The sequence below is a fragment of the Rhodococcus sp. IEGM 1381 genome (assembly GCF_030056795.1).
Lineage (GTDB): Bacteria > Actinomycetota > Actinomycetes > Mycobacteriales > Mycobacteriaceae > Rhodococcoides.
The window spans coordinates 1-56,888 of sequence record NZ_JASHKQ010000016.1 but is presented as its reverse complement, the minus strand read 5'-3'; the positions used below and the strand labels follow the sequence as shown (position 1 = coordinate 56,888).

56 protein-coding genes and 1 riboswitch are annotated in these 56,888 nt (G+C 64.9%); of the genes, 18 read left to right on the top strand and 38 right to left on the bottom strand.

Annotated elements, in window-relative coordinates:
* Positions 1 to 3: 3 nt before the first annotated feature.
* On the bottom strand, positions 4 to 354 hold the full coding sequence (locus QM797_RS22605; protein WP_283277904.1) for a GNAT family N-acetyltransferase: 351 nt from the start codon (positions 352 to 354) through the stop codon (positions 4 to 6).
* A 119-nt stretch (positions 355 to 473) separates the two neighbouring features.
* Positions 474 to 800, bottom strand: a complete 327-nt coding sequence (locus QM797_RS22600) for a GNAT family N-acetyltransferase (protein ID WP_283277903.1) — start codon at positions 798 to 800, stop codon at positions 474 to 476.
* A gap of 290 nt (positions 801 to 1,090) precedes the next feature.
* On the opposite strand from QM797_RS22600, the gene thiD reads away from it, so the two are divergent.
* Positions 1,091 to 1,945 (top strand): bifunctional hydroxymethylpyrimidine kinase/phosphomethylpyrimidine kinase, encoded by an 855-nt coding sequence (gene thiD, locus QM797_RS22595; protein ID WP_283277902.1) that lies wholly within the window; start codon positions 1,091 to 1,093, stop codon positions 1,943 to 1,945.
* Here thiD and QM797_RS22590 read toward each other — a convergent pair.
* From QM797_RS22590 to thiO, 7 genes are all read right to left on the bottom strand, one after another.
* A complete protein-coding gene (locus QM797_RS22590) occupies positions 1,907 to 2,728 on the bottom strand; it encodes an adenylate/guanylate cyclase domain-containing protein (RefSeq protein WP_283277901.1) in 822 nt (273 codons plus the stop codon). The two genes, thiD and QM797_RS22590, sit on opposite strands and share 39 nt — an antisense overlap.
* 37 nt (positions 2,729 to 2,765) lie before the next feature.
* A complete protein-coding gene (locus QM797_RS22585; protein WP_283277900.1) occupies positions 2,766 to 4,232 on the bottom strand; it encodes a M28 family peptidase in 1,467 nt (488 codons plus the stop codon).
* 33 nt (positions 4,233 to 4,265) lie between these two features.
* Positions 4,266 to 5,051 carry an ABC transporter permease gene (locus QM797_RS22580; protein ID WP_283277899.1) on the bottom strand — a complete coding sequence of 262 codons (786 nt, stop codon included), beginning with the start codon at positions 5,049 to 5,051 and terminating at the stop codon, positions 4,266 to 4,268.
* A complete protein-coding gene (locus tag QM797_RS22575) occupies positions 5,051 to 6,004 on the bottom strand; it encodes an ABC transporter ATP-binding protein (protein ID WP_283277898.1) in 954 nt (317 codons plus the stop codon). Before QM797_RS22575 ends, QM797_RS22580 begins: the two co-directional genes overlap by 1 nt.
* A gap of 171 nt (positions 6,005 to 6,175) precedes the next feature.
* Positions 6,176 to 6,940, bottom strand: a complete 765-nt coding sequence (locus QM797_RS22570; RefSeq protein WP_283277897.1) for a thiazole synthase — start codon at positions 6,938 to 6,940, stop codon at positions 6,176 to 6,178.
* Between the two features lie 4 nt (positions 6,941 to 6,944).
* Positions 6,945 to 7,160 (bottom strand): sulfur carrier protein ThiS, encoded by a 216-nt coding sequence (gene thiS / locus QM797_RS22565; RefSeq protein WP_032401759.1) that lies wholly within the window; start codon positions 7,158 to 7,160, stop codon positions 6,945 to 6,947.
* Positions 7,157 to 8,224, bottom strand: a complete 1,068-nt coding sequence (gene thiO, locus QM797_RS22560; RefSeq protein ID WP_283277932.1) for a glycine oxidase ThiO — start codon at positions 8,222 to 8,224, stop codon at positions 7,157 to 7,159. Before thiO ends, thiS begins: the two co-directional genes overlap by 4 nt.
* Before the next feature lie 158 nt (positions 8,225 to 8,382).
* Between thiO and thiE the strand changes: the two genes are divergently transcribed.
* The gene (gene thiE / locus QM797_RS22555) at positions 8,383 to 9,075 is read left to right on the top strand and encodes a thiamine phosphate synthase (protein WP_283277896.1); all 693 of its coding nucleotides are present in this window, start codon (positions 8,383 to 8,385) and stop codon (positions 9,073 to 9,075) included.
* A gap of 19 nt (positions 9,076 to 9,094) precedes the next feature.
* Positions 9,095 to 9,904, top strand: a complete 810-nt coding sequence (locus QM797_RS22550) for a lipase family alpha/beta hydrolase (RefSeq protein WP_283277895.1) — start codon at positions 9,095 to 9,097, stop codon at positions 9,902 to 9,904.
* Positions 9,905 to 9,921: 17 nt separating this feature from the next.
* Here the strand turns inward: QM797_RS22550 and QM797_RS22545 are convergent, their stop codons facing one another.
* The 4 genes from QM797_RS22545 to QM797_RS22530 all read right to left on the bottom strand — a co-directional run bounded on the left by QM797_RS22545 (position 9,922) and on the right by QM797_RS22530 (position 13,685).
* A complete protein-coding gene (locus QM797_RS22545; RefSeq protein ID WP_283277894.1) occupies positions 9,922 to 10,734 on the bottom strand; it encodes an ABC transporter permease in 813 nt (270 codons plus the stop codon).
* On the bottom strand, positions 10,731 to 11,672 hold the full coding sequence (locus QM797_RS22540) for an ABC transporter ATP-binding protein (RefSeq protein WP_283277893.1): 942 nt from the start codon (positions 11,670 to 11,672) through the stop codon (positions 10,731 to 10,733). The genes QM797_RS22545 and QM797_RS22540 overlap by 4 nt, the downstream gene beginning before the upstream one ends.
* The gene (locus QM797_RS22535; protein ID WP_283277892.1) at positions 11,669 to 12,760 is read right to left on the bottom strand and encodes a LolA family protein; all 1,092 of its coding nucleotides are present in this window, start codon (positions 12,758 to 12,760) and stop codon (positions 11,669 to 11,671) included. The genes QM797_RS22540 and QM797_RS22535 overlap by 4 nt, the downstream gene beginning before the upstream one ends.
* Before the next feature lie 73 nt (positions 12,761 to 12,833).
* Complete coding sequence (locus QM797_RS22530; protein ID WP_283277891.1) at positions 12,834 to 13,685, bottom strand: NUDIX hydrolase; 852 nt, start codon at positions 13,683 to 13,685, stop codon at positions 12,834 to 12,836.
* Between the two features lie 32 nt (positions 13,686 to 13,717).
* Here QM797_RS22530 and QM797_RS22525 point away from each other — a divergent pair, with 32 nt between their 5' ends.
* Genes QM797_RS22525 through QM797_RS22515 form a run of 3 tightly spaced genes read left to right on the top strand, consistent with a single transcriptional unit; the run spans position 13,718 to position 18,508 of the window.
* Entirely contained in the window at positions 13,718 to 15,076 is a 1,359-nt protein-coding gene (locus QM797_RS22525) for a GlnX family signal transduction membrane protein (protein ID WP_283277890.1), read from the top strand.
* Entirely contained in the window at positions 15,073 to 16,044 is a 972-nt protein-coding gene (locus tag QM797_RS22520) for a glutamate ABC transporter substrate-binding protein (RefSeq protein WP_502942380.1), read from the top strand. The genes QM797_RS22525 and QM797_RS22520 overlap by 4 nt, the downstream gene beginning before the upstream one ends.
* A 7-nt stretch (positions 16,045 to 16,051) precedes the next feature.
* A complete protein-coding gene (locus QM797_RS22515; RefSeq protein WP_283277889.1) occupies positions 16,052 to 18,508 on the top strand; it encodes a serine/threonine-protein kinase in 2,457 nt (818 codons plus the stop codon).
* On the opposite strand, the gene QM797_RS22510 is transcribed toward QM797_RS22515, so the two are convergent.
* Entirely contained in the window at positions 18,505 to 19,689 is a 1,185-nt protein-coding gene (locus tag QM797_RS22510; protein WP_283277888.1) for an acetate kinase, read from the bottom strand. The genes QM797_RS22515 and QM797_RS22510 overlap by 4 nt on opposite strands.
* The gene (gene pta, locus QM797_RS22505) at positions 19,686 to 21,812 is read right to left on the bottom strand and encodes a phosphate acetyltransferase (protein ID WP_283277887.1); all 2,127 of its coding nucleotides are present in this window, start codon (positions 21,810 to 21,812) and stop codon (positions 19,686 to 19,688) included. Before pta ends, QM797_RS22510 begins: the two co-directional genes overlap by 4 nt.
* 64 nt (positions 21,813 to 21,876) lie before the next feature.
* On the opposite strand from pta, the gene QM797_RS22500 reads away from it, so the two are divergent.
* On the top strand, positions 21,877 to 22,401 hold the full coding sequence (locus tag QM797_RS22500) for a nitroreductase/quinone reductase family protein (protein ID WP_283277886.1): 525 nt from the start codon (positions 21,877 to 21,879) through the stop codon (positions 22,399 to 22,401).
* On the opposite strand, the gene fgd is transcribed toward QM797_RS22500, so the two are convergent.
* From fgd to QM797_RS22485, 3 genes are all read right to left on the bottom strand, one after another.
* Positions 22,402 to 23,415 carry a glucose-6-phosphate dehydrogenase (coenzyme-F420) gene (gene fgd / locus QM797_RS22495; RefSeq protein WP_094617648.1) on the bottom strand — a complete coding sequence of 338 codons (1,014 nt, stop codon included), beginning with the start codon at positions 23,413 to 23,415 and terminating at the stop codon, positions 22,402 to 22,404. It abuts the gene before it with no gap.
* A 129-nt stretch (positions 23,416 to 23,544) separates the two neighbouring features.
* Positions 23,545 to 23,877 (bottom strand): YidH family protein, encoded by a 333-nt coding sequence (locus tag QM797_RS22490; protein WP_283277885.1) that lies wholly within the window; start codon positions 23,875 to 23,877, stop codon positions 23,545 to 23,547.
* The gene (locus tag QM797_RS22485; RefSeq protein ID WP_283277884.1) at positions 23,874 to 24,206 is read right to left on the bottom strand and encodes a hypothetical protein; all 333 of its coding nucleotides are present in this window, start codon (positions 24,204 to 24,206) and stop codon (positions 23,874 to 23,876) included. Before QM797_RS22485 ends, QM797_RS22490 begins: the two co-directional genes overlap by 4 nt.
* A gap of 133 nt (positions 24,207 to 24,339) precedes the next feature.
* Here QM797_RS22485 and QM797_RS22480 point away from each other — a divergent pair, with 133 nt between their 5' ends.
* A complete protein-coding gene (locus QM797_RS22480) occupies positions 24,340 to 26,670 on the top strand; it encodes an HNH endonuclease (protein ID WP_283277883.1) in 2,331 nt (776 codons plus the stop codon).
* A gap of 11 nt (positions 26,671 to 26,681) precedes the next feature.
* Here QM797_RS22480 and QM797_RS22475 read toward each other — a convergent pair whose 3' ends face one another.
* The gene (locus QM797_RS22475) at positions 26,682 to 27,383 is read right to left on the bottom strand and encodes a GNAT family N-acetyltransferase (RefSeq protein WP_283277882.1); all 702 of its coding nucleotides are present in this window, start codon (positions 27,381 to 27,383) and stop codon (positions 26,682 to 26,684) included.
* Between the two features lie 102 nt (positions 27,384 to 27,485).
* Here QM797_RS22475 and map point away from each other — a divergent pair, with 102 nt between their 5' ends.
* Positions 27,486 to 28,253 carry a type I methionyl aminopeptidase gene (map, locus tag QM797_RS22470; protein WP_283277881.1) on the top strand — a complete coding sequence of 256 codons (768 nt, stop codon included), beginning with the start codon at positions 27,486 to 27,488 and terminating at the stop codon, positions 28,251 to 28,253.
* Here map and QM797_RS22465 read toward each other — a convergent pair whose 3' ends face one another.
* Positions 28,254 to 28,667, bottom strand: coding sequence for a GNAT family N-acetyltransferase (locus QM797_RS22465; protein WP_283277930.1), 414 nt, complete (start codon positions 28,665 to 28,667; stop codon positions 28,254 to 28,256).
* Positions 28,668 to 28,929: 262 nt separating this feature from the next.
* Here QM797_RS22465 and QM797_RS22460 point away from each other — a divergent pair, with 262 nt between their 5' ends.
* Positions 28,930 to 29,409, top strand: a complete 480-nt coding sequence (locus QM797_RS22460; protein WP_283277880.1) for a winged helix-turn-helix domain-containing protein — start codon at positions 28,930 to 28,932, stop codon at positions 29,407 to 29,409.
* 3 nt (positions 29,410 to 29,412) lie between these two features.
* Here QM797_RS22460 and QM797_RS22455 read toward each other — a convergent pair whose 3' ends face one another.
* Positions 29,413 to 29,937 (bottom strand): permease, encoded by a 525-nt coding sequence (locus tag QM797_RS22455; protein WP_283277879.1) that lies wholly within the window; start codon positions 29,935 to 29,937, stop codon positions 29,413 to 29,415.
* A 166-nt stretch (positions 29,938 to 30,103) separates the two neighbouring features.
* On the opposite strand from QM797_RS22455, the gene QM797_RS22450 reads away from it, so the two are divergent.
* Positions 30,104 to 30,580, top strand: a complete 477-nt coding sequence (locus QM797_RS22450; protein ID WP_283277878.1) for an OsmC family protein — start codon at positions 30,104 to 30,106, stop codon at positions 30,578 to 30,580.
* Between the two features lie 1,046 nt (positions 30,581 to 31,626).
* On the opposite strand, the gene QM797_RS22445 is transcribed toward QM797_RS22450, so the two are convergent.
* The 11 genes from QM797_RS22445 to QM797_RS22395 all read right to left on the bottom strand — a co-directional run bounded on the left by QM797_RS22445 (position 31,627) and on the right by QM797_RS22395 (position 44,238).
* Positions 31,627 to 33,042 carry an MATE family efflux transporter gene (locus QM797_RS22445; protein WP_283277877.1) on the bottom strand — a complete coding sequence of 472 codons (1,416 nt, stop codon included), beginning with the start codon at positions 33,040 to 33,042 and terminating at the stop codon, positions 31,627 to 31,629.
* Positions 33,039 to 33,572: a CGNR zinc finger domain-containing protein gene (locus QM797_RS22440; protein ID WP_283277876.1), complete on the bottom strand. Its 534-nt coding sequence runs from the start codon at positions 33,570 to 33,572 to the stop codon at positions 33,039 to 33,041. Before QM797_RS22440 ends, QM797_RS22445 begins: the two co-directional genes overlap by 4 nt.
* 331 nt (positions 33,573 to 33,903) lie before the next feature.
* Positions 33,904 to 34,839, bottom strand: coding sequence for an NADP-dependent oxidoreductase (locus QM797_RS22435; RefSeq protein ID WP_283277875.1), 936 nt, complete (start codon positions 34,837 to 34,839; stop codon positions 33,904 to 33,906).
* A 37-nt stretch (positions 34,840 to 34,876) separates the two neighbouring features.
* Positions 34,877 to 36,001 (bottom strand): LLM class flavin-dependent oxidoreductase, encoded by a 1,125-nt coding sequence (locus QM797_RS22430; RefSeq protein ID WP_283277874.1) that lies wholly within the window; start codon positions 35,999 to 36,001, stop codon positions 34,877 to 34,879.
* Positions 35,998 to 36,738, bottom strand: a complete 741-nt coding sequence (locus QM797_RS22425) for a DUF1684 domain-containing protein (protein WP_283277873.1) — start codon at positions 36,736 to 36,738, stop codon at positions 35,998 to 36,000. The genes QM797_RS22430 and QM797_RS22425 overlap by 4 nt, the downstream gene beginning before the upstream one ends.
* Complete coding sequence (locus QM797_RS22420; RefSeq protein ID WP_283277872.1) at positions 36,735 to 38,090, bottom strand: NtaA/DmoA family FMN-dependent monooxygenase; 1,356 nt, start codon at positions 38,088 to 38,090, stop codon at positions 36,735 to 36,737. The genes QM797_RS22425 and QM797_RS22420 overlap by 4 nt, the downstream gene beginning before the upstream one ends.
* On the bottom strand, positions 38,087 to 39,163 hold the full coding sequence (locus QM797_RS22415) for an LLM class flavin-dependent oxidoreductase (RefSeq protein ID WP_283277871.1): 1,077 nt from the start codon (positions 39,161 to 39,163) through the stop codon (positions 38,087 to 38,089). The genes QM797_RS22420 and QM797_RS22415 overlap by 4 nt, the downstream gene beginning before the upstream one ends.
* A complete protein-coding gene (locus QM797_RS22410; protein WP_283277870.1) occupies positions 39,156 to 40,754 on the bottom strand; it encodes a dipeptide ABC transporter ATP-binding protein in 1,599 nt (532 codons plus the stop codon). Before QM797_RS22410 ends, QM797_RS22415 begins: the two co-directional genes overlap by 8 nt.
* Complete coding sequence (locus QM797_RS22405; protein WP_283277869.1) at positions 40,751 to 41,644, bottom strand: ABC transporter permease; 894 nt, start codon at positions 41,642 to 41,644, stop codon at positions 40,751 to 40,753. Before QM797_RS22405 ends, QM797_RS22410 begins: the two co-directional genes overlap by 4 nt.
* Positions 41,637 to 42,617, bottom strand: a complete 981-nt coding sequence (locus QM797_RS22400; protein WP_283277868.1) for an ABC transporter permease — start codon at positions 42,615 to 42,617, stop codon at positions 41,637 to 41,639. Before QM797_RS22400 ends, QM797_RS22405 begins: the two co-directional genes overlap by 8 nt.
* 4 nt (positions 42,618 to 42,621) lie before the next feature.
* Positions 42,622 to 44,238 carry an ABC transporter substrate-binding protein gene (locus QM797_RS22395; protein WP_502942379.1) on the bottom strand — a complete coding sequence of 539 codons (1,617 nt, stop codon included), beginning with the start codon at positions 44,236 to 44,238 and terminating at the stop codon, positions 42,622 to 42,624.
* A 220-nt stretch (positions 44,239 to 44,458) separates the two neighbouring features.
* Positions 44,459 to 44,552, bottom strand: a riboswitch (SAM riboswitch).
* Between the two features lie 103 nt (positions 44,553 to 44,655).
* Here QM797_RS22395 and QM797_RS22390 point away from each other — a divergent pair.
* Entirely contained in the window at positions 44,656 to 45,444 is a 789-nt protein-coding gene (locus QM797_RS22390; RefSeq protein ID WP_283277866.1) for a phosphotransferase, read from the top strand.
* Between the two features lie 253 nt (positions 45,445 to 45,697).
* On the opposite strand, the gene QM797_RS22385 is transcribed toward QM797_RS22390, so the two are convergent.
* A complete protein-coding gene (locus QM797_RS22385; RefSeq protein WP_283277865.1) occupies positions 45,698 to 46,252 on the bottom strand; it encodes a hypothetical protein in 555 nt (184 codons plus the stop codon).
* A 317-nt stretch (positions 46,253 to 46,569) separates the two neighbouring features.
* On the opposite strand from QM797_RS22385, the gene QM797_RS22380 reads away from it, so the two are divergent.
* Both QM797_RS22380 and QM797_RS22375 read left to right on the top strand, forming a co-directional pair.
* The gene (locus QM797_RS22380) at positions 46,570 to 48,429 is read left to right on the top strand and encodes an HNH endonuclease signature motif containing protein (RefSeq protein ID WP_283277864.1); all 1,860 of its coding nucleotides are present in this window, start codon (positions 46,570 to 46,572) and stop codon (positions 48,427 to 48,429) included.
* Positions 48,430 to 48,651: 222 nt separating this feature from the next.
* The gene (locus QM797_RS22375; RefSeq protein ID WP_283277863.1) at positions 48,652 to 48,912 is read left to right on the top strand and encodes a TfoX/Sxy family protein; all 261 of its coding nucleotides are present in this window, start codon (positions 48,652 to 48,654) and stop codon (positions 48,910 to 48,912) included.
* Positions 48,913 to 49,078: 166 nt separating this feature from the next.
* On the opposite strand, the gene QM797_RS22370 is transcribed toward QM797_RS22375, so the two are convergent.
* Positions 49,079 to 50,434: an LLM class flavin-dependent oxidoreductase gene (locus QM797_RS22370; protein ID WP_283277862.1), complete on the bottom strand. Its 1,356-nt coding sequence runs from the start codon at positions 50,432 to 50,434 to the stop codon at positions 49,079 to 49,081.
* A gap of 204 nt (positions 50,435 to 50,638) precedes the next feature.
* Between QM797_RS22370 and QM797_RS22365 the strand changes: the two genes are divergently transcribed.
* The 3 genes from QM797_RS22365 to QM797_RS22355 all read left to right on the top strand — a co-directional run bounded on the left by QM797_RS22365 (position 50,639) and on the right by QM797_RS22355 (position 52,896).
* Positions 50,639 to 50,977, top strand: coding sequence for a WhiB family transcriptional regulator (locus tag QM797_RS22365; protein WP_283277861.1), 339 nt, complete (start codon positions 50,639 to 50,641; stop codon positions 50,975 to 50,977).
* A gap of 87 nt (positions 50,978 to 51,064) precedes the next feature.
* Positions 51,065 to 51,823, top strand: a complete 759-nt coding sequence (locus QM797_RS22360) for an HAD-IIA family hydrolase (RefSeq protein ID WP_068053998.1) — start codon at positions 51,065 to 51,067, stop codon at positions 51,821 to 51,823.
* Positions 51,823 to 52,896: an isochorismate synthase gene (locus tag QM797_RS22355; protein ID WP_283277860.1), complete on the top strand. Its 1,074-nt coding sequence runs from the start codon at positions 51,823 to 51,825 to the stop codon at positions 52,894 to 52,896. Before QM797_RS22360 ends, QM797_RS22355 begins: the two co-directional genes overlap by 1 nt.
* A 36-nt stretch (positions 52,897 to 52,932) precedes the next feature.
* Here QM797_RS22355 and QM797_RS22350 read toward each other — a convergent pair whose 3' ends face one another.
* Genes QM797_RS22350 through QM797_RS22335 form a run of 4 tightly spaced genes read right to left on the bottom strand, consistent with a single transcriptional unit; the run spans position 52,933 to position 56,034 of the window.
* A complete protein-coding gene (locus tag QM797_RS22350) occupies positions 52,933 to 54,168 on the bottom strand; it encodes an O-succinylhomoserine sulfhydrylase (protein WP_502942382.1) in 1,236 nt (411 codons plus the stop codon).
* Positions 54,153 to 54,566, bottom strand: coding sequence for a rhodanese-like domain-containing protein (locus QM797_RS22345; RefSeq protein WP_283277858.1), 414 nt, complete (start codon positions 54,564 to 54,566; stop codon positions 54,153 to 54,155). The genes QM797_RS22350 and QM797_RS22345 overlap by 16 nt, the downstream gene beginning before the upstream one ends.
* A gap of 45 nt (positions 54,567 to 54,611) precedes the next feature.
* A complete protein-coding gene (locus QM797_RS22340; protein WP_283277857.1) occupies positions 54,612 to 55,139 on the bottom strand; it encodes an Rv0361 family membrane protein in 528 nt (175 codons plus the stop codon).
* 34 nt (positions 55,140 to 55,173) lie between these two features.
* A complete protein-coding gene (locus QM797_RS22335; protein ID WP_283277856.1) occupies positions 55,174 to 56,034 on the bottom strand; it encodes a TauD/TfdA dioxygenase family protein in 861 nt (286 codons plus the stop codon).
* A 295-nt stretch (positions 56,035 to 56,329) separates the two neighbouring features.
* Between QM797_RS22335 and QM797_RS22330 the strand changes: the two genes are divergently transcribed.
* Positions 56,330 to 56,888 (top strand): FAD-dependent oxidoreductase (locus tag QM797_RS22330; protein ID WP_283277855.1); only part of this gene is annotated, 559 nt, incomplete at its 3' end.

Sequence of the window (56,888 nt, the reverse complement as noted above, 5' to 3'; positions counted from 1 at the left end):
TCTCTATTCGGCGATCAGGTCCAGGAATTCCTCGTGCTGCGCCAGATAGCGCCGGACGTACGTGCAGATCGGGACGATGCGCCACTGTCGATCGCGCGCGGTGTTGAGCGAGGCTCGCACCAGCACGCCGGCCCACCCGCGATCGCCGTACTCCTCCTTGACGACGGTATGCATGAGTGCGACGACGCGGCCGTCACCCACGTCCCCGTCGCCGAAGCGGTAGCCGAGAATGCCGACGAGCTCGTCGTCGACGAAGAGATCGAATCTGCTGTGATCGACGTCGTCCTCGATGCGGACGACGGGTCGCTCGACAGGTGTCGACGGGACGGAGCGACGAGAGATGATGTGACTCATGTCACTTATGAGACCAGTGTTACCCGTGTGACGCGAGGCGAGTGCCTCGATCGTCGCCGAGTCGAGTCCTGAATGTGACCAGCCCTACCGTGACCGAGCGATACCGAACCGAGTAGCGGTCAGAGAGCGACGAGCATGTCGTTGTACTCCGGATTCGCGGCGGCGAATCGCTGCACGTAGCTGCAGACCGGCCTGACCTTCCAACCGTAGGAACGGGCGCTGTCCAGCGCGCGACGTACCAAGATTCCGGCCAAACCCTGATGACCGAAGTCCTCGGTGACGACGGTGTGCATGAAGGACACGACGTGCGTACGGGTGGCGCGCGTACCGTTTCCCTCCACCTCGAAGAATCCGACGATCCCGACGAGATCGCCGTTCAATCGAAGCTCGAAACGGTTCTGGTCATTGTTGATCGAGACATCAGCGCTAGGAGAACTCGCAAGCATGGGACGCCTCCTTCGCTGTGTGTTGAGTGGTGAACGAATGAATCCGATGTGACGTGCACCACTATTAAACATGCGTCCGGTGGCCCTGTCACCTTTTCTACCAACAAACCTTCGGATGCGTAGGTTTGTTCGTCGGTCACGAGTCGAATGCTGGTATCGGTCATAAGCTGCCCTGTTCGACGTTGTGATACAACAACATTCGAAGCGGGGCCACGTTTTCACCGTTATTTACAGGTTCGGATTCGGCCGCCGAGACGGTCGTCTCCGGCCCGCCGGTACTGTCGTCTCTCGTGAAGTTCCTACCGCTCACGCCCAACGGCGAAACTCCCGTCCGCGCGCTGACGATCGCCGGAACCGACTCCGGCGGCGGGGCCGGAATCCAGGCGGACAGCCGCACGATGGCCATGTTGGGCGTCCACGCATGCGTTGCCGTCGCAGCGGTGACGGTCCAGAACACCGTCGGCGTGACGGGCTTCCACGAGATCCCGCCCGAGATCGTCGCGGCCCAGGTTCGCTCGGTGGTCTCGGACATCGGCGTCGGCGCAGCGAAGACCGGGATGCTGGCGTCCACTGCCATCATCGAGGCGGTCACGGCCGTGTGCACCGAGGTGGGCATCGGCCGCGATCAGCCGGTGCCGCTGGTCGTCGACCCGGTATGCGCATCGATGCACGGCGATCCGCTACTGCACGCAGAAGCGCTCGACGCCATCCGCCACACCCTGTTTCCCATCGCGTCGCTGGTGACCCCCAACCTCGACGAGGTCCGGTTGATCACCGGCATCGACGTGGTCGACGACGCGTCCGCACACCGCGCCGCGGAGGCCCTGCACGGCTTGGGCGCGCAGTGGGCGCTGGTCAAGGGCGGACATCTGCGCACATCCACCCACAGCACCGACCTGCTGTTCGACGGCGACACGTTCCTCGAATTCACCAGCGACCGCATCGACACCGGCAACGATCACGGCGGCGGCGACACCCTCGCCGCGTCCATCGCGTCGGCGCTCGCACACGGATACTCGATGCCCGACGCGGTGGCGTTCGGCAAGGAGTGGGTCACCCGTTGCCTGGCCGCGTCCTACGACCTGGGTGCGGGCCACGGCCCGGTGTCACCGCTGTGGCGACTGCACGAGTCGGAGAATGCGTAGGTCGTCGGGCGCGCCCTTGATCTTGGGAGCAAAGAAGCTGCGGCGATAGGGCTTGGCGACCACGCCCAAGGCGTCGAGCACCTCCGGCGGGACCGCCTCTAGGGCCGCTGCGGAGATCATGACGTTGCCGTTTCCGCCGGTCTGCATCACGCGGGCGGCGACGGTGACGTCGACGCCGAGCCAGTCCGATCCCACCTGACGCGGACTGCCGGTGTGGATACCGACTCGCATGGTCGGGGTGTATCCATCGACATTCACGCTGTTGAGGGCACTTCGTGCTGCGAACACGGCCTCGACGGCTTTGTCCGCATCGTAGAACACGGCCATGATGCCGTCGCCCAATCTTTTCACGACGTGACCGCCGCGGAACGCGACCTCGGGTTCGACGGCTTTCGAGACCTGGCGAAGCAAAGTCAGGGTGGCGGTATCGCCCGCACGAAGCGACCACGACGAGAATCCGACGAGATCGGTGAAAACGATCGTGACATCCGCTTCGCCGCGGCCGCGACCGGCCCGCTCGAGGATCGCCTGCCACACCTGCAGGGCACCGAGGCCGACTTCACGGGAGGCACCGGGTTCGTCGTCGAGTCCGTTGGCGGCCAGAAACCGATCCGCAACGCGGGCGACGGCCAGTGCTCGTCCTGGGCCGTCGATCGACATCGGATCGCCGAACGTGGGGTCGCCGGGTAGTGCGCGACGCACACGCCGAACCGCCCCGACCACCGTGGGCGCTCGATTGGTGGTGCGGACCCACTCCACCACCGAGGAAACGACTGCGTTCACAGCATCGAGCGTAACCCACGGTTACACATACTTAGCCTTACCCTTCGGCGCGTGCGGCCTCGCGCGCAGCACCGACCGGCACTCCGTTGGGGCCCTCGACCGACTGTGCGTAGACGCCGATTCCGTAGGCGACGGCGCCGCCGTTCTTCGCCAGTGCGGCGCGGTCGACATTCGCCAGGGTGTCCTGATCGGTGTGGTAATTCTCGTCGAAGGTCTGATCGGCGGTACCGCCCCACTTCTCGGCCTGCTCGGCGGTCTTGTTCTCGTCCGCGCCACTGAACACGCCGCCCGCCGGGATGCCGGCCTCGATGAACGGGCCGTAGTCGGATCGACCGTCGAAATCGGTGCCGTCGACGGCGACATCGTCGGCGGCGAGCCGCTCGACGAAGGTGCGCTCGATGGCGTCGGATCCGGCCGGTCCCGCGGGCTCACCGACCTTGTCGGAGTCGTCGCCGTCGTACGCGAGGTAGCCGGCGTTGTGTGAGCCGATCATGTCGAAGTTCAAGTACAGAGCGATGTTTCGCTTGTCGTCGTCGGACAGGCCCTCGACGTACTTGGTGGAGCCGACGAGCCCGTCCTCCTCGGCACCCCAGAACGCGAAGCGGACCGCGTTGGTCACCTCGGGCGCACTGCCCATCTGCAGCGCCGTCTCGAGCACTGCCGATGTGCCGGTGCCGTTGTCGTTGATGCCGGGGCCCTCGGGCACGCTGTCGAGGTGAGCACCCGCCACCACAACGTTCTCGGTCGAGCCGGTGGTGGTCTGGGCGATGATGTTGCGGCTCGTGGTCGTGTCGGTCGTCGTGACGAGCGTCAACGTGACCTCGGGTGCCGCGAGGACCGCTGCGCCGTCCTCCTGGCTGACGCCGCCGGTCGGAATCTTCGCGGTCTCGGAATCGCCGAGTGTCCCCGAATCCAGCGGTCCCGGTTCGTTGTTGACGATGATCGCGGCTGCCGCACCCAATTCGGCGGCGACGGTCTGCTTCGCACCGAACGGGCACACGCCGCGCGGCACGACGGCGACGGCACCGGCCAGATCGAGGCCGGCGTAATCGGCCGCCTCGCATCCGTCTGCACCGGCGGGGGCCCCGACGACGCGTGCGGTGATGCCCTCTGCAGGTGTGGTCGGCGAATAGCTGAGCGCGAACACCGGAATCTCGGTGCCCGCGAGCGACAGGGTCTGGGTCTGCGCCTCGAAGGTCTCGAACTCGAACTCCGGAGTGGTGACGTCGAAACCGGCCGATTCGAGTTGCGAGACAACGTAATCGACACTCGCGTCGTATCCGGCGGTACCGGCGGCACGGTTTCCGTCGTGCGCGGCGGCGATCGTTTCCAATTCCTGGAGGTGCCGGACAAGAGCGTCCTCGGTGACCGCGGCCGACAGTCCCGGCCCATCGGGTGTAGCGAAAACTCTGGCCGGTTCCTCGTCCCCTGCATCGGAGGAGGACGAGCAACCGGCCAGAATCAGTACTGCGACGGCGCTACCTGCAAGCAAGGAAATCCGCATAGCGGACACCCTACCCAGACAAATCGCAGGGTGTCAGGCGTCGCGGCGATTGACGACGAACACTGCGGCACCGAAAAATACCGCCACGAAGGCGACGAAATAAATCAGGCTACCGATGGGACCCCAGTGAAAATCGATTCCGCCCGACGAGCCGAGAAAATGATCTGCGTTCGCGAACGGCAGGAACGGCTGGATCTTCGCGCCGACGTTCGGGATGATGCCGACGAGCATTTCGAGCAGCAACGGCCAAATCAGCAGGATTGCAATTGCAGCGGCCGACTGACGGAGCAAAGTGCCTACCGCGATGGCAAGAGCGACCTTCAGGAACGCCAGGATCGCCGTCCCGTAGATGACGCGCCAGGTCCCGTCGGCATCGAAGGTCAGTAATGCTCCGGCCTCGTCGCCGGCCAACGCTCTTCCGATGTAGAGGGCTCCGAATGCCAGCACGAGCGACAGCAGTGCTCCGTACGCGCCGACCAACACGGTCTTCGCGCCGAGCACACCTGCACGACTGGTCACGGCCTGAAATGTGGTCCGTATCGATCCGAACCTGTACTCGCTGGTTACCGTCAGGGCCGCGAGAATCATCAATACGAGCCCTCCGAACGTGGTGACGCCGAATCCGACGATCGTGAACGCCGTCACCGGTCCGATATCGGAGGCTTGGCCGTTCGCGGCCGCCTCCGACTGAACGCCGCTCGACGCTCCCCAGCCGAAAAGTGCCGCGAACCCGAGACCGAGCACCACGATGATCGCGCTGCACCACCACGGCGATTTGGTCGAGGTGAACTTGATTCTTTCTGCTGCCAAGACGCCCATCAGAGTGACCCACCCATCGCTTGCTGAGAATTGGCTTCTTCGCCGTGGTATTCGACTGTGTCTCCGGTGAGTTTCATGAATGCTTCCTCGAGCGAGCCTCGCTGAGAGGCCAACTCGTGCAGGGTGATTCCGGCGCGTCCGGCGATATCGCCGATCGTGTCGGTCGTGGAGTTGAGCACCACGAGCGAGGGCTGAAGCTCGTCGGTCTTGTCCGGCTCACGCACGGTGAGACCGGCCGTGGTCAGAGCCTGTCGGAGCCCGTCGAGCTGCGGGCTGCGCACGCGCACCGACGCCTCGGAGGCGTGGTCGATGAATTCCTGCACCGAGGAATCCGAGATCAGCTTGCCGCGTCCGATGACGATGAGGTGCTCTGCAGTTTGGGCCATCTCCGAAAGCAGATGGCTCGAGACCAGCACCGTGCGGCCCTCGGCTGCCAAGCGCTGCATGAACTTTCGGATCCAGACGATGCCCTCGGGGTCCAGGCCGTTGACCGGCTCGTCGAACAGCAACACCTTGGGATCGCCCAGCAGAGCGCCGGCGAGACCGAGCCGCTGCGACATGCCGAGCGAGAAGCCGCCCGCATTCTTCTTCGCGACCTCGGACAGTCCCACCAGACGCAGCACCTCGTCGACGCGGGACTTGGGGATGCCGTTGGACGCAGCCATCCACTCGAGATGAGCACGTGCCGAACGATTGGGGTGCACCCACTTGGCGTCGAGCAGAGCGCCGACGGTCCGCAGTGGCTGCTTCAGGTGGCTGTAGCTCTTGCCCTCGATGGTCGCCGAGCCCGATGTGGGTCGGTCGAGCCCGAGGATCATCCGCATGGTGGTCGACTTGCCTGCGCCGTTGGGGCCGAGGAAGCCGGTCACGATGCCAGGTTTGATGGTGAAGGTGAGGTTGTCGACCGCCGTCACCGCGCCGTATTGCTTGGTCAATCCTGCCACTTCGATCATGGGGTCAACCTTCCCCGATCGAACGCGTCCGCACATCGACCTACAGTCGCCGATCGAATCATCCTTTCGGATGACACACACCCTGAGACAGTCGGGCACATGGGCGGCACGCGGCCACATAGTCGCGCCCGCAAATGCGCGCGCGTTTGCCGGATACGACAACGCAGTCGCTCACATCGGCGAGCTGGCCTGCGCCCAGAATCGTTTCGGGATGCGTCCCGCGTGTCGGGCCTGGTAACCAGCCGCTACCGCATGTCTCATCGCCGACGCCATCAGCGCGGGATCCTTCGCCCGAGTCACCGCGGTCGCGAGCAGCACCGCGTCGCAGCCGAGTTCCATCGCGAGGGTGGCGTCGCTGGCGGTACCGATGCCGGCGTCCAGGATCACCGGCACCGTTGCGGCGTCGACGATCATCTCGATGTTGTGCGGGTTGGCGATACCGAGTCCGGTGCCGATAGGCGAGCCGAGCGGCATGACGGCCACGCAGCCGATGTCCTCCAGCCTCTTGGCCAGTACCGGGTCGTCGGTGGTGTACGGCAGCACCTGGAAGCCGTCGTCGACGAGTTGTTCTGCGGCCTTGACCAATTCGATGGCGTCGGGCAGCAGCGTGCGCTCGTCGGCGATCACTTCGAGTTTCACCCAATCGGTCTCGAGCGCCTCCCGGCCCAGCTGCGCGGTGAGCACGGCCTCGGCCGATCCTCGGCAGCCTGCGGTGTTCGGCAGCGGCGCGATGTTCAACCGGCGCAGCAGATCCAGCACTCCCGTCCCACCCGCGGCGTCGACGCGGCGCATCGCAACGGTGGTCAGTTCGGTCCCGGACGCGACGAGGGCCTCCTCGAGTACCGCGAGATTGGCCGCTCCCCCAGTGCCGGTGATGAGCCGGGAGGTGAAGGTGCGGTCCGCAATAGTCAATTCAGAGGTGGCCGAACCTGCCATGACCTCAACCACCCTGAACCGCCGTGAGAACGTCGATGGTCCAACCCTTTTCGATGCTGGTGGTGTCCCACCGACTCTTGGGCAGCACGGCTCCGTCCACGGCGACGGCGATGCCCTTCTCCGGCATTCCGAGCTTGTCGAGGAGTCGAGTCATCGTCATGTCCTCGGTGAGCAGGTGATCCTCGCCGTTGACGGTGATGCCGATGGCAACCTGTGTCATGGTGTCCTTTCGATCTGCGGGTTGTGAATGTGCAAAAAGCGTTCAGGAGTGGCGGCTTTCGCCTCGGAGATCTCTTCGCCGGTAATCAGCGCGGCTACCGCATCGGCGGTGATGGGGGCGAGCAGGATGCCATTGCGGCCGTGGCCGGTAGCGACGATCACGTTGTCGGAGAGTCTGCCGATGATCGGTAGTCCGTCCGGGCTCATGGGCCGCAATCCGGCGGCTGTTTCGTACAGCTCGTATTCGCCGATACTCGGCATGAGCCGTTCGGCGTCGGCTATCAGGTCTCGTACCCCGGCGACGGTCACCTGGGTGTCCTGCCCGGATTCGTATTGTGTTGCGCCGACGACCAATCCGTCGCCGCGTGGCACCAGGTAGATCGCCCGTCCGTGGACGGTTCCGCGAACCGTGCGGTGCGGCGGGGGCGCGGCGCTCGGTCGACGACGCAGCCGCAGGATTTCGCCCTTGACCGGCCGGACGGGCAGTGTGGGCCACAGCGCGGCCGACTGCGCCCCGGCGGCCAGGACCACCTGATCGGCGTCGGGGATGGTGTCGACCGATTCTGTGGAGAACTCCACCCCGGCATCGATGCACCCCTGCTCGAGCGCGGCGACCAGTGCCCGATTGTCGACGGACAGCTCGGTCGGTGCCAGCAAGCCGAGTCGAATGTTCTGCGCCAGAGCAGGTTCGAGCTCACGCAGCTGTGCGCGACCGAGGATCTCCAGTTCGTGTCCCTGTTCGCCCACCCACTCGGCCACGGTCCGCAAGTCGGCGGCATCGGCGGAGTCGAGGGCGACGGTCACCGATCCGGTCGCGGAGAACACGGACGGGCCGGGGAGGCGTCGGGCAAAGTCCGGCCACCGCGCCAGCGATGCAGCACCGAGATGCAGGAGTTCGTGTTCGCCCGGCCACCCCTCGGACAGCGGTGCCAGCATGCCGCCGGCCACCCAGGACGCGCCCTTACCCAGAGCTGGATCGTGAACGACGACCCGGTGGCCGTCCTGGCTCAGGCGCAGCGCCGTCGACAGCCCGATGACGCCTCCGCCGATAACGACGATGTGCACGCGATTCACGTCCTCACTCCCTGCGCCCGCATGATCGGGTTCAGGTATTGACGGTAAGGGCGGCGAACCCACTCTCAGCCCCACGATCCTCGGGACTCCCGCGATATCTCGGCCACTCCGTCGTCGGCAGCGGCCACCATGAGAATACAGTTCGCTTTGTGCATCCATCTCAGACCGCCCGCAACCAGACTCCCCGTGAGCGTCTTGCGTCCGCTCGCCTGTACCTGTGTACCGATGCCAGGCGCGACAAGGGCGATCTCGCGCAGTTCGCCGAGGCCGCGCTGTCCGGTGGCGTCGACATCATTCAGCTGCGCGACAAGAACTCTGCCGGTGAGCGCCAGTTCGGGCCGCTCGAGGCCAAGGACGAGCTCGCTGCACTGGCGATTCTGCTCGGCGCGACCAAGCGTCACGGTGCACTGCTGGCGGTCAACGACCGCGCGGACCTGGCGCTGGCCTCCGGTGCGGACGTGCTGCATCTCGGTCAGGGCGATCTGCCCGTGCACTACGCCCGCCAGATCCTCGGTCCGGACGTGGTGATCGGCCGCTCGACGCAGAACCGGGCCCAGTCCTCGCTCGCCGCGATCGAGGACGGCGTCGACTACTTCGCCGTCGGGCCGGTCTGGCCTACGCCCACCAAGCCCAACAGATCTGCCGCTGGGCTCGAGACTCTGCGGGCCACCGCGGACGCGTCGCCGGAGCGGCCGTGGTTCGCGATCGGCGGAGTCGACGCCACCAACGTGGATCAAGTTCGGGCAGCCGGTGCCGACCGCATCGTGGTGGTCCGCGCCATCACCGAGGCCCGTGACCCACAGGCGGCCGCTCGCGCGCTGGTCCAGGCTCTGCAGGCCTAGCCGGGGCACACTGGACGGAGTGTTCTCCTCCCTCGCCCCGGCCCGTCGCCGGTTCGTCCTCGCTCTCCTCGTCCTGGTTGCGGTCGGGGTCGTCGCGGTCGCAGCGGTTGTTGCGACGTCGCTCCGTACCGATGACCCCGTTGCCAGCGTCGACCAGTCGGTGCCCGGTCCGGTGCTGCTGGTCCCCGGTTTCGGCGGTTCCACCGATGCGCTCGACGTACTCGCAGCCGGGCTGCGGGAAGACGGTCGCGACGCCACCGTGGTGGCCCTGCCGGACGGTGGTGTCGGCGATCTGACCGCGCAGGCGGGCACCTTGCGTGACGCCGCCGACGCAGCTCTGACTCGGACGGGAGCAACCTCGGTCGACGTCGTGGGGTATTCCGCCGGCGGGGTGGTGGCCCGGATCTGGGCAGCCGACCTGGGCGGCACCGAGCAAGCCCGGCGCATCGTGACTCTCGGCTCCCCGCACCACGGCACCCAGGTGGCGGGGCTGGCTGCCCAGGTACTACCCGACCAGTGCCCGACGGCCTGTCAGCAGCTCGCCCCGGACAGCTCCGTGCTCGCCGCCCTGAACTCCGGCGACGAGACCCCCGAGGGGCCGCAGTGGGTGTCGATCTGGACCGACGTGGATCAGGTGGTGACCCCGCCTACCTCGGCCGAACTCGACGGGGCGATCGACATCCCCGTCCAGAGCGTGTGTGCGGACTCCACCGTCGATCACGGAAACTTGCCCCGTGATCCTCTGGTCGCCGCGATGGTCTCCGCCCAGCTGGACGGCAACTCCACCGTGCCACTCGGTGCAGGTGATTGTGCGCGGCTGCGCGAGTGAGGGCCGGCAGCTAACTCTCAGCTGGTGATGTCCTTGGTCGTGAAGTTCGCCCATGCCGCACCGAGAAGTACGAAAACGTAGACGGCCTGCAGACCGACGCCGCGGACCAGGTCGCGCATCGGCACCGGATCGCGGAACAGATCGACGAAAGCCAGCCAATACCGCGTCGGCAGGTACGGCGCGAGGGCGTCGGCCGCGTCAAGGGTCAGCAGCAACGAGCTGGCGATGAGGAAGGCCAACGCGCCCAGCGTCGCGGCGAGCGGGGAGTCGGTCAGGGTCGAGAGAAACAACCCCATGGCAGCGACTCCGAGCATGGACAGCGTCACGTAGAGCACAGCGATGACGGTGCGTACGGCGACCTGTTGATCGGTCAACACCGTGCCGGACACGCTGGAGACGCCGGCCAACGACGTGGTGTCGAACAGCGTCGTACCGACGAAATACGCGACGGCGGCCACGATGACCACGGCCAGCAGTACGAAGGCGGCCACCGAGATCAGCTTCGCCACCAGCAGCTTGGTCCGTCCCACCGGGCGGGCCAGCAGGTAGCGCAGGGTGCCGGCCTGGGCCTCCCCGGCAACGGCATCGCCGGCGATGACCGACACCGCGACGGGCAGGAACAACGGCAGCACGATGGCGAGCGCGGCGAGCGGGAAGAGCTGGCCGTTGGTGGTCACTGCAGACAGGAAGGCAGGGCCTTCGCCGGGCCGCGGACCGATGTCGGTGAGTGCCAACAGGCCCGCGACGATGGTGGGCAACAGGTTGAGCAGAAGGATGACGACCCAGGTGCGGGGTCGACTCAGCATCGCGCGCAACTCGACGCCGATCATGCGGTCACCTTCTTCCGAACGGGACCTTCGACTCGGTCGGCGCTGCTGCCGGTGACGGCGAGCACGGACTGCTCCAGACTCATCTGCTGCGTCGCCAGCTCGCTCACCCGCACCCCACCTTCGACGAGCAGTCGATTGAGCAGGGCCGAGTCGGGGTGTTCGATCACGAGCTGCTGCCCTTCACGGTGGAGCACGGTGGCGTTCTGGACTCCGGAGAGCACGGTGACGGCCTCAGCCGGATCCGGGGTGCCCACGAGCACTCGGCCGGTGGGCTGCTGGAACGCGGAGAGCTGATCCTGCAGAACGAGGCGACCCCGATCGAGCACTCCCACTCGGTCGCACAGTTGCTCCACCTCGGCCAGCAGGTGGCTGGAGAGGAACACCGTGGTGCCCTTCGCATGCAGGCCCAGGAGCAACTCTCGAATCTCGAGGATTCCCTGTGGGTCGAGACCGTTGGTCGGCTCGTCGAGTATCAGCAGCTCGGGGGTGCGCATCAGCGCCGCGGCCAAGCCGAGGCGCTGCCGCATACCGAGCGAGTACTGCTTGACCGGCCTGCGTCCCACCCCGGCGAGCCCTACCTGCTCGAGGGCCTCGCCGACGCGGGCGGTCCGGGTGCGCCGGGAACCACCCGGCCCGGCCGCGTCGAGCAGCGTGAGGTTCCGGCGTCCGGAGAGGTTGGGGTAGGCGGCGGGGTTCTCGATCAGGGCCCCCACCCGCGGCAGCACGCTCCTGCGTCGCCGCGGCATCTCCTCGCCCAGCACCTGCATCTGCCCGGAGGTGGCCAGGACCAGGCCGAGCAGCATCCGCACTGTCGTCGTCTTGCCGGAGCCGTTGGCACCGACGAAGCCGTAGATGTCTCCGGCGCGCACGTCGAGGTCGACGCCGTCGACTGCTCGCACCGATCCGTAGCTCTTGGTCAGGCCGGTCGTGCGGATCATGTGGCTGCTCCTTCGAGCTGCTGGGCGGCGGTGGCCAGGGTTTCTGCGGTGACGGTGCCGGAGAGCAGGTAGCGACGCCGGTCGGCGGTGGGCTCGGTGATCAGGACGTTGAGCGGCCCGATCGACAGCGCGACGCTGTTGCCGGTGACGACTGCGCCCGGGGCTTCCCGCAGCTGGTCGACGAGCCCGCGCGCAGCGCGGCGCGGCAGCGGAGCGGCGATCAACTCGGTCACTCCGCGGCCGTAGATTCCCACCGCACCTTGGCCGCCGCGGTCCATCAGGTCGAGTCCGGACAGAGTTGCCGGAAGACGGGCGGAGTCGATCCCGTCGGCAAACGAGGCGATGTCGAGCCCGTCCTGCTGCTGCACATCGGTTCCCGGCGGTGGGACGAAACGGACGGTGTCGGCGTCGGGGGTCCTGGAGGAGAAGTCGAGGAACGCGGTGCTGACGATAGGGCGAGTAGCCCCGTCGCCCAGCACGTCGACCTGCAGCGGCAACCCACTGTCGGGGTCGACCCACACGTCGACCTCGGTGACGGTGCTCTGCGGCTCGCTGGGGATCAGCCGGAGGCCAGGGGCGTCCCGACCGGCGATTCGGCGATCCGGCAGCCGGGTGACCTCATCGGCGCTCGCTTCGCTGAGCAACCGCTGCCCGAGCTCCGGGGGCAGCAGGTCGGCTTCGCGAGGTAGGCGCAGGTTCGGCTCGGGTACAGGTGTCACCACCGCCGTGTTCTGTTCGTAGTCCCAACTCCACAGCCGAGCCGGACTGCGATAGAGACCGCGCTCACCGGCGAGGCGCACGGTGTCGACGCGCCAGCTGTCCGGGCTGCGGTACCAGGCGCGCAGGGTCGTGGTGTCGCCCAGCAGATCCGGAAGGCCGCCGAGTCCGTCGGTCACGGGCAGAGTGACACCGCCGACCGCCTGGGCGTAGCCCGAGTACGGCGTCGCGGTGGAGGACTGGACTCGGGAGAGCAGTTCGGCCGCGGCGATGTTCGACGCGGCGACGGGCCAGCGCTCGATCACCGAGGGGGTTGCGACGAGCACGGCGATGCCGAGCACCACCGCCAGCCACCGCCACTTGTCACGCACCTACTCGACGGTACGGACGTACCCGGTGTGCTGCATGTGAGCAGAACCCAGCAGCCGTCGAGCGCCAGATTCTCTACAACCCAGTTCTGTACAACCAGCCGAGGACGGTCGACGGCGTCAACACCTGCACCGACTCGGGTAGCCGGTCGCGCAGTCCGCGGTCGGCGGTGACCAGCGCCGTCAGATCTCCGTCGAGTTGGGCCTGATCGGCCAAGGTGTCGTCGCCGCTGCCGGCGGCGAGAATCGTCCGGGTGCGTGGGTCGTTCACCACTGCGTCGCGTGCCTGGCCTTCGAGGACGGCTTCGATGCGGGTGAGCCAGCCGTACTGGCCGCTGGGCAGTTCGACGGTGCGTGGCAGCGTCTCGGCGAGCGAGGTGAGCAGTGCGCCGGTCGATCCGGCGCGGTCCTTCCACCAGCCGTTCGGTCGTGAACCGAGCACGTTGGCGGTGTCCAGCAGTACCCGGAGCGGCACGGTGCGCAGCGCCGACCAGCTCGACGCGAACCCCGGGTGCAACGGGAGGTCGGCAACGGTCGATTCCGGTACCCAGCGCAGTTCGGTGCTCTCGCCGTTGGGCACGGTGGTCAGTGGATGATCGGTATCGGCGACGACGGTGGTGTACGACCAACCGCTCGCGACGCTCGCAGTGATCCGTTCGCTCCGAACGCACAACTGTTCGGCAGCGATACCGGCTTCCTCGTGGGCCTCGCGTACGGCCGCGTGCTCCGTGCTTTCGTGAGAGTCACGGGCCCCGCCGGGCAGCGCCCACGTTCCGCCCTGGTGGCTCCACAGTGCGCGGTGCTGTAGCAGTACGAGTGGTTCTCCGGTGTTCGACGGTGCGCGGAGCAACAGTCCGGCGGCCCCGTGCTTTCCCCAGTGCCGAGAACCGTCGTCACCGATGACCCACCCGTCCCCGTCACCTCGCATGCTCACCACCCTAGGGGAATCGTCCGCCGGTAGTGACTGTGCTGTACTGGCTGCAGTACGGTCCGCCTGCTTATATGCTCGGTGACGTGATCGCGGCCGGCATTACCCCCTCCGCTGCCGTGCCTCCGACAACGGCCACTCCCGTCGGTGCCGTTGCCGGCAAGCCACCGGTTCGCTACACGATGCGTTCGACGCCTGCGCGGTTGGTCGCGATGGGAACCGCGCTGGTGGTGTTGGCGTTGACGGTCGGAAATCTCGCGTCCACGGCCGTCACCGAGCGGGTGGACACCTTGGGCACGCTGCTGGTGCGGACCGAACCGTTCGCGAACTCGGCGCAGAATCTGTACGGGGCACTGTCGGTGGCCGATTCCGCTGCCGCAACCGCGTTCATCGCCGGCGGTCTCGAACCGGCACAGGTACGCGAGCGTTACTCGCAGGCGCTCGGCGAGGCGTCGTCCGAACTGATCGCAGCCTCGGCCGGAGTGACCGAGAACGACGAGGCCACCAGCGCGGTGCTGACGCAGATCGCCGCCGGACTACCGGTGTACAGCGGTCTGGTCGAGACGGCCAGAGCCAACAACCGGAGCGGGAACCCGGTGGGGGCGGCGTATCTCGGTGAGGCCTCGACCATGATGCAGACGAGTCTGCTGCCGCTGGCCGAGAAGTTGTACACCGAGCAGGCATCACGGGTGTCCGCCGATCAGGAACGGTTCACCAGCCCGCCGTACTTCGCGATCGGGTCGGTGGTGTTCCTGCTGATGATGACCGGCCTGGCTCAGTGGTACCTCTCGCGAACGACGCGTCGAACGTTGAACGTCGGATTCCTCGGTGCCACAGCCGCTGTCGTCGGCCTGCTCGGCTGGATGCTGGTGGTGGGGCTGATCTCCTCGATCGCTACCGACCGCGCGCTCGATCGCGGCGTCACTCCGCTGAAGTCGTACACGACGGGTTTCATCATGGCTCAACAGGCCAGAGCGGACGAGACCCTCGATCTGGCGCGCCGCGGCGGCAGTCAGGATTACGGACAGTCGTTCGACGCCAACGTCTCTCGCATGTCGGAGATGTTTCAGGGTGATACCGCGGTGATCGACGCGCTGAACACGTGGTCCGGCTCGCATGCGCGAATCGATTCCGCCCTCGAAGTCGGCGACTTCAACGGCGCGGTCGCCATCGCCACCGGAACAGCAGAATCCGATTCGGCCGCCGCCTTCACCGCATTGGACAGTGTTCTGGTCGACGGAATAGAGAATGCGCGAGCCGAACTACGGTCCAACATCGACCGCTCCGTCGGCGTGTTGTCGGGCTTGTCCAACGGCGCGTACGTGCTCACCGTCGTCGCCTCGGTGGCGTTCGGTGTCGGCCTGTTCCCGAGGCTGCGTGAGTACCTGTGAGACGTCTACTCACCGTCGGCATCCTGGCCACCGCCCTGCTGGTCGGCTGCACTCCGGCGGAAAGCTCTGCGCCGCAAGTCGATACGACGTTCTCCGAACCGCCGCTGCCGGACGGCGCATCCGTGGCCGCTCGGCCGACCGAGACCTCGGCCGACGACGAGTGCGCTCGCCCCACCGCCAGCCTGCGCCCACTTCCGAGCGGCACGGATGCTCCGCCGGTACCGCAACCGACCATCGACGCACTGCGCGCGAAGGGCCGCTTGGTCGTCGGACTCGACACGGGCAGCAACCTTTTCAGCTTTCGCGACCCGATGACCGGGCAGCTGGTCGGGTTCGACGTCGACATCGCGCGGGAGATCTCGCGGGACCTCTTCGGCGATCCGAATCGGTTGGACTTTCGCATCCTCACCTCGGCGCAACGACTGGAGGCCCTGCAGGATTCCTCGGTGGACATCGTGGTGAAGACCATGACCATCACGTGCGCTCGACGCAAGGATGTCCAGTTCTCCACTGTGTATTTTCAGGCGCAGCACCGGATTCTGGTGGTGCAGGGGTCGGGTATCCGCGGCGTCGGCGACCTGGCGGGCAAGCGCGTGTGCGCGGTCGAGGGCACCACCTCGCTGCGACGACTGCAGCGAGTACAACCAGCAGCGACCGTGGTCACCGTGCCGATGTGGTCGGATTGCCTTGTGGTGCTGCAACAACGACAGGTCGACGCGGTCAGCACCGACGACGCCATTCTCGCCGGTCTTGCTGCGCAGGACCCGTACCTCGAGATCGTCGGCGACAGCCTGAGCCCGGAGCCGTACGGGGTCGGGATCAACCGCGACAACGAGGATCTGGTGCGGTTCGTCAACGGAACACTCGGACGCATTCGCGCCGACGGAACCTGGAACCGCCTCTACAACCGATGGCTGACGGTTCTCGGCCCCTCCCCCGGTCCGCCCACCGCGTCGTACAGCGACTAGGGGCATCATGGACGACGACGAACAGCAACCCACTGCCCCGGCGGCCAAGACGCAGGCAGTCTTTCGGGCCGAGTCGGGAACCGACGGAATCGAACGCACCCAAGCAGTGTCGAGAAGCCCAGCAGTGTCGAGAAACCCGGGTGCCCCGCGGACGCAGATCGACGATCGGACTGCACGGACGCCGGGACCCCTTTCCCCGGATGCCGGCTCGACCGAACGAGGAACAGCGAAATCGGCTGCAACACAGGCCGCGTCCACCCGCGCCAGGACGGGTAGGTCGAGATCCGGTCGATCGCGCAGCACCGGGATTCGACGTCGACTCGGCGGCGGGCTGGTCGATGTACCCCGGGTGGAGCCGGTCGATCCCGAAACTGCGGTGATGTCGGATCCGACGGTGCCGCAACACAAGCGGTTCTGCTGGAAGTGCAACGCCAAGGTCGGCCGCAGCGAGCCGGGCGAGCCCGACATCGCCAAGGGCGTGTGCCCGCATTGCGGCACGACGTTCGACTTCACGCCCCTGCTCGAACCGGGCGATCGAGTGGTCGGCCAGTACGACGTGCAGGGCTGTATCGCGCACGGCGGCCTGGGCTGGATCTATCTCGCCATCGACCGCAACGTCAGCGACCGCTGGGTGGTACTCAAGGGACTACTGCACTTCGGCGACGAGGAAGCTCACGCGGTCGCGGTCGCGGAGCGTCAATTCTTGGCCGAGGTAGCGCATCCCGGCGTCGTCAAGATCTACAACTTCGTCGAGCAACCCCGCAGCGACGGGTCGACGGTCGGCTTCATCGTCATGGAGTACGTCGGTGGACGGTCGTTGCGCGACATCCTCGGTACGTGCGACGGCGGAAGGATGCCCGTCGAGCAGGCACTCGCCTACGTCCTGGAAGTGCTGCCGGCACTGGGTTACCTGCATTCGATCGGCCTGGTCTACAACGACCTCAAACCCGAGAACATCATGGTTTCCGACGACCAGATCAAACTCATCGACCTCGGCGCGGTCGCTGGTATCGAGGACTACGGCTACCTGTACGGCACGGTGGGCTACCAGGCACCGGAGATCGTCAAGACGGGACCGACGGTGGCGTCGGACATCTTCACGGTGGGCCGCACGCTCGCGGTACTGACGCTGGACATGCCCTCGAAGCACGGAAAGTATCTCGACGGCCTGCCGTCGGTCGAAGATTCCGAAGTGCTGCAGCAGTTTCCGTCACTGCACCGACTGCTGCTGCGCGCCACGCACGAGAACCCCACTCGACGGTTTCGATCCGCGGACGAATTCGCCGGGCAGGCGACCGGAGTGCTGCGCGAGATTCTGGCCATCCGAACCGGCGTGGAGCGCCCCGGCCTGTCCACGGTGTTCAGCCCGCCCCGTACCACCTTCGGAACCGAGCAGTCGGTGGGCCGTACCGACACCTACGTGGACGGTACGGTGCGGCACGAACGAATGACCGCAGCCGAAGTTGTTGCGGCGCTTCCCGTCCCGCTGGTGGACCCCAACGATCCGAGCGCGCCCCTGCTCGCGGCGGCGGTACACGTCGAGCCTCGCCAGACCCTGGACTCACTGCAGCACGCCAAACGCAACGGCATCGAACGCATCACCGCAGCCTCGGACAAGACCTCGGAGCCCACGCCCTTCTCGTCTCCTGTGGACATCAGTGTCGAGATCACCCTCGCCGAGGTCAAAGCCAATCTGGATCTGGGGAACGTCGTCGAGGCCACCGAGATTTTGGCCAAGGTACAGTCCGAGGACCACGCCGCCGATCCGTGGCGGGTGCAGTGGTACGCGGGCCTGATCGCCCTGCTGCATCACGAATACGACTCTGCGTTCACCAGTTTCGACAACGTACTCGGGGCGATGCCCGGAGAGCTGGCCCCCAAGCTCGCTCTCGGTGCCACCTCGGAATTGCTCGGTCATGTCGCCGCAGGCAAAGCCGACGAAGCCGAGAAGTGGCGGGCCCGAGCCGAGGGCCTCTATCGAGCGGTCTGGCGTACCAACCGCGGAATCGTGAGCTCGGCGTTCGGCTTGGCCCGGCAGTTGCAGCGGCGCGGCGATCAGACCGGGGCCATCGCCGCTCTCGACCAGGTACCGATCAGTTCACGGCACTACTCGATGGCGCGCATGACCAGCGTGCTGACGCTGCTGATGGATCGCTCGCGAGCCGAACTGTCCGAGGCCGACTTCCGTTCCGCCGCACGCCGAGTTGCGCTGCTACCCAAGGCAGAGAGCCGGGCACTGCAGATGCGGACGCTGGTGCTCGCGATGGCGCTGGACTGGATCGTCTCCGGCCACGCCGCCACGGCCGAACGCGAGCCGATTCTCAGCGTCCCGTTCACCGAGGACGGATTGCGGCGTGGCACCGAGAAGGGGCTGCGGGCGTTGGCCCGCAACGCCACCGATCGCGCGCATCGCTTCTCACTGGTGGACCTGGCCAATGCAATCCGGCCCCGTTCGCTGTTCTAGCCGCGAACCAGATCGTCCGTCGCCCGAGCAATCGCCAGCTCCTCGTTGGTCGGCACCACCAACACGGTCACGGTCGCCGAATCGGTCGAGATGACCCGAGCCTGCTTGCTGCGCAGCGCATTACGCTCCGGGTCGATCTCGATGCCGAACCCCTCGAGGTTCGCCAGCGCGTCGGCACGCACGGCGGCCGCGTTCTCTCCGACACCCGCAGTGAACGTGATGACGTCGAGCCGGCCGAGTCCGAGCATGTATGCGCCGATGTACTTGCGCAGGCGATGGATGTAGACGTCGTAGGCCAGCCGCGCGGAGGCGTCGCCGTCGTCGATCCGTTGCTGCAGTTGCCTGAAGTCGTTGACGCCGGACAATCCGATCAGTCCGGAACGACGGTTCAGCAGGGCATCGATGTCGTCGACGCTCATACCTGCGCTGCGGCGCAGGTGCATGATGACGCCGGGGTCGATGTCGCCACTGCGAGTCCCCATGACCAGCCCCTCGAGCGGGGTCAGACCCATCGAGGTGTCGACCGCTTTGCCACCGGAGACCGCGGAGGCCGAGGCTCCGTTGCCCAGGTGCAGCACGATCTGGTTCAGCTCTGTCAGATCGCGTCCCAAGAACTGCGCCACCTGGTCCGAGACGTAGTGGTGCGAGGTGCCGTGGAAGCCGTAACGCCTGATGTCGTGCTCGGCGGCGACGGTCGCATCGATGGCATAGGTCGCGGCTGCGTCGGGCAGAGAATGAAAGAAGGCCGTGTCGAACACCGCCACGTGCGGCACGTTCGGCAGCTGCTTCCTGGCAACTTCGATACCGAGCACGTTCGGCGGATTGTGAAGCGGCGCAAGACTGCTCAGGTTCGAGATCTGCTGTACGACAGCGTCGTCGATGATCGTCGGGCGGTAGAACACCGTCCCGCCATGAACGACTCGGTGCCCGACGGCGGTGACGTCGGAGCCCAATTCGATTCCGGCGTCGGCGAGCATCTCGAACGCCACAGCCAGACCGGTACCGTGATCCTCGATGTGCTGGGTACGCTCGACGCTCTCGCCACGATGGTCGAGTTCGACGCGGCCGTCGGATTCACCGATACGCTCGACGAGCCCACTGGCCAGCGACTCTCCAGTGCCGGGGTCGACCAATTGGAACTTGACCGACGACGACCCGGAGTTGACGACGAGGATGCTCACGATTCGCTGCTCTCCTTGGCTGCGTTGGCAATACCTTGTGCCTGAATAGCCGTGATGGCAACGGTGTTGACGATGTCCTCGACCAGCGCACCGCGCGAGAGATCGTTGACGGGCTTGCGTAGGCCCTGCAGAACGGGTCCGACGGCAACCGCACCGGCGCTGCGCTGGACGGCCTTGTAGGTGTTGTTACCGGTGTTGAGGTCCGGGAAGATGAATACCGTGGCGCGGCCGGCCACCTCGGAGTCGGGCAGCTTCGACGCGGCGACGGACGGCTCGATCGCCGCGTCGTACTGGATCGGACCTTCTACGAGGAGTTCCGGATTTCGTTCGCGCACAATCGCAGTGGCCTGTCGGACCTTGTCCACATCGGCTCCGGAACCGGATTCTCCGGTGGAGTAGGACAGCATGGCCACCCGCGGCTCGACGCCGAACTGGGCCGCCGTCTGCGCCGAGGACACCGCGATGTCGGCGAGCTGCTCGGCCGTCGGGTCCGGCACGACGGCGCAGTCACCGTAGGCGAGTACTCGATCGGACAGGCACATCAGGAAGATCGACGACACCGTCGACACTCCCTCGGTGGTCTTGATGATCTCGAACGACGGCTTGATGGTGTGCGCGGTGGTGTGCGCTGCGCCCGAGACCATGCCGTCGGCGATTCCCTTGTGCACCATCATCGTTCCGAAGTACGAGATGTCGGCCATGATCTCGCGGGCGCGTTCGATCGTCATGCCCTTGTGCTTGCGCAGTTCGGTGTATTCGGCCGCGAAGTCCTCGGTGTACTCGCAGTTGTTGGGATCGAGGACAGTGGCTTTGTCGAGGTCGACACCCAGTTCCGACGCACGTCGGCGAACAGGACCCTCCTCGCCGAGGATCGTGAGGTCTGCAACCTGACGCTGCAGCAGACGGCCGGCAGCCCGAAGGATGCGATCGTCGCCGCCCTCGGGGAGGACGATGTGCTTGCGGTCGGCGCGTGCCCGGTGGATCAGCTGGTACTCGAACATCTGCGGCGTCGTGATGGTGGGGATGGCGATGTCGAGCCGTCCCAGAAGGGTTTTCGCGTCCACTCGCTGTTCCATCAACCCCAGTGCGGTGTCGACCTTGCGCTGCGATCCCACCGCGACGCGGCCTCGGGTCTGCGCCGCGGCAGAGGCGGTGTCGAACGTGCCGAGGTCGGTGGTGAGGATCGGCAGCCGGGGGCCGAGTCCCGCCACCAGACGTGCGATGGCCGGATGGGGCTCGATGCCGCCGTTCATGATGATGCCGGCCAGTGACGGAAAGCCCTCGGCCTCATGGGCATTGACCAATGCGAGCAGCACGTCCGATCGATCCGCAGGCGCGATGACGACGACGCCTTCGGTGAGGCGCTCGAGGATGTGCTCGGCCGTCATGCCACCGACCATGACCCGCAACGCTTCTCGCTGCAGCAGCGATGAGTCACCACTGTAGAGAGTGCCGTCGACAGCGTCGAGCAGCTCGGCCATGGTCGGGGCCACGAGGAGGGGGATCTCCGGCAGGCTCCAGGCAGGCACCCCAACCGAGGCCAACGCATCGGTGACCGCATCGAGATCGTCGGGGGCACAGCGATTTGCCACGATCGCGGCCAGATGAGCGTGATGCTGGCGTAGTTCGGCCTGGCACAGGGCAGCCAACTGTGCGATCTCGTCGGGTGTGCGGTCGGATCCACGCAGTGCGAGCAGCACCGGGGCACCGAGGTTGACGGCGATCCGGGCGTTGAAGCCGAGCTCACTGGGGCTGCCGACATCGGTGTAGTCGCTGCCCACGATCACCACGGCGTCGCACTGAGCGGCCACCTCGTGATAGCGATTGACGATCTCACTGAGCGCTGCATCCTGATCGGCGTGCACCTGCTCGTACGTGACGCCGAGCGACTGCTCGTACGTCAGATCGGCGGTGGTGTGCTCGACGAGAAGTTCCAGAATGTAATCGGGTTCGTCCGTGGAGCGAGCGATGGGCCGAAACACCCCTACTCGGGCGGCCGTCGCGGCGAGCATCTGCAGCACACCCAACGCAATGGTGGATTTGCCGGAGTCTCCTTCCGGTGACGCGACATAGATGCTGGAGGGATACATTCCGGCCGTCTCGGCACTGGTGGGCTCAGCCATGGTCGCTAGCCTAGTAGTGGGGTGGGGTGTTGACACCGGGTGCAGTCGGGTTGTCCCATGAACCATGGCCGAATCACCGTTTCCGGATGTTCGCTGGGGCAGCGAGACCTCGTTCATCCGCAATCCCGCCGTCAAGTTCGCGTCGACCAAGCCCGGTTCCTGGGTGATCAGGAACCTTGCGGGCGTCGACCGCTGGTTGTTGACCAAATCCGACGGCCGGTTCACCGTCCTCGGCCCCATCGCGGCACCGGTGGTGTTGCTGACCACCACCGGCCGCAAATCCGGCAAGCCGAGGACGAGCCCGCTGCTGTACTACCGGGAGGCCGACAAGATCTATGTCGTGGGCTCCAATTTCGGTCAGCAACATCACCCGGCATGGACGTCCAACCTCCTCGCCGATCCGAAGGCCGTGGTGGCCATCGGCGGCAAGAAGATTCCGGTGACGGCCACCCGAATCACCGGCGAGGAGAAGGCCCGCATCTACCGACAGTTCGACGCGATGGTCGAGGTGTACGGCGAGTACGAGACCCGGACCGACCGCGACATGCGACTGTTCGCACTCACGGCCGATCTCGGTGGTTCCTCGTAACTAACCGAGCTTGCGCAGGCGCGGCGCGAGGTCCTTCTCGAAGAGTTCCAAGAACCGCTTCTGATCGTGACCCGGAGCGTGGAACACCAAGTGGTTCAGGCCGGCGTCGGTGTACTGCTTGACCTTCTCCACGGCCTCGTCCGGGTCCGATGCCACGATCCACCGCTTGGCAACCTGCTCGATCGGCAGTTCGTCTGCGGCCTTCTCCATCTCGATCGGGTCGTCGATCGAATGCTTCTGCTCGGGCGTCAGCGACAACGGTGCCCAGAAGCGGCAGTTCTCCAGCGCCAGTTCGGGATCGGTGTCGTAGCTGATCTTGATCTCGATCATCTTGTCGATCTCACCGGCGTCGCGCTCGGCCTTGCCCGCGCCCTCTTCCACGGCCGGAAGCAGCTTGTCGGTGTAGAGCTCCATGCCCTTGCCCGAGGTGCAGATGAAACCGTCGCCCGCGCGTCCTGCATACCGCGCGACGACGGGTCCGCCGGCCGCGATGTACACCGGGATGCCGCCCTCGGGGACGTCGTAGATCGACGCGCCCTTGGTCGTGAAGTACTCGCCCTCGAAGTCGACGCGATCGCCGAGCCACAGCTCGCGCATCAGCCGTACCGACTCACGCAGCCGAGCGAAACGCTCCTTGAACTCGGGCCATTCGCCGGTGAATCCGGTGGCGATCTCATTGAGGGCCTCACCGGTACCCACACCCAGCATGATGCGTCCGGGATACAGGCAGCCCATCGTCGCGAATGCCTGGGCGATGACCGACGGGTTGTAGCGGAACGTCGGCGTGAGCACCGAGGTACCGAGCTGAATCGTGTTCGTCCGCTCACCGACGGCAGTCATCCAGGCGAGCGAGAACGGCGCATGCCCGCCCTCGTGCCGCCACGGCTGAAAATGGTCGCTGACCGTCGCGGAGTCCATACCGTGCTGCTCGGCGAGAACACCGAGCTCGACCAACTCACGCGGCCCGAACTGCTCCGCCGATGCCTTGTATCCAAGCTTGAGACCCTGCGCCACGCCGAACTCCTGTCGTTGGTCTTCCTAGTTCTTCGATTGTGCACCCGCGGTGGTTGCGGCTTACCCCAAGGGTCGTTCCGCAGGCTCCACTCCGCCTCGCGGGTCGTTCCGCAGGCTCCACTCCTGCTGCTACTGGATCCCCAGAACGGTGACCACTGCAGCCAATACCGCGACAACTGCTATGCCGACCGCGAAGATCCACAGGTCTCGAGACTGCGGCATCGGTGCACCGTTCTCCAGGGCATCGCGAACACGCATCCACCGCCGCAGGCCGATGACCGGTGCCGCGGCGGCGAGTCCGATCAGAACCAGACCGAGTGCCGTCCGCACCCATCCGGTACTGAAATCCGGAACGAGGTGGACGATCGCGATTCCCCCTGCGAGTAGCCCGAGCGAGGTCCGCAGCCACGCGAGAAAGGTGCGTTCGCTGGCGAGCGTGAACCGCTCGTCGGGGCGCGTCACGCGCGTGCGGTCATGCGCTCGCGAATCAGATGGGCGACGAGTTCAGGATCGTCGGGGGTGAAAACCGGCGAGATGCGGCGGATAGTCAGCACCACTGCAGTGTCCTTCTTGGGGCGCATCACGTCCAGCGGAAGCCACTGATCGATCCATGGCGCTCCCCACAATCGCCACCGACCGTTCCAGTTACCGAGAACGGCGGTGTCGACGGCGCGAATCCGGTCGTACGGAACGAACTTCTTCGTGGCGACGGGAAAGTAGTAGTACCGCAGCGTGACGCCGAACTGGTCGAGAAGGATCAGTCCGTCGTCGTAGATGACGCCCACATTCATTCGCACAGGTAACGATACGTCTCGCGGGGACAGGTTCGCAACGGCAGATTTCAGAACTTGTCGGTGTCCACCGATAGAGTTCGTTTTGTTCGAACATGCGTTCTTGTTTCGGGTCACCGGGGGGTGAAAAGGGATGGCTGTACCGATCGTGTCGTTGGAGGCGTTGACTGCTGCCGCACAGGCAGAAAATCGTCAGGCGGCCCGTAAGATCAACGCCTGCTATACCGTGCACTGCGACTGGATCACACTCGATGTCAAGCACAAGCACTACAGCCGATACGGACGCACCGAAATGGCCGTCGCGTTGGGTTGTTCTGCCACCGTCGCCGAATCGTATGTGTCCGTCGGCGTTGCTTTGCATACCCGGCTTCCGTTGGTGAAGACCGCGTTCGAGGCCGGGGAGCTCGACCTCCCTCGCGTACGGACGGTGTGCCGGATCCTCGACAACCTCTCCGACGAGATCGTCACATTGGTCGAGGATGAGATCGTCGAGGCTGCCCGCCGGTCGTCACCGGGTCCGCTGGAGAAGGAGATCTGGGACATCCTGCTGCGGGTCGCCCCGGAAGAAGCAGCAGCACTACGGGAATTCGCGAAGAGATTCCGCACCGTCACCTACAGCCCCGCCGGGGAACTGGCCCGCATCCGAGCAGAGCTGACAGCACCCGAAGCCGCCGCCGCATGGCAGCTCCTCGAAGAGATGGCCGACACGCTCTGCCCGAAAGACCCCCGCGGTAAGAAAGAACGCCTGTGCGATGCATTCATGGCCCGCATGCACGGAGAACCCCGCCTGACATGCCTGTGCCAACGAGAGAACTGCCCTAAAACAGATGCAAAGCTGCCGGATCGCCGGGTGCCGTTGACGATGATCACCGTCGACATCGCCACCCTCATCGCACTAATCGCGAACCCGGCGTACCTGGCCGGGCACGGTTCCATCGACCCCGATCTCGCGCGGGAGTTGGCGCGCAACAGTCAGTGGCAGATCCTGCTCACCGACGCAGTCACCCTCGCCGAGAAACTCGGGCTGGCCGTGCAGAACCCGGCAACCGGGGAATGGGAACGACGCCTACACAGCGAGAAGGCAGGGGCAGCAACAGGACCCGAGACGGGAACAGACGCCGACGCGCGCGCAGACGTAGACGTAGACGCGGCTGCCGATGCGGACGCCGACAGAGACGCGGACTCGGCTACCGATACCGCTACGACTGCTCATGCTGATGGAGGAATGGGGTCGGCCACGGATTCAGGTAGGGAGGCTGATTCCTCGACCGAACCGACCTCGGACAATTCACCTGCACCTGCACCCGCTCCTGCGCGTGCACCGGGGAACACCTCGGCACCGGCACCCGAGGCAGGGGAGGCACCGGAGTCACCCGCAGACGAGGTCGACGAGACCGAGCAGAACGACGAGTCCACACCCGTACCTGTGACCGACCCGCCGACAACTCCGGACCCAGACGCAACCGATCCTGTCCGGAAACACGCAGCGACACCCGCTTCGGCACCGGTGACCGACCCGCGGGCGGAGGCACCGTCAGCCACCGGTGCTGATGCAGCTGCATCGCCCGAACCCGCGTCAGCTTCACGATCACCTGCGGAACAGACATCGCCGGCACCCGATATCGCACCGAACTCTTCGGAGTCACGCTCTTCCACAACACCATCCGACTCCGCCACATCCGGTTCGACGTCAGCCCAAGGCCCGGCACCAGGAACAGACGCGGCCGCCGCTGCCACCAACCGACACCAGTGTCGCCTGGGATCACTGACCTCAGCTGCAGCCCTGTTCTGCACCCACACACCCGTCGGCAAGGGCACACGGCACAGCTCTGCCCTCGACCTGCCCTCCGCGATTCACCGCAACAACCGGACGATCCACACAGCACACCGCACACCCACAAACCACACTCTGGCAGGCATCTACCTCAGCAACGCATCCCTCGCCGCGGCACTCGAAGCCGCCATCGCCGCCGACCCCACCCTCGGAAAATCCGTCGCACGCGACCCACTGACCGACCGCGCCCTGATCTACCGACCCGACGCCCTCACCACCGCCGCAGTCCGACTCCGCGACCGACACTGCCGCTTCCCCGGCTGCCACCGCCCCGCCGACCGCTGCCAACTCGACCACGTGATCCCCTTCGACCACACCAACCCCCTCGGCGGCGGCTGGACCACCGTCAACAACCTCCAATGCCTCTGCGAATACCACCACACCGTCAAAACCGCCGGCTACTGGAAAGCCGTCATGCTCCCCGGCGGCGCCATCCTATGGACCTCCACCTCGAAGACCACCCGAATCACCCTGCCCGCCAACGGCACAGCCGTACCCATCCTCGGCAACGACCTGAGGCCACACATCCCTACCAAACCCAAACGATCCGGCATCATCGCCTACCCCGACCCACCCGAAACCGACGAACCAGAAGCAGCTGCCGACGACACAGACGAACCGCCCTTCTAGGTGTGCGCTCCTCAGTCGGCATGCCCCGTGTTCGGTGCGGGTGTTCGGACCAACGTGAGGTGCGATGTCCGCCGTAGCTCGAATCCGATGGACAGGTAGAGGTCGATGGCGCGCACGTTCGCAGCCGATACGTGCAGGAACGGCTCCTCGCCACGGGCGCGGATACCGTGACCGACCGCGCGCACCAGGTCCGTGGCCAAACCCTGCCCTCGGAATGCCGGGTCGGTGCACACCGCGCTGATTTCCGTCCACCCCGGCGGGTGCATGCGCTCACCGGCCATCGCGATCAGCGCACCGTCGCGTCGAACTCCGAGGTACGTGCCGAGCTCGATGGTCCGGGGCAGGAACGGCCCGGGCTCGGTACGGCGGACCAGATCGAGCATCTCGGGGACGTCTGCTGCCGTGAGCTCCACGGCCTCAGCGAAAGGCTGCGTCTCGAGGTGCGTGCCGATCAGCTGCACCAAACCGAAGGTCTCAACGTGCGACCACCCCTCGGGCAGTGCGCGTTCCGGCCCGTTCAGCGCCACCACGGTTCGCGGACCGAACAGGGCCTCGATGTCGTCCCAGTCCTGCGGATCGAGAACGTCAGGGTGCACGAGGAACGGCGACACGTCGGGATCCGCCCGCATGACCCGTCCGCGACTGACAGCAAAGCGCGAGAGCGCGCCGTCGAGGGAATTGCGGACGGGGTCGTCGAGGGGATGAGCGGACACAGCAAATAGAGTCGCACGAACGGTCGACGGGCAACGCACCGATAGTTCTGACACCAATACTTATACCGGTATAGTTATTCGTCACACGACGAAAGGCATCACATGATCGAGATTCTCCCACCCAGCAAGATCCCCCTCGCACGCAAATCCGGCGCTCTGGTCGCCGAGATTCTCGGGACCGTCCGCCAGCGTGCCACCGTCGGCACCAACCTGCTCGAGATCGACGAGTGGACCAAAGACATCATCCTCGGGGCCGGGGCAACGTCCTGCTATGTCGACTATGCGCCGTCCTTCGGCCGCGGTCCGTTCGGCCACTACATCTGCACCTCCGTCAACGATGCTGTGCTGCATGGCCTTCCGCATGACTACGCGTTGGTCGACGGCGATCTGCTGACTCTCGATCTCGCCGTGGTCCTCGGCGGCGTGGCCGCGGACTCTGCCATCAGCTTCGTAGTCGGCGAGCCGCGAAAAGAAGACACCGCCATGATCGACGCCACCGAGCGGGCTCTGGCCGCAGGAATTGCTGCGGCTCGGCCGGGAAACAAGATAGGCGACATCTCGCATGCCATCGGCGCGGTCCTCGGCGCGGCGGGCTACCCGATCAACATGCAATTCGGCGGCCACGGCATCGGGTCCACGATGCATCAGGACCCACATGTGTCCAACAACGGGCGGCCGGGCCGCGGCTACGGCCTTCGCCCCGGCCTGATGCTGGCACTGGAGCCCTGGATCATGGAAGACACCGATGAACTCGTCACCGATGACGACGGCTGGACTCTGCGCAGTACGACGGGATGCCGCACTGCGCACAGCGAGCACACGGTGGTCATCACCGACGACGGTGCCGAGATCATGACCATGCGGGCCTGACTACAGGCGCTTCTCGAAGGTGTTCGAGAACGGCAGGACCTCGTAGGGAGGAAACACCGGGATTCGGGTGTAACCGCTCTTCTCGTACAGCCGAACTGCGTCGGGCTGCCTGTCCCCGGTCTGCAGTATCAATCGCGACAGGCCCTGTTCACGGGCGGCACTCTCCGACGCCTGCAGCAGGGCAGCCGACACTCCCGTGCCGCGATGGTCGGGATGAACGAACATCCGCTTGAGCTCGAGGTCGGAGCCGTTCCAGCGCAGCGCTGCGTGTCCGACGGGATACTCCACACCTTCCGAGTCACGGAGATACACGACGAACGTCCGGTGCACAGTGCTCTCGTCGACGGCGTTGGCCTGGGTCTTCGACATCAGAGCGAGGCGGTCTGCGTAACGGGGACCCACCTCGGCGGCCATCGCTGCGCGAAGGGTTTCGGCGTCGGGATGATCCCAGTCGACGGCACGGGTGAACAGAACGGCGCGGGGTCGGCATACATCGGTCACAACCGATCGCAACACGTCGACGATCACCGGTCAACTGTTCCGATCACGGTGAGCAGATCCCTGGTGCCCGAGCCCGCCGTCGATCACCCTGTGACGGTGAACAAGAACTGTTGCTGCCCACGCTGACCAACCGCCCGGTATCCGCAGCACACCCTTGTCTCAGGAGCCTCCCGCCATGACCACCGAAGCCACCGTCGTTGTCCACATCTCCGATTCCGGCACATCATCCCTGCAAGGATTGACCCGACCGCAGTTGCACGCGCTCGCCGACGCTCTCCGCATCGCCGCCAAAAGCTATGCGCCGCATGCGAAGATCCTCACGCGATTCGATGTGCGGGTCAACGATCTGAACGCTCCCCTGGTCATCGACATCCCCGCCCGCGACGTGATCCTCGGCGGCAAGAGCGTTCGACTCAGTCATACCGAGTTCGAGATTTTCGCGTATTTGGCGCGGCATCCACGCGTCGTCGTTGCGAGATCCGAACTCAACACATCCGACGGCGGACGCAGCGTCGACGTCCACCTGTCGCGGGTTCGAACCAAACTCGGCCAGTTCGGTCGACTGATCACCACAGTCAGAGGAACCGGATACCGCTTCGATCCGGAACCGGGAATACGCGTCATCACCGAGCCGACGGTATTGCGTAGCGCCTGACCGTTACTGCGGCAGAGCAGCAGTTCTGCGCCGACGGTTTCGCCGAACCACCACGAACACGAGCAGAGCAACCAGAACCACGGCGATCACTGCACCGAGTGCTGTCGCGCCGCGGAAGCCCGGCGCGCTGGTGTCGAGGGTGCGTTCACCAGCATGGGCCGCGTTGCTGGTGCCGAGGACGATCGTGAGCGTCAACAGGTTCGGGATGGCGGTAACGACAGCCAGGATCACAGATACGACGGCCAATGGCTTGCCCGCCCTACCCTTGCGGACCGACCAGGCGCTCCAGAAAAACACCAGCGGCGCGAACGTGCAGACGATGCCGAACAACAGACCCCACAGAATGCCCTTGGTGAACGTACGGTCGGCCAGTTCTTCGACCCGAAGACTCCACCAGCGCGGAAGAAACGCCGCCAGGACGAAGTAGGCGATCAACAACACAACGATGCCGCCTCCGACGAGGATGCCCCGCCTCTTCCAGTTCGCCGAGCTGGTCGACGGTGCGGGCGTAGTCGGATCGGCAGTCATGAGGACATCGTAGATCGTGCAGAGCTGTACCTCACTCGAGTCGAGACCCGATCGTTAGCTTCCATCGTCGACGCGCGTCCCGGACAGCTCCGTGCTCGTGCCGAGTTCGAATCACGATGAGCCGAACCATTCCGTTTCGTTCGACAGGGGGCCATCGTCAGACTTCATGACAACTAGCTCTATCCGAACGTCCGTCGTTCCCTTCGTGATCAATGCCAGTGGTACCGGGGTCGCCCAGCACCTCGTCGCCGAGGGCGATGCAGGCCACCAGTTCGACACCGATGCCTATCCCGCATTCGGCGGCAAGGACGAGGCACCCAGCCCGTTGTTCTACGCGCTCGGCGCGCTGACCTCGTGCAACCAGGTGACAGCGGCCCTCGTCGCCAAGGATCTGGGAATCACCCTCGGCGAGTTCACGTTTCGCATCCAGGGCGATCTCGACACTGCGGTACTGGTCAACGGTGACGAAGGAAATGCGAACTTCGACGCCGTGAAGGTCGAGGCCACGGTTCAGACCGACGCCGACGAGGAGACCTTCGACAAGTTCGTCTCCGAGGTCGCGCGCCGTTGCCCGGTGACCCAGCTCTTCGTGCGCAGTGGCCTGGAGTTCGTGAACGAATGGTCGCGCGCAGAGTTGAGCTGACCGAGCTCGTCCCTCGACCCGACTCGATGGCATCACCCAAGTGATAGGGGTTGACGTCGAATCCGTCGACCACCCGGTGCCGCACCAGTTCGGCCCATCGATCGGCCAGTGCCCCAGGCGTTCCGGAATGGAATCGGGACTCAGGCGAGATTCCGAGTGCCAGTTCGCGGTAGCGAGGTCGTCGTACGCAGGTAAACACCGTGACGAATGGCCGAACGACGATAGGCTGCCTCGTCATGGTGGCCGTTTCCCTGCGCGATTGGCTAGTCGACTCGGATCCAGCGCTGCGTTGGCAGGTGGAGCGCGATCTCTTGGACGAACCGTCCGGAGTTTGGGAAGCAACTCGCGCCCGAGTTGCCACCGAAGGTTTCGGTGCAAGGCTTCTTGCGCTGCAGGATCCGGACGGGCAATGGGCCGGCGGCGCATTCTTCCCTGCGGATTTCGATAGTTCTGCGGCTCCGGGGCAACCCTGGACTGCGACCACTTGGTCGCTGAATTCGCTGCGCGAGTGGGGTCTCGACCCCGCTGTCCTGCGAGCGCGCGCCGCACGGTCGAGTTGCTCGACGAGAACAGTCGCTGGGAGTACGACAACCTTCCTTACTGGGGCGGAGAGGTGGACTGCTGCATCAATGCGTGGACGGTCGCCAACGGGGCGTGGCTGGGTGCAGACGTCGAGGGCATCGTTCAATGGTTTCTCGAACACCAGCTACCGGACGGTGGATGGAACTGTGAGTGGGTCGAGGGATCCACCCGCTCCTCGTTTCACTCGACACTGAACTCGTTGAAAGGATTGCTGCAGTACGACATAGCCTTCGGCGGCACCGACGAGACTCGAGCTGCCCGGCAAACCGGTGAAGAATACTTGCTGAGGCGAAAACTTCTGTACACCCTGTCCACGGGCAAGCACGTCGGGCCATGGGTGGATCAATTCTTCCACCCATCCCGTTGGACCTACAGCGCCCTCGATGCCGCCGACTACTTTCGGCAGGCCTCCCTGCTCGATGGGACGGCGCCGGATCCCCGCATGGAGGAGGCAATAGGAGTCGTCAGGGCCGCCCGCCAGAGCGATGGAACGTGGTTGCAGGGTCGTCCACATCCAGGTCAGGTGTGGTTCGATATCGACGCACCAGAGGGCGAACGCTCGAAGTGGCTGACATTGATCGCAGCCCGAGTGCTGACGTGGTGGGATTTCTACTACCGCTGATCGTGCTTGCGTGCCCCGGCCCGCGGCGTGAGCGATAGGGCCACAACGCTCGCACCAGCAGACCCACTGGCAACCCGATCCACATCCACCTCAGATCGCCCGTCGACCACGATGCACCAGCACCGACCACGGTGATGCAAGTGCCGAGCCCGATACGAATCAGATTCACCCCGAACGTACCTCGACCGAATTCGACTCCGTCACGGGTGAACGCAACCGCACCGACGATGAAGCTCAGAGCCGACAGCCACCAGATCGTTCGTGCCGCGGACTCGACCTCCCCCGATGCCGCGAGCATCTGCATCGTCAGTGGACCGATTGCGAAAACAACTGCTGCCGAGCCACTTCCGAGCCCGATAGATCCGATCAGCACGGTCCTCTCCACCGCCGCCCGCTCCGCGTCCGATCGAGACGACGACACCAGAATCTGAGCCGCAGACTTCCACCCTTCGACGGCCAGCACCACCAGCAACCACACCTGATACACCACCAGATGCGCGGCCGCGTCCACCGCCGAGGATCGCACTGCGGCTGCAGTCATCGCCAGCGTCGCGGCGCCGAGAAGCCCCGAACGTACCGCGAGCAAACCCGCTGCGGCAACAGAAGATTGCCATCGATCCCGTCCGCTGCCGGATGACGCCGTTCGCAACCACAATCCGCGGCGTGCCAACATCCGCCATCCGACCGCAGCAACGGCCAACTGCGCCAGACCCGATGCGGCACCGACGCCCGGGATCCCGAGATCCATCGAGACAGAGACAACGACGATTCCCACGTGTATCACCGCCCCGCCCAACGCAAGTGCGGTGACGTCGGAGACGTGCCCGGCCCCGCGAAGCGCGCCGTAGCCGGCGAGTACCACTGCCGACACCGGCAACCCTGCGGCCCGCACCAGCAGGTAGGCGCGGGCATCACCCTCGGCGACGGTCGACAACGCGAACAGCGTGACGCCGCAGGCGAGCACGAGGCCCCACACCGCCGCGAGAGCGGCCGATCTTCGTACAGCCGCCTGTAGCCCCGCTCGGTCTCCTGCTACCCGGAACCGCGCAATCTGGGTCGTCTGCGCAAACATCAACGGAGTGAGCAGCCACGTCGTCGTGGTCACCACACCGGCCCCGAGGGCAAGCGCACTCTGCTCGGACACTCCTAGGTACCCGGCCGCTGCAGTGTCGGCGAGACCGCTCAGCGGCTCCGCGAGCAGGGCCAAGCCGGCCAGTCCTGCCAGTCGCAATGCCGAGCGGAGGATTGCCGTGTTCACGACACCTTTCGTCGATGCTGACGCACATGAGTACGAGTAGCGCACCGGCGAGTGCAGAAGCGTTGGCGCGCAGAGCGACTGAAGTCCACGAATGCACGTTCGCACGAGTCGCACACTCCCAACCGCAGTGCACCGGACGGGTCGGCCAACACGGTCGCGAGCGCGACCAGACAGTTGGTCCGCAATCGTTCGGCGATTCCCGTCGTCGCATCGTCGTAGTGCAGGTGCGGAGCGAAGTCGTGCGAAATCGATACGGTGACACGAACATCGACCGATGCCAACACGTCGTTGAGCCGCTCGGCGGCTGACGTCGGAGTCTCGGCCTCGAACACCGGCGAGATTTCGCGGGCACACCGTTCGAGGACCGCGTGGGCATGCGCGATTGCAGCAGCTCCGGCGACCCCACGATGTCTTATGGGCAGCGATTCCCGCACCAGCAACGCAGCGACCCAATCATGGTCCAGAGTGTGAGACTTCCAGGCGTTGACAATCTCGGCCGCCAACTCGGCGGCAGGTCTGTGAACGGTCATGACGCCAGTCTGCAGTAAGCGTCTACTTCAATTCAACGCTTACCTTACGCGGGTAGTCAGCCGCGGATGCCGAAGTCGACGGCAGCGTGGGTGCACGCAGGCTGCGACCCGAGGTGATCGATGATCGCCGCCAGTCGCTCTTTCAGCCAGTTCATGCACGTGACGCTAGGCACCACGACATGATTGTGCACCCCTTGCGATCACGCTGATTCGAAAGCCAGGTGCCGGCCTGCCGAGACCTCACACCCCTGGTACCGACCGATCACCCCCACTCAGACCTGAGTCGGGGTGATCGGTCGGGAAAACAGGTGTGAAGTTGCGCCCGGACACGTCAGGGAATCAGAACGAACTTTCCGCGTGGGTGCGTCGACTGCAATTCAGCATGCGCCTTCGCCGCGTCGGCGAGCGGGAACGTCTTGGCAACCGTCACCTCGAACACGCCTGCCCCTGCCTGCTCCAGCAGCACCGGTGATGCGAGGCGTCGACGCTCCATGCTCGCCGGCCCACCAACGGTGAGAAACCCGTCCGCCGAGGCCCGCCCGAAGGCTGCAGTGCTCACCAATCTCGATCTGTCCGTGAGTAATTCGAGAGACACGTCGACGGCCTCGTCGGTACCCACCGTGTCGATTGCCGCATCGACCCCATTGGGTGCGGCTGCTCGTACACGGTCGATCAGTCCGTCGCCGTATTCGACGGGCTCGGCACCGTAGGCCCGGAGTGCATCGTGGTTCTGTCGGCGCGCAGTCCCGATGACGGTGGCGCCGCGCTCCAGAGCGAGCTGAGCCACCACGGACCCGACGCCGCCTGCCGCGCCGTGCACGAGAACAGTGTCTCCGCTCTTGATACCGACGGATTCCAGTGCGTCGTAAGCAGTTCCAGCCACGGCCAGTACACCCGCGGCAATTTTCCAGTCCAAGGCTTCCGGCTTCGAAAGCACGAACCGCGCGGGAACCAGAATCCGCTCGGCGTACGTACCGTTCTGGCCGGACACGACCACCGCGTCGCCGACGGCGATAGTCCCGCCCGGGCCCTCGACGGCTCCGCCGACAGCAACCACGATGCCCGACGCCTCACTGCCCAACGCTATCGGAAGCTTCGACGCGTCGGTGCCGAATGCACCGCTGTAGCTCTTGTAATCGAAGGGGTTGACGCCGATTGCCTTGACCTCGACCAGAACTTCGCCTTCGGATGGTTCGGGCAGCTCACGTTCGACGATCTCGATGGCGTCCGGTCCGCCGTAGGACGCTGCAACTGCAACTTGTGTCATGCGCGGTACAACGGTCACCACGACGCAAATGTTCCGCTCAGACCCGCAGGCGCGGCAGTCCCCATTCTTTACCGAGCAATTCGTACGAGCGCAGCCGGTCCGCATGGTCGTGCGTGGCCGAGGTGATCACCAGTTCGTCGGCTCCGGTGGCTCGCTGTAGACCATCGAGCTTTTCGGCGACTGTCGCAGCAGACCCGACGACCTGTGTGCCCACTCGATCCGCGACGAGCTGATACTCCTTGTCGGTCAGGGGTGTCACATTTTTCGGATTCGGATACTCGATCGCACCTCTACCGCTGCGAATGCTGTGTACCCATTGCGGGAAAGACGCTGCAAGCTCTCGGGCCCGCGAATCCGTTTCTGCGACAACCACATCGGCCGACACCGCCACGTACGGCGAGGACAGCCGAGCCGACGGCACGAAAGCACGGCGATACTCGTCGATCGCCTCGAGAGTCGTACCCGGGCTGAAGTGATAGCTCGCCGCGAACGGCAGACCACGGGCACCTGCCTCACGGGCAGTCGGCCCAGCACTGCTGCCGAACAGCCACAGCGCCACGTCGGCCCCGACACCCGGGCGTGCCGTCAACGGCACCCCGTCGCGCTCGTAGCTACCGGCAAGCAACGCAGCGAGGTCGTCGAGTTGCTCATGGAAATCTGGGGCCTGAGCGTGGGGTTGCTGCAACGCAGCCAAAGACGCAGCCAGCAGCGGGGTCTTGCGCGGGGTCGCCGCAGCGGGGGCAACCGGGAACAGTCCACCGGGCTCCGAAGCCACCGCGCGTTCGGGCGCAGCCTGTTGCGCACCGGCCAGGGCTGCTGCTCTGCGCTGCCCGGATCGACCGACACCCAGATCGATGCGTCCCGGATACAGAGCGTCAACTGTCCCGAAGGATTCGACGACGGCAGCAGCTGTTGTGAAACCGAGCTGGACCGCGGCCGATCCGACGCGAATCCAATTGGTGGCAGCGGCAATCAGACCGATCAACACTGCGGGTGAAGAACTGGCCGCCGCCACAAAGTGGTGCTCGGCCACCCAATAGCGCTCGTAACCCCACTCCTCGGTCTGGCGTGCAAGGTCGACCGTGTTTCGCAGCGCGTGCTGGACGGTCGACCCCTCGCTGATCGGGGACAGATCGAGAACGGACAACGGAACTCGCGTCATCTCGGGTTCTTCTCCCCTGCCTCGACAGCGACAGTCAGCCTGTTCTCGGCAGGCGCGACCGGGCACGTGGCGTAGTCGGTGAACGCGCACGGAAGGTTGGATGCCCGGTTGAAATCGAGAACGACGGTGCCGTCTACCGGAGCGGGCACTGCCAGGATCCGCGCAGCCGGATAGGTGGTCACCCCGCTCGTGGCATCGGTGAACAGGACCTTCAGACCATTGCCGGTGCCCCCGAACGCAATCAGCCGCTGCGCGGTGCCGGCCAGCTCGAAGTCCAGAGTGCCCACGGCCGAGTGGTGGTGTTCGAGTCCTTCCACCACGGCCCCGGTCGTGACGGTGACCGGCGAGTCGTACGGGGTGAACGTCCCGGTGGCAAGGAACTTCTCGTTCGGCTCGTAGGCCGGGATACCGTCGTAGGACTGCAGGGTTTGTGCTCTCGGGTCGTGTACCCGCAGCGCGACGGAACCGGTCCGACGGATCACCTCGATCCGCCGATCGCCGTCCTCGACCAGGATGCCCGGGGCTCCCTCCACCGGATTCAGCGCCGTCACGCCGTCGAACCCCTCGACGGTCACCGAGTCGGCATTGGCCTTCCAACGGCCGGGAAGGTCCGCGACGGTCTCGAATTCATCCGTCAACCAGTACAAACCGGTCAAGGACACCCAACCCAGAGGATCACCGTAGGACGCCTCTCGGTCGGCATGCCATTGCTTCCAGTCCTGCTCGAAATCGCTCATGATGCTCGCACTCCTTCACGCTGTTCGTACGGGTGCCGCAGACCGAGATGGTCGCGCAAGGTGGTTCCGGCGTATTCGGTGCGGAAGCTACCGCGGTCCTGAAGTTCCGGAATCACTCTATCGACGAATTCATCGAGGCCGGCTGGGGTGATGTGCGGGACGAGGATGAAGCCGTCGCTCGCGTTGTTCTGCACGTAGCTGTCGATTTCCTCGGCCACGTGCGCAGGGGTTCCGACGAACTGCTGCCGCGTCGTCATCGCGATGATCAGTTCACGAATGCTCAGGTTGTCTGCTTCCGCGCGCTCGCGGTACCGCTGGGCGATGGTTCTGGGGTCGCCGTGTCTCGCACGCCCACGGGTGATGGACACGTCACCGTTGGGTTCGATATCGGGCAACGGACCGTCCGGGTCGTACGCGGACAGGTCCTGTCCCCACACCTGTTCGAGGAACGAAATAGCCGTCTTACCGCTCACCTGCTGATGCCGGATGTGGTCCGCCTTCTCGGCGGCGTCCTGCGCCGAATCACCGAGCACGAACGTCGCGGCGGGCAGCACTTTCAGGTCGTCGTGCTCGCGGCCGTACTTGGCGAGCCGACCCTTGACGTCGGAGTAGAACTTCTGTCCGTCCTCTAGCGTGCCGTGGATGGTGAAGATGGCGTCAGCCTTCGCCGCACCGAATTCGCGGCCCTGGTCGGAATCGCCTGCCTGCAACAGAACTGGATGCCCCTGCGGACTACGCGGCAGTGTGAAGCGGCCCTCGACCTCGAACTGCGGCCCGGTATGCCTCACGGTTCGGATCTCGGACTCGCGACCGAAGATTCCCCGCTCCCGATCGACGACGAACGCGTCGGACTGCCAAGAATCCCAGAGCCTTCGCGCAACGTCGATGATTTCGTTGGCCCGCACGTAACGGTCGGCACGATCGAGATAGCCGCCTCGCCTGAAGTTCTCGCCGGTGAACGCATCCGAGGACGTCACCATGTTCCATGCCGCCCTACCGTCGGACAGATGGTCCAGCGACGAGAATTGTTTAGCAAGCTCGAACGGTTCGTTGAACGTGGTGTTGATCGTCCCGGCCAGTCCGAGCTTGGTCGTCACCGATGCAAGAGCGTTGAGGACGGTGAGGGTGTCGGGTCTTCCGACGACATCGAGGTCATGGATCTTGTTGCGATGCTCGCGAAGTCGCAGTCCCTCGGCGAGGAAGAAGAAGTCGAACAGGCCGCGCTCGGCCGATTCCGCGAGGTGCACGAACGAATCGAACTCGATCTGGCTCTTCGATTCCGGATCTGCCCAGACGGTCGTGTTGTTGACGCCGGGGAAATGGGCACCCAGATGTATCTGCTTCTTCGTCACAGGCTCTTCCCTTCGAGTGCATAGCGATTGGCGGGACGCGTCAGGCCGAGACGCTCGCGCAGAGTCGATCCGCTGCGGTTGTCGGTGGCCGGTAGTGATCGGATTCCCGACGGCAACGCGAGCGGTACCAGCGTCACACCGTCCAGACCGGCTGCTTCGATGGAACCCAAGAGCAGATGCAGCCCGGCGAGATCGCCGATATGCGACACGCTCTCAGCGGCCCTGACGTTCCCCGCCCAGTTGTCGAGCTGAGCGAGTTCTTCAGCGGCATAATTGGATACCAAGGTCTCCACGTCCAGCAGAACGAACACGTCGGCCGGGTCCCGGCCTTCGGCAACGACGGCCCGTCGAATGCGGGCGGCGGTCGTTGCCGCATCATCGACCGTGTCGGCGACGATTCGGACGATGCCGGCACGCGCAGCGGCCACCGACACGGACTCCGTGGAGTCGCCACGAATTACGACCAGCGGCTGTCCCTGAGGAGACCTCGGAGTGATCGACGGACCCTTGACCGAGAAGTTCTCACCCTCGAAGTCGATGTAGTGCAGCTTGTCTCGGTCGATGAACCGCCCCGACTCGACATCACGGATCTCCGCGTCGTCTTCCCAGCTGTCCCAGAGCCTGGTGACGACCTCGATTGCCTCGTCCGCTTCGCGCCACAGGCTGTCGTTGTCCTGCTCCGCTTTCCGACCGAACAGCGCTGCCTGCTCGGCACCCGGACTCACCTCGACCTGCCATCCGGCCCGACCGTGGGAAGCGAAATCGAGGCTCGCGATCTGCTTCGAGATGTGGAACGGCTCGGTGTGCGTAACGGTGATCGTGGGCACCAGCCCGATCTTCTCGGTGAGGGCGGCTACCCGCGCCGCGATGGCTGCGGCCTCGAGAGTACGACTGGCGAACGAATCGCCCAGGAACGCGAGATCGACACCCGCTCGGTCTGCAGCCTGGAGCTGGTCGACCCAGAACCCTGCTGTGTACAGGTCTTCGGCGCGAGAATCGGGACGACGCCAGGCCTGCGGATGTGCGCCGGTGCCTTTCAGCTCTATCGCGGTCAGGAACAGCTTGTCAGACACTGGTGCTCGCTTTCTCGTGCGCGCTTCCGGGTATGGCCCCGAGTAGCTCGCGGGTGTAGTCCTGCTGTGGATTGTCGAACAGTGCTGCGGTGTCGCCGTATTCCACGATGGCGCCGGATTGCATGACGGCCACGGTGTCGCTGATTTGACGTACCACGGCCAGATCGTGCGAGATGAAGAGGTAGCTCAGACCCAGCTCGGACTGCAAGTCGTCGAGCAGCGTCAGGATCTGTGCTTGCACCGATACGTCGAGGGCCGAGACCGGCTCGTCGAGCACCACCAGTTCCGGTGCGAGAGCCAACGCTCGGGCGATGGCTACGCGCTGGCGCTGCCCGCCGGAGAGCTCGGCCGGCCGGCGGGCCAGGTAATCGCCGGTGAGCGCCACCTGATCGAGCAGCGTCCGGGCACGCTCGGAACGCTCACGCGAGGAACCGACCGTGAACGCGTCCAACGGTTCTCGCACGATCTCGCCGACCCGCAACTTCGGGTTCAGTGAGGCGTACGGGTTCTGATAGACGATCTGAACACGCCGCCGCAGTTCGCGCCTGGCCTTGCCACGCAGACCGGTGATGTCCACACCGTCGAACGTGACCGAACCCGACGACGCGGTCTCGAGACCGATCGCGATGCGCGCCAAAGTAGACTTGCCGGAACCGGATTCGCCGACGAGCGACACGGTGCGCCCACGTTCGACGGTCAACGTGGCTCCCTTGACCGCATCGAGGTGGACGCCGCGGCCTATGGTGAACCGCTTCGAGACGTCGCTGACCGTCAGTATCGGCTCGCCGACCGTGGTACGCGTGGGTCGTACGGTTGTGTTCAGCGACGGTGCCGCGGCCAACAGTTGACGCGTATATGCGTGCGTCGGATATGCCAGTACCTCTGCGGTGGGGCCGGTTTCGACAATCCGGCCCGCGCTCATGACGATGAGGCGATCGGCTCTATCCGCAGCGACACCCAGGTCATGAGTGATCAGCAGGACAGCGGCACCGGTTTCGGCGATCCTGGCGTCGAGATGGTCGAGGATGCGTCGCTGCACGGTGACGTCCAGGGCGCTGGTCGGCTCGTCGGCGATCACCAGTTCCGGGCGGCACGCGAGAGCGATTCCGATCAACACGCGCTGACGCTGCCCACCGGACAGGTCCTGCGGATACTGCCGCGCCCGCACCTCGGGGTTGTCCAGACCGGCTTCGGTGAGGATGCGAATTGCCTCGACCTTCGCGGACCGGCGATCTGCGAGGCCGTGCACCCGCAGCACCTCGGCAACCTGGTCGCCGACGCGAACCACCGGGTTCAGTGAGGTGGTCGGATCCTGCGGGACGAGCCCGATATGACGGCCGCGCAACCGGTTCAACGTCTTGTCCAAGGCTGTGTCGAGCCGCTGCCCGTCGAACGTCACCGATCCGCCCACGATGCGGCCGGAACCCGCGAGCAGACCGATGAGGGCGTGGGCAATCGTCGACTTTCCGGACCCCGACTCACCGACCACGGCCACCACTTCACCGCGGTCGACGGTGAACCCGATGCCGGAGACTGCGGTCGTCTCACCGTAATTCACGTGCAGATTCTCTACTTCGAGAATGGGGCTCATTGTGATCGCCTCTCGAGTGCATGCCCTAGGCGGTGCGCGGACACGACGACGGCCACGATCACCAATCCCGGCAGTGTGGTCATCCACCAGGCCGTGGCCAGGAAGTTGCGGCCCTCGGAAATCAGCGATCCCCACTCCGGGGTGGGCGGAGCAGCGCCGAAACCGAGGAAGCTCAGCGCCGATACCGCAAGAACCGCCATACCGAATTCGACTGCAGCGAGTGCGATCACAGGGCCGCACGAGTTTCTGAGGATGTGCCTGCGGAAGACATCGAACCACCGCACACCCGAGGCGTAAGCCGCTTCGACGTACAGCGATCTGCGCACCCGCAGTACCTCCGAGCGCATCACTCTGGCGAAATTGGCAATCAGCGTGACGCCGACGGCGATAGCGACGTTGACGGTGCCGAAGCCCAGAGCGGTCACCAGCGCCAACGAGAGCAACAACGTTGGAATCGACAGCAACACATCGACAATTCGCATCAGCACCGCGTCGACGATTCCGCCGACGGCCCCCGAAACCAGACCGATGATCGAGCCGACCACCAGGGCGATACCGACTGCCAATAGCGTTGCCGTCAGAGACAGTCCGGAACCATGGACCACTCGGGTGAATACGTCACGGCCGATGTTGTCGGTGCCGAACCAATGCGACGCGCTGGGTGCCTGGAGCTTGTCCGCCGGTGTACCCACCAGCGGGTCGCCGCTTGCGAAGACAGACGGGAACAGCGCGAACCCGAGCGCCAGCAACAGCACGATCACGGAGGCACCGAGCCAGATGTGTTTCAACACATCCCGCGGACCCCGTCGCCGCGTGGGTGCCGGTGCTTCTTCGCCTGCCACAGGAATTGCCGATTGGGCGGCAGGTTCACGAATCAAAATGTCAGACATGGGCTTTCTCCGGTTCTGTACTGGCCTGCGCGGGCCGGTACTCGCGCACGATGCGCGGATCGATCAGCGGATAGAGCAGGTCGACTGCGAGATTGACCAGGACGAAGACCAGCGAGGTCAGAACGACGATGCCTTGCACCACCGGAATGTCCTGGGCCAGCACCGATGTCTGGGTCAGCCGTCCGACTCCGGCGCGCGAGAACACCGTCTCGACCACCACCGATCCGGCCAGCAGGGTGCCCACCAAGACTCCGGCAATCGTGAAGGCCGGGATCGAGGACAGTCGCAGAACGTGTCGCGTCTGCACACGAAGGCGTGAGACCCCCTTGGCGCGAGCCACATCCACGAACGGCTGCTTCCACGTGGTGGCCATGCTGGTAGCCAAGACCTGAGCGATGACAGCACCGGTCGGCAGTGCCAGTGTCACCGCAGGCAGCACCAACGACGCTGCCCCGTCGTCACCGAACGCCGGGAACCAGCGCAGTCGGAACGAGAACAGTTGCAGCAGCAGTAGTCCTACCCAGAACGTCGGCACCGCCACCCCGAGCGGTGGGAGCGCGAGCAGCAGGTTCTTCAGCCATACGATCTGGGTGTACGTGGCTGCGTAGGCCACCGCTGATCCGAATACGACGGCCAGCACCAGGGCCGTCCCCGCCAAGCCGAGTGTGCTGGGCACCGCGTCGAGAATGGCCGTCGTCACCGGCTGGCCGGTGGCGATGGACAATCCGAAATCACCCTGCACGGCCCCAACCAGCGAGTGCCAGTACTGCACCAGCACCGGCTGATCGAGACCGTAACGAGCCTGCAGTTCAGCGATCGCCGCAGCATCTGCCGGGGTTCCCGAGCCGGCCGAGTCCACGGCAAGACTGACCGGGTCCGAGGGAAGGAGGAACAGCACGATGAACGAGATCGTGAACGCAGCCCACAGCACCGCCAGTGCCTGCAGTACTCGCTGTCCGATGTAGCGGGTCATGGCTCTACTGCCCGCTCAGCCAAGTGTCGAAGAACTGCAGGCGAGCGGACGCCTCGAACTTCAGATCCTGCAATGTCGACGCCGCGCCGACGGCCTGCGACAGCTCGATCGTGGGAATCCACAATCCATTGTCGAGCACCTGCTGCTGCGCGGTTGCGAGGATCTCGTTGCGCGCCGCAACGTCGGTGGTCGAGAGCTGATCGGTCAACGAGGCGTCCAGATCCGGAATCGGGCCGCGCGCGTTCAAGTTCCGTCCGTCCACGGCAAACGAGGTGCGCAGAATGTCACCGTCGGCGCGTGTGCTGTTGTAGTACGTGGAGTCGTAGTCCTTCGTGCCCTGCCGTGCCGTCGCCTCCGAATTGGAGACCAGCTCGAGCTGTAGGTCGACACCCACCGCGCGCAATTGCTGCTGGGTCAGCTCCAGAATCGCCTGGTTGCCGGCGAACACCGCTGAATACATGACCTTGAAACTCAGCCTCTGCCCGTCCTTTTCACGGATGCCGCCTCCACCGGGAACCCATCCGGCCGCGTCGAGTAGCGACTTCGCCTTCTCGGGATCGTAGGTGACATCGGCGAGCTCGACGTAACCCGGGGTGGCGCTGGCCAACGTGCTTGTCGCTGTTCGGAAGTCGGGTCCGAGGACCGTATCGACGAGTTCCTGACGGTTGATCGCCGGCACCAAGGCCGTCCGGACGGCGGGGTCCTGTAGCGCACCGCGAGTGACGTTGGGCTGAATGCCGAACGGAACGCCCGGATTGGATGCCGTCAGGATCCGGCCACCGGTCGCCTCGATCTGTGGAGCGTCCTGCGGTAGCGCGTCGCTGACGGCATCGAGCTGGTCAGACGAAAGACTGCCGGTACGTACACCCGATTCGGGCACGATGGTGAACTCGATACGGTCCAGGTACGCCTCGCCCTCGTGACCGAATACCGCAGAGCCCCAGTTGTATCCGGTGCGCTTGGCCAAGATGACGGAACGGTCCTGCTGGTAGTCCGCGTAGGTGAACGGTCCCGATCCGATGTTGGTACCCAAGCACCGCGACTCGGCCGACTGTGCCGACGTTGCAGTGGACTGAATTCCGAGCTGAGGCGTCGAACTCGCCTGCAGGAACTGCGCATTGGGTGCCGAGAAGTCGATGCGGACCGTGAGCGGGTCGACGACCGTGGCACCTTGATATCCGGTCAGGTAACTGGCAGCGAGCGGTGCCTTGGCGGCACCGAGAGCACCGGTGATGGCGTCGAAATTGTCCTTTACGGCGGTGGCATCGAGCGGGGTGCCGTCACTGAACGTCACACCGTCTTTCAGCTGGAAGGTGAAGGACTTCGCGTCGGCGCCGACCTCCCAACTCTCAGCCAACCATGGCTCTACTTCTCCGGTTTCAGGGTTCTGGTCGGTAAGCGAATCGACCACCTGCCGGGTGACGTAGATGGTTTGATTTGTACCCGCCTGAGCCGGGTCGGAGCAGGTAGGAGCCCCGGACAGGCCGTAACGCAGCGTCCCTCCGGACTGCGGTGGGCCCGCGTCGGCGGCCGAGGTGTTGGCGCTACCTGCGCACCCGGCGAGCAGTGTGGCGGTGGCGGCGATTACTCCGGCCACCAAAAGAACAGGGCGAGTGGACACGTGGGTGTCTCCGGTATCTGGTCGATCGCACGAGAACTCCCGCGTCCGAGCCATGTGTGCCCAGGAAGGAGAACGTGCAGATGATGAGGTGTGGTGTCGAAAAGTACGGTGCCGAAATGTCAGCTAAGACAGGTCGAACCGTTCAGACGGCACAGATCGACATGAATCCGGCGACATCCGTCGACGAAACCTGAGGCGACTCGAGTATTCACGTGCGTTTCCTCCATCGGTCCCGGCGGTAGCACCCTCACCCGACAAGCGGGGGGTTGCTGCGACGTCATCGAGCCAGGTCTCTCGGTCGCTCTGGATGGTCCTACGTTCCCGATACTACGAGAGGGTCCGCGCAGTTGCCAACTTGGGTGAGGATCGGCGCGGTTTCCCGCGTGCACTCCTACATCGACATGAGAACGTAGAAGCATGAAGGACGAGACGGAAATGCCGTTGTCGGGAGGCAACAGCACCGTCGTTCACCGGGTGGCCGAGACGGTGCGTCGAGTAACGGGAGACCACTCGGCTGCCGTACACGATCTCCTGAAAGAGTTGGAGCACAAGGGTTATCCCTACGCTCCGCGCTTTCTGGGAGTGGATGGTCAGGGCCGAGAAATACTCACGTATCGGCATGGGACTGCGGGGAACTACCCGATGCCGGCCGCCATTCGCAGCGTCGACGCTTTGGAGAGCGCTGTCCGGATCTTAAGTCGATTGCACCACCTCACCGTCGGTCTGCGGTTGCCCGTCGGCCACGCCCGACATCTGCCCGACGGCGTCGAACCCGAGGTGGTCTGCCACTGGGATGCATCTCCGTACAACTTCGTCTTCGAGGGATCCAGAGCCGTCGCGTTGATCGATTTCGACGAAGCCGGGCCGGGGCGACGCATCGACGATCTGGCCTATTTCGCCTATCGATTCGCGCCACTCTGCAGTGCCGACAACTTCTCCGACGGAGGATGGTCCCCGAACACCGATCGATGGGACAGGCTGCGCCGAATCTTCACGATCTGTCCCGACCCTCGGGCCGACGAACTCTCCGACATCGTCATCGCCAGACTCGGGGCATTGAAACTCGCAGTCAGGGACGGGCCGAACCACGAGCACGGTGCCCTGTATTCGCGAGATCAACTGTTCATCGATCGGAACCGAGACCGAATAGTCGACGCCATTGTCGCCGCGGCGAAAGCTGTCCCCGGATCCGACTGCACGCTTTGAGGAATACCTCGTCCGAGTGAACTGCTGACCTCCAACATCGGCGTGATGCTGTCCCGGTCGAATACGGCTCCGACCTCGAACATGGCGTTCGTCGTGCTTCGAACGGACAGGTCGCGGCCGCCGACGGCTCGCTATCTGCTCGATCAATTCCAGCAAGCAATTGCGCATCAACGCAGCCGGCATGTGAACGGAAAATCGCCATCGAAATCCGCTGAATCCGCGCGTTCGGCAACGACTGTTCCGCGACTGTCAATCAAACGGCTACCGACAGTTCAGCGCTCTCGCTGCCGACATGACCTGAATCAGTATGCTGCTCAGCTAAATTCGACTCGCATCTGTTCACATACTCAACCCAATACCCGACTGTGTCGCCAGCGGCGGCAAACCTATCCAGCACGTCCATGCACAGCCAGGTCGCGACCGAGAAGTCCTGTTCCACCCCGTCGAGCCCCATGAGTGCCAACTCGTCCCCCACGGCGATGAGAGCTCGATCGACACCGGAACTACCGCGCTCGAGCCATCCCAAAGCCCTTCGGAGATACTCCCAATCGGCCGCGGGCACAGACTCGGCGGCCGATTGCCTGCACAATTCTGCCGTCGCAACGAGCGCGTCCACAACCGGCGTCGACAGTGCACCGTCGAGTTCGACGAGTATGCCCCGATCGGAATCGATGAGGTCGGCCATGTAGCGCCAACGGGCCGGAAGGGCAACATCCTCCGGCCACAGGTCCGTCGTACCGAACTGGAGTCGAGTGATCAGTTCCTTCGGTGAACTGCACGAAGCGGCGAAACGAAATGCGTCGTTCATGTCGATCATCCCCACTGGGTCAACACACAACATCGGACACCGGCTCGACACTCGAGTTCGGAGATACAGCCAAGCAGTGGCTTTCGTCACCGATGCAAGCAACGATGCTGTGGTCGCTACGTCCGCCTTGGGGGATATTGAACGCCGCCACCAGCATTTACGCGACTCGTCGTTACGAAAAATCGACAACGTCACACTTGTGGCCGATGTGTAATCCGCCACATAGTGCGGTGCTACGACTCGGCCGTTTCGACAGCCGAGTGCGAGCGGGAACGCATGTTCGAAAACTTGTCGGTGGGTCGCGATAGATTCTCTACATGCTTTCGGGGGACGGCGGATCAGGGGTGGACGGCATCGAGACGGTGCCGCCCGCCCCTGAGGTGTCCGATCCAGAATTGTCGGTGCTGGTGGATCGGGTCGAGTCCGCGGTCGCCGAGCTGGCCGGGCAGGGGTCGGTGTCGTGGACGAACGCCGACCGACGTGCGGTGATCCAACGCATGGACGCCCTCACCAGGTCTGTCACTGCCTACTCGCACACCTGGCTCAACGAATTGATCGCTCAACACGGTCTCGATGTGTATCCAGGCTCGGTGCCGTGCTCGGTGGCGTGGATGCTGCGGATCACCCCACGAACAGCGGGCGCTCGGGTGCGTCTGGCTGCGGAATTGGGTGACCGAACCGCGTTCTCCGGTGAGGTCCTCCCGCCCCTGTTGCCGAGGACCGCGGACGCGTTGCGGGCGGGGTTGCTCGATGCCAAGCATGTACAGATGATCCGCGAATTCTTCCGCCATCTGCCCTCGAGTGTCGATCCGCAGACGCGGGACCTCGCCGAAGAGCAATTGGTGGGGTACGCATCGACCAGACGCCCCGACGACTTCGCTCCGTTGGTGGCGAACCTGGACTCGATCCTCAACCCCGACGGCGACTACGACGAGGACGAAGACGGTAAGGCCAAGCCACGCAAACGACGCGATGCGTTCTTCTATCTCGGTGAGCAGGGTGCCGACGGGATGTCGGAAGGAAGCTTCTGCGTCGACCCCGAACTACGCGCCTACCTCGAGGCTTTGTTCTCCAAGGCCGCGAAGCCGGGAGTGAACAACCCTGCAGACCCGACGTCGGTCGTCCACGAGACCGAAGACGACAGCAAGTCCGGCGCGCCGCAGCCCGAGCCGACGTCCCGCGATGCAGGGTCGAGCGATGCAGGCCTGTGGAGTGAGTCGGGTTGCGATGGTAACGATGGCGGGCGGCCCGGCCGTGACACGGCCAACGAGAGTGAAGGCGGACGCTGCGACTGCGAAGGTGGTCTCGACTGTGGTTGCGGCACAGAGCCCGAAGACATGCTCGACTCCGACGACTCCGACGACTCCGACGACTCCGACGGCTCCGACGACGCTGCAGACACTGCTGAACCCGGCGGCCACTCCGCATCCGACGCCGGCGGCGACGATGACCTTGACGATGATGCACCGGACACCGCAGTGCGGGACGCTGCTGCCGCGCGGGATATGCGCACCCAGAACGAACGCCGACACGACGCCCTGAAGATGGCACTTCGGCACACACTCGCCTCCGGGACTCTCGGGACACACCGTGGCCTGCCTGTCACCGCTATCGTCACCATGACTCTGAAGGACCTCGAAGCCGGCTGCGGTTACGCCATGACCGCCACCGGATCCCGCGTCTCGATTCGCGACGCGATCCGAATGGCCTCGCACGCCCACCATTACCTGACCATTTTCGACGACGACGGCAGAGCCCTGTACCTGGGCCGATCCAAACGCATCGCCTCCGCCGACCAACGCATCGTGCTCATCGCCCGCGATCGTGGCTGCAGCTTCCCCTCGTGCACCCGCCCGGCGACCTGGTGCCAAGCCCACCACGTCACCGACTGGGTCGAGGGCGGACCCACCGACATCGACTCCCTGACCTTCGGCTGCGACATGCACCACGCACTCGTCGGCACCGGGCCCGGCAAGTGGGCGACGACCAAAACCGGAGCAGGACATCGATATCCGGGCCGCACGCTGTGGCACCCACCCACAGGAATGGACCCCAGGCGCCGCGGGCTGATCAATCACGCACACCATCCAGAAGAAGTGCTGTACCCACCCGACCAGCACAACGACTTCACCGAGACCGGCGATGCAGGCGACGAGGAACCACGACAACCCGCCTAGCGACCCACACCAGTATCAGGGCACAGCCCTGTCTGCAGTCGACCCTGCGCTTAAGCCAACGGAATGCCGCACATCGGGAGATCCACGGTTGCGCCCAATACCGCTCAAGTCTTCGATGAGGGCAACGACCATCGGAGGGGCGCAAGCACATGGCGTACGACGAGCTTCTCAGAGCGCGTTGTCGGGATCCTCTCTGATCAGTAAAGTCTGCGCGAGCAGAAGATGTTCGGCGGTCTGGCATTCCTGGTGCGGGACAAGATGGTGGTTTGTGTCGGCAGAGGCAGTGCGCTACTGGTTCGGGTTGATGGGGTCCGTGAACCCGAATACCTCCAGCGCGACGGAGCCCACCACGCTGTCATGGGCCGCAATCGCTCGATCGGCCAAAGGTGGATCACCGTCGACGTAATGGCACTGACGGGCGAATCGGCGCTGGAATTCTGGATCGCCGCGGCGCTCAATCACAACACCAACGCGAAAGGCTGACGACGACGACACGCCCCTGCGACGTCATCGAGCCAAGGTCTCTCGGTCGCTCTGGATGGTGCCAGGAATCTATAGAACTTCAGATTGAAAAGTCAAGTGCGAGTGTTACTTCGGGTTTGCATTCACGATGATTTCAACCCATGCCACCCGCCTGATCGGCCTGGTGTCAGCTGAAGGCACCCCGGTATCGGGCCGCCGGATGCGACGCGGGCAGCCTGTCCCGTCCGGTGAGTTTGCCTCGAACGGTGCCCTGTCCGTACTCGCGTTGCGCAAGCCCGCGCTGCTGAAGAACCGGCGTCAGATGCTCGATGAACTCCAGGTAGCTGCCCGGGATCGTCGAGTTGATGACGTTGATCCCGTCGACCCCGACGGCGCGCCACTGCTCGAGCCGGTCTGCGATGGATTCCGGCGTTCCCACGACACGGCCGCTACGACTCCGCATCCGGGCAAGATCTCGGACGGTGGGTTCCCGGTCGGGTATGGCCTCTCGGAGCCACTGCAATGTACTCAGTGAACCTTGTGCCTCGACCTCCCCGATCGGCGTATCGAGATCGTAGAAACCGAGGTCCACGCCGATCCCGCCTGCAGCGTGCGCGATGATCGCGGACTCGTCGACGTACTCGTCCAGCTCGGCGGCTTTACGTGCCGCTTCGGCCTCGGTGCTCCCGATGACGAACGACAGACCCTGGAAGAATTCGAGGTCCTCCGCGGACCTACCGGCCTCGACGACCAGACGGCGCGTGTCGGAGATGAGCGAGCGCGCGGCCTCGGGTGTCGGAGAAGCAATGAACTGGGCCTCGGCGTTACGCGCGGCGAAGCGTCGGCCTGTCGGAGATGATCCGGCCTGGAACAACAACGGCGTCCGCTGCGGAGACGGAGCCACGAGATGCGGGCCCTCGACGCTGTAGCGCGCGCCGACATGATCGATCTTGTGCACCTTCGAGAAGTCGCCGTGCCGACCGGATTCTTTGTCCTGCAACAACGCTCCGTCGTCCCACGACCCTTCCCACAGCTTGTACACAACATCGACGTACTCGTCCGCCCAGGCATATCGATCCTCGTGGAGAGCCATATCTCCGAAGCCGAAGTTGCGCCAGGCGTTGGGCGACAGACTCGTCACGATGTTCCAGGCGATGCGGCCACCCGACGCGTGATCGAGCGTGGACATCTTCCGCGCGAAGTTGAACGGATGCTCCTGCAGAATCGACGACGTCAACGCGATACCGAGATGCTCTGTCGCATAAGCGATCGCCGACGCGATCACGGTGGGATCGTTGCTGGGAATCTGCAATCCGGATTCGACGAACTTCTCCCACGAACCCTGATAGTCGTCGTACAGTCCCACGACATCGGCAAAGAATATGAAATCGAACTTGCCGCGCTCGAGTTCTTTCGCCAACGACACCCAATGCTCCAACGAGGAGAAATCGGTCTGCTCCGCCTCCGGCTTGCGCCACGCACCGTGCACGATATGAGACGTGGTGTTCATGACGAATGCGGAAAACCTGAGCGGCCGAGTCATACCGCCACCATGCCACGAACACTCACGACCCGACGATGCTGGAACACACCGCGGACGTCAGCAGCGCACCGAGCATAGGCCCCTCGAATCAGCCTGATTTCAACCATTGCGTCGCGCCCTCGACGCGGCGAGCCTTTTCGGTAGCGAATCGTTCTGTGCGGGCTGGGTCTCGCGCAGCGTCGACGAAAGGAATGGGTCGCCACGATGCCGAACAGCTCTGCCACGTCGAAGAACACCGCAATCGCCATGATCGAACGCAGAATCTCCTCCACCGCCGAAACCTGGAACTGGCAGATCGATGCACTGTGCCGAGGTCAGGACTCGGAGATCTTCTTCTCCCCGTCGGGTGAGGGGCGAACGGCGCGTCGCCAACGCGAGGATCGCGCCAAGCAGGTGTGCGCCGGCTGCGGAGTGCTCGACGCATGCAAGCGGTTCGCGTTGGCAGCCAACGAACCGTTCGGAGTGTGGGGTGGCACGACGGCCCGCGAACGGCTGGTGCACCGCGCTAATTCACGACGTACCGACGAGCGGCAGGCGAGCTAGTAGCAGGAGCGCAGCCGGCGGAACGACCCGGTAGTTCACAATGGACGGGTGAGCGAAACCGAGAAGCCCCAGCAGTGGACGTACCTGATGGACATGGACGGCGTGCTCGTCCACGAGGATCACCTGATCCCCGGTGCCGACACGTTCCTCGCCGAGCTGCAGGCCAACGAGATCCCGTTCATCGTGCTGACGAACAATTCCATCCGTACCCCACGTGACCTGCGGGCCCGTCTAGCATTCACCGGTCTGGACATTCCGGAGAAGTCCATCTGGACCTCCGCTCTCGCCACCGCGACGTTCCTCGGAAATCAGCGGCCCGGGGGCAGCGCGTACGTCGTCGGCGAGTCGGGTCTGACCACGGCCCTGCACGACATCGGCTACACGCTCACCGACTCGAGCCCCGACTACGTGGTGCTCGGTGAGACCCGCACCTACTCGTTCGAGGCCATCACCACCGCCATTCGTCTCGTCGAAAAGGGCTCGCGCTTCATCGCCACCAACCCCGACGCCACCGGACCGTCCCGCGAAGGCTCGCTGCCGGCGACCGGATCGGTGGCCGCTCTCATCACCAAGGCAACCGGCAAAGAGCCGTACTACGTGGGCAAGCCCAACGCGTTGATGATGCGTTCGGCGTTGCGCGCGATCGGCGGACATTCCGAGAACACGCTGATGATCGGCGACCGGATGGACACCGACGTGCTCTCCGGTCTCGAAGCCGGGCTGCAGACCATCCTGGTCCTCACCGGGATCTCGACCGTCCAATCCGTCGAGCAGTATCCGTACCGCCCCACCAAGGTCCTCGATTCCGTCGCAGACCTGGTGGGCCGCACTCAGAACCCGTTCTGATGACACTCGAATTCGTACTCTCCCGCCAGGATCACCATGTCGTCGGACTGGGCGTCCGGCACGCTTTTCCCGATATCTCCGACGCGGTGGCCGCGGTCCGCAAGGGCCGAAACGTCGTCGGCGCACTGCCTTTCGACATGTCCGACGCCACCGCGCTGATCGAACCGGAGGAGTTCTACCGACTCGACGGCCCCTGGTCGACATCGGACGAACTGCCGCCGTTGCCGATGGTCACCGTCGCACGTCAGATTCCCGATCCTGACGTCCATGTGCAGCGAGTGCGGGATGTCATCGAGCAAGTGAAAGCCGGTGTGGCCGATAAGATCGTGCTGGCGCGGGCCATCGAATTGGCCGCGGATTCACCGATCGATCCCGCCTCGATGTTGAGCGCTTTGGTTTCCCGCGATCCGATGGGCAACGGCTTTCTGGCGGACCTTTCTCCCACTGGCGACTCGGGTGGGCACATCGTCGGCTCGAGTCCCGAGTTGCTGGTTCGCAAGCGCGGCAACATCGTCAGCTGCCATCCGTTTGCCGGAACGGCTGCGCGTTCCACCGATCCAGACGAAGAAGTACGCATCTCCGCGGCGTTGGCAGCCAGCGCCAAGGATCAGGCCGAGCACCGATTCGTCGTCGACGAGATCCGTGCTGCGTTGGAGCCGTACTGCGAGACGCTCGATGTGCCCGAGTCACCCCAACTCAGCAGCACTCCACAGCTATGGCACCTGTCGACGCCCATCGTCGGCACCTTGGCCGATCCCGCGACCACTGCACTCGACCTCGCGCTGGCACTACATCCCACCGCTGCCGTCGCCGGCGTTCCCCGAGCCGCGGCCATGGCTGCGATCGCAAACGTCGAGGGCTCACGCGGCTTCTACGCCGGTGCCGTCGGGTGGACCGACGGCAGCGGCGACGGCGAATGGATGGTTACGATTCGCTGCATCGAACTCTCGGCGGATGGGCTGACCGGAACGGCCACCGCAGGTGGCGGCATCGTCGAAGATTCCGACCCCGACGCCGAACTCGACGAAACGACAGCCAAATTCAGGACCGTGCTCAGCGTCTTCGAGCCCTGACCCGGACCAGGCCGAGCAGCCAGACCCTCGGCCCCGCTACTTCAGTGCCTGGTCCAGGTCTCCGATCAGATCCTCAACGTCCTCGAGGCCGATGGAAATGCGCACGACGCCGTCGGTGATGCCCACTGCTGCACGACCTTCCGGCCCCATGGCGCGGTGCGTGGTGGTGGCCGGGTGAGTGATGAGCGACTTCGCGTCGCCCAGGTTGTTGGAGATGTCGACGATGCGCAACGCGTCGAGCACCTCGAAGGCGCGCTTCTTGCCCTCCCCCTCAGTCGCTTCGAGCTCGAAGGTCACGACGGTACCGCCGCCCGACATCTGAGACTTCGCCAACTCGTACTGCGGATGAGATTGCAGGAACGGGTATTTCACCCAGCGCACCGCAGGGTGAGCTTCGAGGAACTCGGCGATCTGCAGCGCCGAGTTCACCGAATGCCGCACCCGCACCGGCATCGTCTCCAGTCCCTTGAGCAGCGTCCAGGCATTGAACGGGCTCAAAGCCGGGCCGGTGTGCCGCATCAGCGTCTGCACCGGGCCTTCGATGTATTCCTTCGAGCCCAGGATTGCCCCGCCGAGTACCCGGCCCTGACCGTCGATGTGCTTGGTGCCCGAGTACACGACCACGTCGGCCCCGAGTTCGAGACTGCGCTGCAGCAGCGGCGTCGCGAACACGTTGTCCAGCACCACCGTTGCTCCGGCAGCATGCGCCAGCTCGGAAACGCGCCTGACATCGACCAACGACTGCATCGGGTTGGACGGGGTCTCGAAGAACACCGCCGTCGTCGGCACCGACAGCGCCTGCTCCCACTGCTCGAGGTCTTCGCCGTCGACGAAGACGGTCTCGACTCCCCAGCGCGGCAGAATCTCGTTGCACACCACGAAGCACGACCCGAAAAGGCTACGCGCAGCGACCAATCGGTCACCGGCCTTCAGGAGTGCGCCGAGCGCGGTGAACACCGCGGACATGCCACTGGACGTCCCGAAGCATGCCTCGGCACCCTCGATCAACCGCAGCCGCTCTTCGAACATCTTCACTGTCGGGTTGCCGTAACGCGAGTACACGAAATGATCGATGTCGCCGGTGAACGCCTGCTCGGCCGCACCGGCACTCTCGTACACGAAACCCGAAGAGAGATAGAGCGCTTCGGCGTTCTCGTCGAACCCGGATCGCATCAGGCCGCCGCGTACTCCCAGCGTTGCCTGACCCACCCCGTCGGGCAGCGGCTTCTCGAAACCCCCACCTTTGGGAAGGTTCGTCACGACTGCCTCCAGGGCAACCCGACCGCACGCCAACCCGTGGCTCCGCGGTGGCCGTCGGCGTCGGTGGCACCTTCGAAGCCGTCGAGCACGTTGTAGGACGGACCGATGCCCGCTGCCGTCGCGGCTTCGGCGGCACCGATGGACCGCTGACCGGAGCGGCACAGGAAGACCACCGGCCGATCGCCTTCCACGCCTGCGGCTTTCAGGTCATCGACGAAGTCGGTGTTGCGGGCACCGTCGGGGTAGCTGACCCACTCGATCAGGTGCGTCGGGCGGTCGATGTCCGAGGTGTCCGGGACGCCGACGTACTGCCACTCGGCGCGCGTCCGAACGTCCACGAGCACGGCCTCGGGGTTGCTCTGCAACAACTCCCAGGCCGCTTCCGGGGTTATGTCGCCTGCATAGGTCACTGGATCAGCCTTCCGTCACTTGCCGTTACGTCACACATACCAAGATCAGACATTGCACACCAGCCACTTGTCGTCGACGCGGACGAACTTCCACTGGTCGTCGGTCTGCACTCCGGACTTCTCTTCCTTCAGCGGGACCTTCACCACACCGCGGTCGCCGTTGACCTCGTACTCCGACGGCACCCCGTCGATGGACGTCTCGCCGTTGCTATCGACCTCGCTTGCGCGATCGGTTCGGTACTGCGCGTCGTCGCCGGTAATGAGGAGCGCAACCTGGTCGAAGCACGTGTTCTCGCGCAACAGATCCGCATCGCCGGAGTTCTGTGCCTCGAGGAATCCGTCGACGGCGTCGGTGAGCAGCTGGGCCTGCGTCACGTTGTTCTCGGCGGGGGCGAACTTCGACGCCGCGAAAATGCCGACGAGCACAACGACGACGATGCCCGCAGCGATGATGAACGGCCACGCATTGGGCGGACGCTGCTCACCGGAGTCTGCGGCCGCTTGGGAAGCGTTGTTGCGTGCTTCCTCACGACTGTCGACCCACTGCTGCCTACGTTCACTCCACGACGCCATGCGGCCAATCTTCCTCGATCCGACGGGCCCGGCACTATCGGGGTCCGACGGGAATGTCTCCTCGCAACGTGATGCGGTGCATCTTGCGGTGCTCGGTGCCGTAATCACGATTGGCGTAGTGCGAGGTGCTGCGGTTGTCCCACAGCACCAGATCGCCGAGACGCCAGCGGTGTCGCACGACGTGTTCGGGCTTGGTGAGGTGCGCATACAACAAATCCAGGATTCCGCGGCTCTCGGCCTCCGACACGCCCACGATGTGGGAGGTGAAACCCGGATTGACGAACAGCCCCTTGCGGCCGGTTTCCGGATGCACCCGCACGACGGGATGTTCGACGGGGACCAGCGCTGTGACTTCCTTGCCGTCCCACACGTTGCCCTTACCGCCGCGCTTCTGCGCGAGGTAGTAGCCGAACTCGCGGTTGCCGTCGTGAATTGCGTTGAGCCCATCGATCATTCGACGTACCGGCGCCGAGAGGGACTCGTAGGCGAGCTGGCTGTCGGCCCAGTTGGTGTCGCCGCCGTGTGGTGGCAGGACGACGGGCCGCAGGATCGAACCCATCGGTGGACGCTCCATGAACGTCACGTCGGTGTGCCAGACGTCGGCGAAACCGTTGTCCTGACTGTCGAGCGCGTAGACCTCGGGGGCGACGTGCCCACTGTCGTGCACCGGGTGACCGGCCGTGAGGTCGCCGAGACGACGGCCGAATTCGACGTGTGCGGCGTCGTCGAGAGTCTGCCCGCGCAGCACCAGAACCTTGTGCTCGACGAGCGCTCGGCACACGGCGTGAATCTGCGCATCGGACGCCGAGGCGACGTCGAGGCCGATGACCTCGGCACCGAACGACGGACCGAGCTTGTCGAGCGTGAGGGTGGCGGTCTGTTCCAGGGTGGTCATGTGTCCTCGGATCTGTACACGGCGAAGGGCTGATTCAGGCAGCGCTGCCGTCGATAGAGGGGTTCCCGTCCTGTTCAGGGAGGGGATGGGCGTCGGGTCAGGTCACCGACAACACATGTTGGTGCAGGTACGACAGAAGTCGACGGTGAACCGTCGGACCAGGTATGTCGTCTGCACGGGTCAATTCCTACCGGAAACCGGGAAATACGGCAAGTTGCCCACTGCCCCAGCTCAGGTGATGCTTAATTTATGCTGGGGTGTCCGCACTTCCCTCGAAGAAGGTAGCTCGCTGCACATGACTGATCAGACTCGTCCTCTCCGCGTCGCCATCGTCGGTGCCGGACCGGCAGGCATCTACGCCGCCGACGCGCTCATGAAGTCCGACCACAATGTCAGCGGACCGGGCGTGAGCATCGACCTCTTCGAACGGATGCCCGCCCCGTTCGGACTCATCCGCTACGGCGTCGCCCCCGACCACCCCCGCATCAAAGGCATCATCACCGCCCTGCACAAGGTCCTCGACAAGCCACAGGTCCGCCTCCTCGGCAACATCGACTACGGCACCGACATCAACCTCGACGACCTACGCCGCTTCTACGACGCCGTCATCTTCTCCACCGGAGCCAACGCCGACCGCGCCCTGAACATCCCCGGCATCGACCTCGACGGCAGCTACGGCGCCGCAGACTTCGTCTCCTGGTACGACGGCCACCCCGACGTCCCCCGCACCTGGCCCCTCGACGCCGAGAAAGTCGCCGTCCTCGGCGTCGGAAACGTCGCCCTCGACGTCGCACGCGTCCTCGCCAAAACCGGCGACGAACTGCTCCCCACCGAGATCCCGGCCAACGTCTACG

What these genes read in the sequence shown, in the direction of transcription:
- QM797_RS22570 (WP_283277897.1), bottom strand. Translation starts at nt 6,940, where the DNA reads ATGGCAGGTTCGGCCACCTCTGAATTGACTATTGCGGACCGCACCTTC.
- QM797_RS22435 (WP_283277875.1), bottom strand. Translation starts at nt 34,839, where the DNA reads ATGACACAAGTTGCAGTTGCAGCGTCCTACGGCGGACCGGACGCCATC.
- QM797_RS22385 (WP_283277865.1), bottom strand. Translation starts at nt 46,252, where the DNA reads ATGAACGACGCATTTCGTTTCGCCGCTTCGTGCAGTTCACCGAAGGAA.
- QM797_RS22600 (WP_283277903.1), bottom strand. Translation starts at nt 800, where the DNA reads ATGCTTGCGAGTTCTCCTAGCGCTGATGTCTCGATCAACAATGACCAG.
- pta (WP_283277887.1), bottom strand. Translation starts at nt 21,812, where the DNA reads ATGGCTGAGCCCACCAGTGCCGAGACGGCCGGAATGTATCCCTCCAGC.
- QM797_RS22340 (WP_283277857.1), bottom strand. Translation starts at nt 55,139, where the DNA reads ATGGCGTCGTGGAGTGAACGTAGGCAGCAGTGGGTCGACAGTCGTGAG.
- thiS (WP_032401759.1), bottom strand. Translation starts at nt 7,160, where the DNA reads ATGACACAGGTTGCCATCGGCATCACCGTCAACGGCGAGGATCACCTG.
- QM797_RS22440 (WP_283277876.1), bottom strand. Translation starts at nt 33,572, where the DNA reads ATGACCGTTCACAGACCTGCCGCCGAGTTGGCGGCCGAGATTGTCAAC.
- QM797_RS22500 (WP_283277886.1), top strand. Translation starts at nt 21,877, where the DNA reads ATGGCCGAATCACCGTTTCCGGATGTTCGCTGGGGCAGCGAGACCTCG.
- map (WP_283277881.1), top strand. Translation starts at nt 27,486, where the DNA reads ATGATCGAGATTCTCCCACCCAGCAAGATCCCCCTCGCACGCAAATCC.
- QM797_RS22530 (WP_283277891.1), bottom strand. Translation starts at nt 13,685, where the DNA reads ATGCGAGGTGACGGGGACGGGTGGGTCATCGGTGACGACGGTTCTCGG.
- QM797_RS22460 (WP_283277880.1), top strand. Translation starts at nt 28,930, where the DNA reads ATGACCACCGAAGCCACCGTCGTTGTCCACATCTCCGATTCCGGCACA.
- QM797_RS22545 (WP_283277894.1), bottom strand. Translation starts at nt 10,734, where the DNA reads ATGATCGGCGTCGAGTTGCGCGCGATGCTGAGTCGACCCCGCACCTGG.
- QM797_RS22400 (WP_283277868.1), bottom strand. Translation starts at nt 42,617, where the DNA reads ATGACCCGCTACATCGGACAGCGAGTACTGCAGGCACTGGCGGTGCTG.
- QM797_RS22365 (WP_283277861.1), top strand. Translation starts at nt 50,639, where the DNA reads ATGCCGAACAGCTCTGCCACGTCGAAGAACACCGCAATCGCCATGATC.
- QM797_RS22480 (WP_283277883.1), top strand. Translation starts at nt 24,340, where the DNA reads ATGGCTGTACCGATCGTGTCGTTGGAGGCGTTGACTGCTGCCGCACAG.
- QM797_RS22375 (WP_283277863.1), top strand. Translation starts at nt 48,652, where the DNA reads ATGTTCGGCGGTCTGGCATTCCTGGTGCGGGACAAGATGGTGGTTTGT.
- QM797_RS22580 (WP_283277899.1), bottom strand. Translation starts at nt 5,051, where the DNA reads ATGGGCGTCTTGGCAGCAGAAAGAATCAAGTTCACCTCGACCAAATCG.
- QM797_RS22540 (WP_283277893.1), bottom strand. Translation starts at nt 11,672, where the DNA reads ATGATCCGCACGACCGGCCTGACCAAGAGCTACGGATCGGTGCGAGCA.
- QM797_RS22360 (WP_068053998.1), top strand. Translation starts at nt 51,065, where the DNA reads ATGGACATGGACGGCGTGCTCGTCCACGAGGATCACCTGATCCCCGGT.
- QM797_RS22355 (WP_283277860.1), top strand. Translation starts at nt 51,823, where the DNA reads ATGACACTCGAATTCGTACTCTCCCGCCAGGATCACCATGTCGTCGGA.
- QM797_RS22455 (WP_283277879.1), bottom strand. Translation starts at nt 29,937, where the DNA reads ATGACTGCCGATCCGACTACGCCCGCACCGTCGACCAGCTCGGCGAAC.
- QM797_RS22370 (WP_283277862.1), bottom strand. Translation starts at nt 50,434, where the DNA reads ATGACTCGGCCGCTCAGGTTTTCCGCATTCGTCATGAACACCACGTCT.
- QM797_RS22405 (WP_283277869.1), bottom strand. Translation starts at nt 41,644, where the DNA reads ATGTCTGACATTTTGATTCGTGAACCTGCCGCCCAATCGGCAATTCCT.
- QM797_RS22450 (WP_283277878.1), top strand. Translation starts at nt 30,104, where the DNA reads ATGACAACTAGCTCTATCCGAACGTCCGTCGTTCCCTTCGTGATCAAT.
- QM797_RS22465 (WP_283277930.1), bottom strand. Translation starts at nt 28,667, where the DNA reads ATGGCCGCCGAGGTGGGTCCCCGTTACGCAGACCGCCTCGCTCTGATG.
- QM797_RS22515 (WP_283277889.1), top strand. Translation starts at nt 16,052, where the DNA reads ATGGACGACGACGAACAGCAACCCACTGCCCCGGCGGCCAAGACGCAG.
- QM797_RS22430 (WP_283277874.1), bottom strand. Translation starts at nt 36,001, where the DNA reads ATGACGCGAGTTCCGTTGTCCGTTCTCGATCTGTCCCCGATCAGCGAG.
- QM797_RS22575 (WP_283277898.1), bottom strand. Translation starts at nt 6,004, where the DNA reads ATGATCGAAGTGGCAGGATTGACCAAGCAATACGGCGCGGTGACGGCG.
- QM797_RS22425 (WP_283277873.1), bottom strand. Translation starts at nt 36,738, where the DNA reads ATGAGCGATTTCGAGCAGGACTGGAAGCAATGGCATGCCGACCGAGAG.
- QM797_RS22335 (WP_283277856.1), bottom strand. Translation starts at nt 56,034, where the DNA reads ATGACCACCCTGGAACAGACCGCCACCCTCACGCTCGACAAGCTCGGT.
- QM797_RS22585 (WP_283277900.1), bottom strand. Translation starts at nt 4,232, where the DNA reads ATGCGGATTTCCTTGCTTGCAGGTAGCGCCGTCGCAGTACTGATTCTG.
- QM797_RS22390 (WP_283277866.1), top strand. Translation starts at nt 44,656, where the DNA reads ATGAAGGACGAGACGGAAATGCCGTTGTCGGGAGGCAACAGCACCGTC.
- QM797_RS22410 (WP_283277870.1), bottom strand. Translation starts at nt 40,754, where the DNA reads ATGAGCCCCATTCTCGAAGTAGAGAATCTGCACGTGAATTACGGTGAG.
- QM797_RS22605 (WP_283277904.1), bottom strand. Translation starts at nt 354, where the DNA reads ATGAGTCACATCATCTCTCGTCGCTCCGTCCCGTCGACACCTGTCGAG.
- QM797_RS22380 (WP_283277864.1), top strand. Translation starts at nt 46,570, where the DNA reads ATGCTTTCGGGGGACGGCGGATCAGGGGTGGACGGCATCGAGACGGTG.
- QM797_RS22485 (WP_283277884.1), bottom strand. Translation starts at nt 24,206, where the DNA reads ATGAATGTGGGCGTCATCTACGACGACGGACTGATCCTTCTCGACCAG.